Source organism: Streptomyces sp. NBC_01092 (assembly GCF_045039535.1).
In the GTDB taxonomy this organism is placed as follows: domain Bacteria; phylum Actinomycetota; class Actinomycetes; order Streptomycetales; family Streptomycetaceae; genus Streptomyces.
Window position 1 is genome coordinate 9,974,779 of the sequence record NZ_CP108659.1, and the last position, 57,671, is coordinate 10,032,449.

Below are 57,671 nucleotides of genomic sequence, written 5' to 3' on the forward strand. Positions count from 1 at the left end.
GCCCGAGCACACGGCCGATGAGGCTGCCGGTTTCGCCCTGCACCCCGCTCTCCTCGACGCCGTGCTGCACGCGCTCGGCATCGACGACACCGAGGCCGACGGGGAGGCGGGGGAGGGGCGTCGGAAGGCGCTGCTGCCCTTCCTGTGGTCCGGCGTTCACCCGTCGGCCGTCGGAGCCTCAGCCGTCCGGGCCCGGCTGACCGTCCGTGCGCCTGGCGAGGTCGCTCTGCGGATCGCCGACGCCGCGGGTGAACCGGTCGCCGAGATCGGTCAGTTGGTGCTGCGTCCGGTGGCGGCCGGCGAGGTCGGTGCCAGTAGTGCCCGGCATTTGTACCGGATGCAGTGGATGCCGGTGCCCGCGTCGTCGGCAGGGACGGCCACGGGCCTCGCCGTGCTCGGCGACGCCGCGTCCCTCCCGGCCGATTCCGGGGTCACCGTCCTCCCCGACCTCGCGGCGCTCTCGGCCGCCGAGACGGCTCCTACGACCGTCCTGCTGACCGTACCCGCGGGGCAGGCCCCGGCCGAGGCGGCGTCCGGTGTGCTCACCGCACTCCAGGGGTGGCTGGCCGAACCCGGCCCGACCGCCGGCCGTCTGGTCGTGGTCACCACCGGAGTCCGCACCGACCCGGCAGCCGCCGCCGTATGGGGTCTCGTCCGCACGGCGATCAGCGAGCACCCCGACCGGTTCGCGCTGGCCGACACCGACGAGGCGCCCGAGTCGTGGCGGACGCTGACCGAACAGCTCGGCGCCCTGGTCGACGGGGGAGCGACCCAACTCGCCTTCCACGACGGCCAGGTGCTCCAGCCCCGCCTCACCCGGGTGACGGACGCGGCGACCGGCGACCCGGGCCGGCCGGGCGACGGCACCGTCCTGATCACCGGTGGCACCGGCGGGCTGGGCGCCCTGGTCGCGCGGCACCTCGTCACCGCCCACGGCGTACGCGATCTGCTGCTGCTCTCGCGCAGCGGCCCGGAAGCTCCCGGCGCCGACGAACTGGTCCGCGAGCTCACCGCCCACGGGGCCAGGGTCGCCGTCGCCGCCTGTGACGTCGCCGACCGTGCGGCGCTCGAATCGGCCCTGTCCGGCGTGCCGCTGAGTGCCGTGGTGCACACGGCGGGCGTGCTCGACGACGGTGTACTCACGGACCTCACCCCCGAACGACTGGCGCGGGTTCTCGCGGCAAAGGCCGAATCCGCCCTGCTTCTGGAGGAGTTGACGGCCGACCGCGAGCTGAGCGCGTTCGTGCTGTTCTCCGCCGTCGCCGGAGTCGTCGGCTCCGCCGGGCAGGGTGCCTACGCCGCCGCCAACGCCGCGCTCGACGCCCTCGCCGCCCGCCGCCACGCGCGCGGCCTGCCGGCCACGTCCCTGGCCTGGGGCATGTGGGAGCACGCCGCAGGCATGGGCGGCCGTCTCACCGACGCCGACGTGGCCCGTATGCGCCGCCTCGGCTACCCGGCGCTGGCCACCGACGACGCGCTCGCCCTCCTCGACGACGCGCTGCGCAGCGGCGAACCGGCCCTCGTGCCCGCCGCCCTCGACACCGCCGCGCTGGCCGCACGAGGCGACGCGCTGCCCGCCGTACTGCAGGGCCTGGTGCCCGCAGCGCGCCGCAGGCGCTCGGCCAGCCGGACCGCGGGCGGCGCGGACGTCCCGCTCGCCGCCCGACTGCGCGGCCTGCCCCGCGCCGAGCAGGACCGCGCCCTGCTCGACCTGGTGCAGACACAGGTCGCCGCCGTGCTCGGCCATGTCGACGCCGCTGCCGTGGACCCCTCCCGGGCCTTCAAGGACATCGGCTTCGACTCCCTCACCGCCGTGGACCTGCGCAACCACCTCGGCACCGCGACCGGGCTGCGCCTCCCGGCGACCCTGGTCTTCGACCACCCCAGCCCGAGCGCCCTCGCCGCGTTCGTGCACCGCGAACTCCTCGGCGAGGACCCGGCGCACGAGCCCGCCGCCGCGACCGCACGGCCGTCCGGCAGCGATGAACCCGTCGCGATCGTCGGCATGGGCTGCCGCTACCCCGGCGGCATCACCTCCCCCGAGGACCTGTGGCGCCTGGTCGCCGACGGCGGCGACGGCATCACCGGCTTCCCGACCGACCGCGGCTGGGACCTCGACGGGCTCTACGACCCGGACCCCGACCGGCCCGGCACCGCGTACGTCCGCGAAGGCGGATTCCTGCACGACGCCGCCGAGTTCGACGCCGAGCTGTTCGGCATCTCCCCGCGCGAGGCCCTCGCGATGGACCCGCAGCAGCGGCTGCTGCTGGAGACGGCGTGGGAGGCGCTGGAGCGGGCGGGCATCGACCCGACCTCCCTGCGCAGCACCGACACCGGCGTCTACGCGGGCCTCATGTACCACGACTACGCGGCCCGTCTGCACACCGTGCCCGACGAGGTCGAGGGCTACCTCGGCAACGGCAACGCGGGCAGCGTCTTCTCCGGCCGCATCGCCTACGTGTTCGGCTTCGAGGGCCCCGCAGTCACCGTCGACACCGCCTGCTCGTCCTCCCTGGTCGCCCTGCACCTGGCCTGCCAGGCCCTGCGCTCCGGCGAGTGCGGTACGGCGCTGGCCGGTGGCGTGACCGTGATGGCCACCCCGCAGACCTTCGTGGAGTTCTCTCGCCAGCGCGGCCTGGCCGCCGACGGGCGCTGCAAGTCGTTCGCCGACGGCGCCGACGGCACGGGCTGGGCCGAGGGCGCCGGCGTCCTGGTGCTCATGCGCCTGTCCGAGGCCCGCCGCCGGGGACACCGGGTGCTCGGCGTGATCCGCGGCACCGCCGTCAACCAGGACGGCGCCTCGAACGGTCTGACCGCTCCCAACGGTCCCTCCCAGCAGCGCGTGATCCACCAGGCCCTGAGCGCCGCCGGGCTCACTCCCGGCGACGTGGACGCGGTGGAGGCCCACGGCACGGGCACCCGTCTGGGCGACCCGATCGAGGCACAGGCCCTGCTCGCGGCCTACGGTCAGGACCGCGACGAGCCCCTGTACCTCGGGTCGATCAAGTCCAACATCGGGCACACGCAGGCCGCGGCCGGTGTCGCCGGTGTCATCAAGATGGTGATGGCGCTGCACGCCGAGCGCCTGCCGCGCACTCTGCACGTGGACGAGCCGTCCTCGCACGTCGACTGGGAGGCGGGCGCGGTACGTCTCCTCACCGACGAGCACGAGTGGCCACGCGGCGAACGCCCGCGCCGGGCCGGCGTGTCCTCGTTCGGCATCAGCGGCACCAACGCCCATGTCGTCGTCGAGGAGCCCCCGGCCGCGGGCCGGGCCCCCGACACCACCCCTGCGGTCCGGCTCCCGCTCATCCCCTGGACCGTCTCCGCCCGCACGGCCGACGCCCTGCGCGCCCAGACCGAGCGCTTGGCCTCCGCGACCGGCGACCCGCTCGACATCGGCCTCTCCCTGGCCACGACCCGGGCGAAGCTCGAACACCGGGCGGTACTCGGTGTGACCGAGACGCCGATCACGGGATCGGTCATCGAGGGCCGTACGGCGTGGATGTTCACGGGGCAGGGGAGTCAACGGCCCGGTATGGGCCGGGAGTTGTATGAGGCGTTCCCGGTGTTCGCGGGGGCGCTGGATGAGGTGTGCGGGCTGTTGGATGCCGAGCTCGGTTTCGAGCGGCCGTTGCGGGAGGTGTTGTTCGCCGAGGAGGCGGAGGACGGGACTGGATATGCGCAGTCGGCGTTGTTCGCGCTGCAGGTGTCGTTGGTTGAGCTGCTGCGGTCGTGGGGCATGCGGCCGGAGCTGGTGTTGGGGCATTCGGTGGGCGAGTTCGCCGCCGCCTACGCGGCAGGGGTGTTCACGCTCTCCGATGCCGCACGGCTGGTGGGCGCTCGTGCCCGGCTGATGCAGGCGCTGCCCGAGGGCGGCGCCATGGCCGCGATCGAGGCATCCGAAGTCGAGGTCGCCGGGTGGCTGGTGGACGGTGCGGTGATCGCGGCCGTCAACTCACCGACGGCTGTGGTGGTGTCTGGTACCGAGGCTGCCGTCCAGGCCGTTGCCGAGCGGGCACGGGACGAGGGACGGCGGGCCAGGCGACTGCAGGTGTCCCACGCCTTCCACTCGCCGTTGATGGAGCCGATGCTGGCCGAGTTCACGGCTGTGGCCGAACAGGTCTGCTTCGACCGGCCGGCAGTGGCGGCTGTCAGCACGCGCACGGGCGCCCCGGTCGCCGACGGTGACTGGACGAGCGCCGCCTACTGGGCCGAGCAGATCGTCAAGCCGGTCCTGTTCCATGAGGCGTTGGACTCGGCGCGAGTTCAGGGCGCCGCCCGCTTCCTGGAGATCGGCCCGGATCCGGTGCTGACCGCGCTCGCCGGTGACGTATCCGCCGTGTCGACCCTGCGCAAGGACCGCCCCGAACCGGAGACGCTGCTCACGGCCGTCGCCGAACTCTTCGTCCGAGGCGCCGACATCGACTGGTCCGCCCTCTTCGAGGGAACTGGCGCCCGCCGCGTCGACCTGCCCACCTACCCCTTCCAACGCCAGCGGTACTGGCTCGACGCCCCGCCCGCCGCCACGGACGCCGACGGGCTGGGCCTGGCCCGGACGGACCACCCGCTGCTGGGTGCCGCCGTGCCGGTGGCCGGTTCGGACACCGTGCTGCTCACGTCGAGCCTGTCGGTGCGGACGCACCCCTGGCTGGCCGATCACGCCGTGTCCGGTTCCGTCGTGGTGCCGGGCACGGTCCTCGTGGAGCTCGCGCTTCAGGCCGGAGAGGGCGTGGGCGCCGGGCAGGTGGCCGAACTGGCTCTGCGCGCCCCGATCGTGCTGCCAGAGCGCGGCGCCGTACAGCTCCAGATCGCCGTGGGGGCCGAGGGAACCGAGGAGGCCGAGGACGCGCCGGACGGTGGCCGCACGCTCCACGTCTACGCCCGTCCGCAGGAGGCCGGACCCGACGAGCCCTGGACGCTGCACGCCTCGGGCACCCTGGACGCCGAACCGCCCGCCCCCGACTGGGACTTGAGGGTGTGGCCGCCCGCCGACGCCGAGCCCGTGGAGTTCGGCGATCTGTACGACCGGCTCACCGCGGCCGGCCTCGGATACGGCCCCGCCTTCCGTGGCCTGCGTCGGGTCTGGCGGCACGAGGGCCGGCTGTACGTGGAGGCCGAACTGCCCGAGCCCGTGGCCGGGGACGCCCCGTCCTACGGCCTGCACCCGGCGCTGCTGGACACCGTCCTGCACGGCCTCGGCCTGCACGAGGAGACCACCGACGGCTCGCTGCCCTTCCTGTGGTCCGGCGTGCGCCTGACCGCCGTGGGCGCCGGTACCGTCCGGGCCTGCCTCACCCCGCGCGGCGCCGGGGACATCGCCCTGCGCATCGCGGACGCGACGGGTGAACCGGTCGCCGAGATCGACTCGCTCGTCCTGCGCACCCTGTCCCCGGGCCGCCTCGCCGCCACCAGCGGACCTGACGACCTGTACCGGCCGTACTGGACCCCGGCGCAGGAGGTGGGCGGCGAACCGGAGCTCGCGGTGTGGACGGTCGTCGGCCCCACCCCGCCGGCCGGTGTCCCCGCCACCCTGCACCCCGACCTCGACGCGCTGGCCGCGGCCGGCGACGTGCCCGGCACGGTGCTGCTGCCGGTCGGCCGTGCCGACGGAGCGGACGTCGCCGACACGGTGGCGGGCGTCCTGACCCGGCTGCAGGAGTGGCTGGCCGACGAGCGATGCGCCGCGTCCCGCCTCGTCGTGCTGACGACCGGAGCCGTACGGGTCGAGAGCGCCGGGGACGGGGCGCCGGATGTCGCCGCGGCCGGTGTGTGGGGGCTGGTGCGCAGCGCGATCAGCGAGAACCCCGGCCGGTTCGCCCTCGCCGACGCCGATGACGACCCTGCCTCCCTGGACGCGCTCGCCAAGGTCCTGCGCGCCACCGACGAGACGCAGTTCGCGGTACGCGCGGGCCGGGTGTGGTTGCCGCGTCTCGTCCGGATGGCCGCCGACGGGGTACTCGCCCCGCCGTCCGGCGCCGGTGACGCATGGCGCATGGACATCGTCGATCAGGGCCGCCTCGACGGCATCGCCCTCGTCCCCGAGGAGCGGCGCCCGCTCGGCCCCGGTGAGGTCCGCGTCGCGATGCGCGCGGCCGGTGTCAACTTCCGCGATGTGCTGAACGTCCTGGGCATGTACCCCGGGGACGCCGGGCGGATGGGCCTGGAAGGCGCGGGCGTCGTCGTCGAGACCGGGCCCGGCGTGGACCGCCTGGCCGTCGGGGACCGGGTGATGGGCATGCTCGACGCCGCCTTCGGCCCCACCGCCGTGGCCGACGCCCGGCAGCTCGCGCCGATCCCGCAGGGCTGGACGTACGAACAGGCCGCGTCCGTGCCGATCGTGTTCCTCACCGCCTACTACGCCCTGGTCGACCTCGCCGGGCTCAAGTCGGGCGAGTCCGTGCTGATCCACGCCGCCGCGGGTGGCGTCGGCATGGCCGCCGTGCAGCTCGCCCGGCATCTCGGGGCCGAGGTGTACGCGACGGCGAGCGAGGCCAAGTGGCCCGCCGTGCGGGAGCTCGGCGTCCCCGCCGACCGCGTCGCCTCCTCCCGTACGACCGAGTTCGAGGACCGCTTCCGGGCGGACGGCGTCGACGTCGTCCTCGACTCGCTCGCCGGGGAGTTCGTGGACGCCTCGCTGCGGCTGCTGCGGCCCGGCGGACGGTTCGTCGAGATGGGCAAGACCGACATCCGCGACGCGGGAGTGGTCGCCGCCGAGCACGGGGTGTCGTATCAGGCCTTCGACCTGGTGGAGGCCGGACCCGACCGCGTCGGCGAGATTCTCGCCGCTCTGCTGGACCTGTTCGAGCAGGGCGCGCTGCGACCGATCCCGGTGACCGCCTTCGACATCGCCCGCGCCCCCGAGGCACTGCGGCTGCTCCAGCAGGCCAAGCACGTCGGCAAGGTCGTCCTGACCGTGCCCGCGCCCTGGTCCAGGCCGGGCACCGTGCTGATCACCGGCGGCACCGGCGGCCTCGGCGCGCTACTCGCCCGGCACCTCGTCGAACGGCACGGCGTCCGCGACCTGCTGCTGCTGTCCCGGCGCGGACCCGAGGCACCCGGCGCCGCCGAACTGCGCGCCGCGCTCGCCGAGTCGGGAGCACGGGCCGACGTCGTCGCCTGCGACGTGAGCGACCGCGAGCAGCTCGCCGCCGTCCTCGACGGCGTCCCGCTGAGCGCGGTCGTGCACACGGCCGGCGTCCTCGACGACGGCATCCTCACCGGCCTCACCGGCGAGCGGCTCACCCGCGTCCTGGCCGCCAAGACCGACGCGGCCCGGCATCTGCACGAGCTGACCGCCGGTCACCACCTGGACGCTTTCGTGCTGTACTCGTCCGTCGCCGGAGTCATCGGCTCCGCCGGACAGGCCGCGTACGCCGCCGCCAACGCCGCCCTCGACGCGCTGGCCACCGCCCGCCGCGCCCAAGGGCTGCCCGCGGTGTCCCTCGCCTGGGGCATGTGGGAGACCGAGGCGGGCATGGGCGGCACCCTGTCGCGGGCCGAACTCGCCCGCATGCGCCGCCAGGGCTTCCCCGCCCTGCCCGGCGACCAGGCCCTCGCCCTGCTCGACGCCGCCCTGCGCGTCAACGAACCCGTCGCGGTCCCCGTCGCATTGCGCCCGGCCGCGCTCGCCGAACACGCCGACCACCTGGCCGGCGTCCTGCGTGACCTCGTCCCCGCCGCCCGCAGGCGCAAGGCCGCCGCACGCGACGCGTCCGGCACCGCCGAGAACCTCACCGCGCGGCTCGCCGCCCTGACCGTTCCCGAACAGGACCAGCTGCTGCTGGACCTGGTCCGCGCCCAGGTGGCCGCCGTACTCGGCCACTCCTCGCCCGCCTCCGTCGAACCCACCCGCGCCTTCAAGGACATCGGCTTCGACTCCCTCACCGCCGTCGACCTGCGCAACCGGATCGGCGCCGCCACCGCGCTCGCCCTCCCGGCCACGCTGGTCTTCGACCACCCCACCCCGGAGGACCTGGTACGGCTGCTGCGCGACCGGCTCCTCGCCGACACGGCCGCGCCCGCGCCGGACGCCTCGGCCGACGACGGCATCGACCCGCAGGTACGTGACCTGCTGACCACGATCCCGATGGCCCGGCTCCGCGAGTCCGGCGTGCTCGACATGCTGCGCCGGCTCGCCGACCGGCCCGCCGGCACGGGCCCCGACGACGTGCGGCCCGCCGCCCCCGCCGAACAGCCCCGACAGCCCGAATCCCTGGACGCGATGGGCGCCGACAGCCTCGTCCAGCTGGCCCTGAAGCGAGTGCAGCGACCGGCGTGAACGCCGGTGCCGGCCGGCACCGGCGCTCACGCCCAGCTTGCTCACCGCGACCGTGGAGAAGGACATGACTGCATCCTCCGAAGAGCTCGTCGAAGCCCTGCGCGAGTCCCTCAAGGAGAACGACCGGCTCTGGCAGCGCTACCAGGACCTCGTCACGGCGTCCCGGGAGCCCGTCGCGATCGTCGGCATGGGCTGCCGCTTCCCCGGCGGCGCCACCACGCCCGAGGCCCTGTGGGAGCTCGTCGCCGCCGAGGGGGACGGCATCACGCCCGTCCCCGAGGACCGCGGCTGGGACCTGAGCGCCCTCGGCGACACCACCGTGGGCGGCGGATTCCTCCACGACGCGCCGCTGTTCGACCCGGACCTCTTCGGCATCAGCCCGCGCGAAGCCCTCGCCATGGACCCGCAGCAGCGGCTGCTGCTGGAGACGGCGTGGGAGGCCCTGGAGCGGGCGGGCCTCGCCCCCACCTCGCTGCGCGGCTCCCGCACCGGCGTGTTCACCGGAGTCTCCGGCAACGGCTACGGCGGCCACCTCCACGAAGCCACCCCCGAGACCGAGGGCTACCTCCTCACCGGCAGCATCCCCAGCGTCGCCTCCGGCCGCATCGCCTACACGCTCGGCCTCGAAGGCCCCGCGGTCACCGTCGACACCGCCTGCTCCTCCGCCCTGGTCGCCCTGCACCTCGCCTGCCAGGCGCTGCGCTCCGGCGAGTGCGACACGGCCCTCGCCGGCGGCGCCACCGTCATGGCCAACCCGGGCATGTTCCTGGAGTTCGCCCGCCAGGGCGGCCTCGCCGGGGACGGGCGCTGCAAGTCCTTCGCCGACGAGGCCGACGGCACCGGCTGGTCCGAGGGCGCCGGCGTCCTCGTCCTCGAACGCCTCTCCGACGCCCAGCGACTCGGCCACCCGGTCCTCGCCGTGATCCGCGGCAGCGCCGTCAACCAGGACGGCGCCTCCAACGGGCTCACCGCCCCCAACGGCCCCTCCCAGCAACGCGTCATCCGCGCCGCCCTCGACGCCGCCGCCCTCACTCCTGCCGACGTCGACACAGTCGAGGCACACGGCACGGGCACCCGGCTCGGCGACCCCATCGAGGCCCAGGCCCTCATGGCCACCTACGGCCAGGACCGCACCGAACCCCTGTGGCTCGGCTCCGTGAAGTCCAACATCGGCCACACCCAGTCCGCCGCGGGCGTCGCCGGCCTCATCAAGACCATCTTGTCGCTGCGCGCCGAACTGCTGCCCCGCTCCCTGCACTCCGAGACCCGCTCCACCCGGGTGGACTGGACCGAGGGCGACGTCCGCCTGCTCACCGAGTCCCGCCCCTGGCCGCGCGCAGAGCGCCCCCGCCGGGCCGGCGTCTCCGCCTTCGGCATCAGCGGTACGAACGCCCACGTCATCGTCGAGGAAGCCCCGGCTGCCGAAGAGCCGGAGGAGCGCGCCGTCACCGCGCCGCCGGTCGTGCCCTGGGTACTGTCGGCCCGCAGCCACGACGCGCTGACCGCCCAGGCCGCGCGCCTCGCAGCACACGACGCCGACCACACCGAGACCGGCCTGTCGCTCGTCACCAGCCGCGCCCGCCTCGACCACCGCGCCGTCGTCCTCGGCACCGGCCCCGACGTCCTGCGCGAGCGCACCGCGGCCCTCGCCGACGGCACCCCGGGCACCATCACGGGTACGGTCATCGACGGCCGCACGGCATGGATGTTCACCGGACAGGGAAGCCAACGGCCGGGAATGGGCCGGGAGTTGTACGACACCCACCCCGTGTTCGCGGCCGTCCTCGACGTCGTCTGCGCATCGCTCGACGCCGCCCTCGCGGGCGCACCCGGATTCGAACTCCCCGTCCGCGACGTGATGTTCGCCGCAGAGGGAAGCCCCGAAGCGGCACTCCTCGACCGCACCGGCTACGCCCAGAGCGCCCTGTTCGCCCTGCAGAGCGCCACCGCCGAGCTGCTCCGCTCCTGGGACACCCGGCCCGACGTCGTCCTCGGCCACTCCATCGGCGAGTACGCCGCCGCCTACGTCGCCGGCGTGTTCGACCTCGCCGACGCGGCACGCCTGGTCGCCGCCCGCGCCCGCGTGATGCAGGCCCTGCCCGAGGGCGGCGCCATGGCTGCCGTGGAGGCCGACGAGACCGAGGTCGCCGAGCTGCTCGACGCCGCCGCGCGGGACGGGCTCGACGCCGCCCAGGTCTGGATCGCCGCCGTCAACGGGCCCCAGGCGGTCGTTGTGTCCGGCGCCGAGGACGCCGTCGAGCGGGTCATGGCCGCCGCACGCGAGCAGGGACGGCGCGTCACCCGGCTGCGCGTCTCGCACGCCTTCCACTCGCCCCACATGGCGCCCGCCGTCGCCGAGTTCACCCGCGTCGCCGAGACCGTGACCTTCCGCCCGCCGACGCTCGCCGCCGTCAGCACCGTCACCGGGGCCCCGGTCACCGCTGCCGACTGGTCCACCCCCGGCTACTGGGCCGACCAGATCGTCCGCCCCGTCCGCTTCCACGACGCCCTCACCACCGCCACCGGCCGCCAGTCCGCGAGCCGCCTGCTGGAGATCGGCCCCGATCCGGTCCTCACCGGCCTCGCCCGCACGGCCGGCGACACACCCGCCGCGTCCGTGCTGCGCAAGGGCATACAGGAGCCCGAGTCGCTGCTCACCGCGCTGGCCGAGATCTACGTCCACGGTGCGGCCGTCGGCTGGGCCGCCCTGTTCGACGGCACCGGCGCCCGCCGCGTCGATCTGCCGACGTACGCCTTCCACCACCGGCGTTTCTGGCTACGGCCCACCCGCACCGTCACCGACGCCGGCGGCCTCGGCCTCGGCAGCGTCGGTCACCCCCTGCTCGGCGCGACCCTGCGCCCCGCCGGCACCGACACCGTCCTGCTCACCGCCGCCCTGTCGGCGGACGCCCACCCCTGGCTCGCCGACCACACGGTCGCCGGACGCGTCGTCGTCCCCGGCACCGCCCTCGTCGAACTCGCCGTGCAGGCAAGCGACCAGGCGGGCTGCGGCACCCTCACCGAACTCGCCCTGCACAGCCCGCTCGTGCTGCCCGAACACGGCACCGCACACCTCCAGATCGCCGTCGAACCCGCCGACGCCGACGGCACCCGCGCCGTGCGCGTCCACGCACGCCAGGGCGGCGCGCCCGCCGACGCCCCCTGGACGCTGCACGCCGCCGGCACCCTCGCCCCCGCAGGTCCGGCCCCTTCCTGGGATCTGCGGGCCTGGCCGCCCGCCGGAGCCGAACCGCTCCCGCTGGAGGGCCTGCACGACCGGCTGGCCGCGGCCGGGCTCGACTACGGCCCCGCGTTCCGCGGCCTCACCGCCGCATGGCGCGACGGCGACGACCTCCTCGTGGAGGCCGCCCTCCCGGACGGCGCCGGCGACGCCACGGCCTTCGGCCTGCACCCGGCCGTGCTCGACGCGGCCCTCCACGCCCTCGCACTGCCGCAGGACACCTCCGACGGGGCCCGGCTGCCGTTCCTGTGGAGCGGCGTCCGCCTGCACGCCGTGGGCGCCGCCACCCTGCGCGTCCGGATCACCCGGCACACCGACGACACCGTCGCCCTGTATGTCGCCGACGAGACCGGCGCACCCGTCGCCGACGTCGAGGGCCTCGTCCTGCGGCCCCTGTCCGCCCTGAGCGACGACACCCCGCGCGCGGGCAGCCTCTTCCGGCTGGAGTGGACACCGGTCGCCCTCCCGTCGTCCGGCAGCGGGGAGGACACCGAACCCGCCCCGGCCGTACTGACCGACGACCCGTCCCCGTGGACCGCCGCCGACCCGGCGATCGTCCACGGCACGACCCTCGACGTCCTCGCCGCGACCGACCCGGCGACGGTCCTCCTCCCGGTCGGCTCCGGAACGACCACCGATGGCCTGGCCGCCGACGTCCTGGCCGTCGTGCACGCCTGGCTCGCCGACGACCGCTTCGCGCACGCCCGCCTCGTGCCGGTCACCACCCGAGCGGCCGGTGACGACGCCACCGACCCCGCGGCCGCCGCCGTATGGGGCCTGCTGCGCACCGCCGCGAGCGAACACCCCGGCCGCTTCGCCGTCGCCGACACCGACGGCACCCCCGAGGCCCTGCGCACCCTCCGCGCCGCGCTGACCGCCCTCGACACCGACCAACTCGTCGTCCGCGGCGAGCAGGTACTGCTCCCGCGCGTCACCCGCACCACCGAACCGGCGGCCACCGCGCCCACCCCCTGGCCGGAGACCGGGACCGTCCTCGTCACCGGCGGCACCGGCGGCCTGGGCGCGCTCCTCGCCCGGCACCTGGTCGCCGAGCACGGCGTGCGCGACCTGCTGCTCATGTCCCGCCGCGGCCCCGCGGCACCGGGAGCCGAGGCCCTCGTCGCCGAACTCACCGCGGCCGGCGCCCGCGCCCGTGCCGTCGCCTGCGACGCCGCCGACCGGACCGCGCTGGCCGCCGCCCTGGACGGCGTACCGCTCAGCGCAGTGATCCACGCGGCCGGCGTGCTCGACGACGGCCTGCTCACCGACCTCACCCCCGACCGGCTCACCCGCGTCCTCGACGCCAAGGCCACCGCAGCCCTCAACCTGCACGAACTGACGGCTGATCAGAACCTGCACGCCTTCGTGCTGTTCTCCTCCGTCGCCGGCGTCTTCGGCAACCCCGGCCAGGCCGCCTACGCCGCCGCCAACACCGTGCTCGACACCCTCGCCACCGCCCGCCACACCCAGGAACTGCCCGCACTGTCCCTCGCGTGGGGCATGTGGGAGACGGCCGACGGCATGGGCGGCCGCACCGCCGAGGCCGACGTCGCACGCCTGCGCCGCCACGGCTTCCCGCCGCTGCCCACCGACCAGGCCCTCGCCCTCTTCGACGCCGCACTGCGCACCGAACACCCCCTCGCGCTGCCCTTCGCGCTCGACACCACGGCCCTCGCCGCACACCGCGAGAGCGCCCCCGCCGTCCTGCACGGTCTGCTGCCCACGGCCCGCCGCCAGGCCGCCGTCGGCACCGACACCGGCAACGCCCTGGTCCGCCGCCTGCTCACGCTGCCCGGCGACGAACAGCACCGGCTGCTGCTCGACCTCGTCCAGAGCGCGGTCGCCGCAGTCCTCGGCCACACCGGCACGGCGGCCGTAGAACCCGCCCGCGCCTTCAAGGACATCGGCTTCGACTCCCTGACCGCCGTAGACCTGCGCAACCGCCTCAAGACCGTCACCGGCCTCCAACTCCCCGCCACCCTCGTCTTCGACCACCCCAGCCCGCTCGCCCTCACCGCCCACCTCCGCACGGAACTCCTCGGCGCGGCCGACCTCCCGGCCACGGCCGCCCGCACCACCATCGGCACCGACGAGCCGATCGCGATCGTGGGGATGGGATGCCGATTCCCCGGCGGGGTGGACTCACCGGAGACGCTCTGGGACCTCGTGGCGTCCGGCGCCGACGGAGTGTCGGACTTCCCGGCCGACCGCGGCTGGGACCTGACGGCCCTGCACGGCGAGGGCCCCGGCAGTTCCGCCACCCGAGAGGGCGGCTTCCTGCACGACGCGGCCGAGTTCGACGCGGAGCTGTTCGGGATCTCCCCGCGTGAAGCGCTCGCGATGGACCCGCAGCAAAGGCTGCTGCTGGAGACCTCGTGGGAGGCACTGGAGCGGGCGGGAGTCGACCCGCTGTCGCTGCGCGGTTCACGCACGGGCGTGTTCGCGGGCCTGATGTACCACGACTACCACGCCCGCCTGCACACCGTGCCCAGTGAGGTGGAGGGCCTGCTCGCCAACGGCAACGCGGGCAGCGTCTTCTCCGGTCGCGTGTCCTACGTCTTCGGCTTCGAGGGCCCCGCGGTGACCGTGGACACGGCCTGCTCGTCGTCCCTGGTGGCACTGCACCTGGCGTGCCAGTCGCTCAGATCCGGGGAGTGCGACACGGCCCTCGCCGGCGGCGTCACCGTCATGGCGTCGCCGACCACGTTCGTGGAGTTCTCCCGGCAGGGCGGACTTGCCGCCGACGGCCGCTGCAAGGCCTTCGCCGACACGGCGGACGGCACGGGCTGGGCCGAGGGCGCGGGTGTGCTCGTGCTGATGCGGCTGAGCGAGGCACGCCGTCTCGGCCGCCCGGTGCTGGCCGTCGTACGGGGCAGCGCCGTCAATCAGGACGGCGCGTCCAACGGGCTCACCGCGCCCAACGGGCCGTCCCAGCAGCGGGTGATCCGCCAGGCCCTCACGAACGCCGGCGTGGCGGCGGCCGACGTGGACGCGGTCGAGGCGCACGGCACCGGCACCCGGCTCGGCGACCCCATCGAGGCGCAGGCCCTCCTCGCTACCTACGGACAGGACCGCGACGAGCCGCTCTGGCTGGGCGCCGTGAAGTCCAACATCGGACACACGCAGGCCGCCGCAGGTGCCGCCGGGGTCATCAAGATGGTGATGGCGCTGCGTGCCGAACGCCTGCCGCGCACCCTGCACGCCGACCGGCCGTCCTCCCACGTGGAGTGGGAGTCGGGCGCGGTGCGGCTGCTGCACGAGGAGCGCGCCTGGCCGCAGGGCGGACGTCCCCGTCGGGCCGGTGTGTCGTCCTTCGGCATCAGCGGCACGAACGCCCACGTCGTCATCGAGGAGGCCCCCACCTCGCGCCTCGCCCCCTCCGCCGAGCCGGAGCACCGGCTGCCGACGGTGCCGTGGGTCGTCTCGGCACGCTCGGCCGAGGCACTGCGCGCCCAGCTCGCGCGGCTGGCGGACGTGGACGCGGACCCGCTGGACACCGGCCTGTCCCTCGCCACGACACGGGCGGAACTGGAACACCGTGCCGTCCTGCTGGGCCCCGACCTGGACGCCCTGCGCGCGCAGCTCGCCGAGCCCGGCATCACCGGGTCCGTCACCGACGGCCGCACAGCCTGGATGTTCACCGGCCAGGGAAGCCAACGAGCGGGCATGGGACGGGAGTTGTACGACACCCACTCGGCCTTTGCTGCCGCGCTGGACGAGGTGTGCGGGCTGCTCGACGCGCATCTCGGCTTCGACCGGCCCCTCAAGGACGCGATGTTCGCGGACGACACCGGCCTGCTGGACAGCACCGGATACGCGCAGCCGGCGCTGTTCGCGGTGCAAGTGGCGCTGGTCGCCCTCCTGCGGTCGTGGGGGATGGCCCCGCAGGGCGTACTGGGTCACTCGGTGGGCGAGTTCGCCGCCGCGCACACCGCCGGAGTCCTCGAACTGCCGGACGCCGCACGGCTGGTGGCCGCGCGTGCCCGCCTGATGCAGGCACTGCCCGAAGGCGGCGCGATGGCGGCCGTGGAGGCGACCGAGGCGGACATCTCCGGACGGCTCCCGGACGGCGCGGTGCTCGCCGCCGTCAACGGGCCCACGTCGGTGGTCGTTTCGGGCACCGAGACCGCCGTCGACGCGGTGGTCGAGCGGGCCCGCGACGAAGGCCGCCGCGCGACCCGTCTGCGCGTGTCGCACGCCTTCCACTCGCCGCTGATGGAGCCCGTCCTCGCCGAGTTCACCGAAGTCGCCGCCCGGATCACCTACCGCACACCGCAGGTCGCCGCCGTCAGCAGCGTGACCGGCGCCCCGCTCGACGACGGCTGGACCACCCCCGGCTACTGGGCCGACCAGATCGTCCGCCCCGTCCGCTTCCACGACGCCTTCACCGCCGCCCGCACCCAGGGCGCCGGCCGCTTCCTGGAGATCGGCCCCGACCCCGTCCTGACCGCACTCGCCGGTGACGCACCCGCCGCCGCCACGCTGCGCAGGGACCGTCCCGAAGCCGAGACCCTGCTGCAGGCCGTCGCCGAACTCTTCGTACGCGGCACCCCGGTCGACTGGGCGGCCGTCTTCGCGGGCACCGGCGCACGCGAAGTGCCCCTGCCGACGTACGCCTTCCAGCGCAGCCGCTACTGGCTCGACGCACCGCGCTCCACCGTGGCCGCCGGTGACCTCGGCCTCGGCGCCACCGGGCACCCGCTGCTCGGCGCCGCCGTGCCCGTCGCCGGATCGGACGCCGTCCTGCTCACGGCCCGGCTCTCCGTGGCCGACCAGCCATGGCTCGCCGACCACGCCGTGGCGGGCTCGGTGATCCTGCCGGGCACGGCCCTACTCGAACTGGCGCTGGCCGCCGGAGACCGCGTCGGCCTCGACCGCGTCGACGAACTCACCCTCCACGCCCCCCTCGTCCTCCCCGACACGGGCGCGATACAGCTCCAGCTCGGCGTCGAGGCGCCCGGCACCGACGGCCGCCGACAGCTGTACGTCTACGGCCGCCCCGAGACCGCCACCGACGACCCCTGGACGGTGCACGCCTCCGGTGTCCTGGCGGCGGGCGAGCCCTCGGACGAGGAGTGGGACCTGCGGGCCTGGCCCCCACCGGGCGCCGAACCCGTGGAACTCGACGGCCTGTACGAGACGCTGGGAACGGCCGGACTGGCGTACGGCCCGGCCTTTCGTGGCCTGGAACAGGTCTGGCGCGCCGGCGACGACTGGTTCGTCCAGGCTGCGCTGCCGGAGTCCGTGGCGGGCGGCGCCGACGGGTACGGGGTCCACCCCGCCCTGCTGGACGCCGTCCTGCACACGCTGGGGCTGTGGGAGCGCGAGGACGCGAGCGCCCTGCTGCCTTTCCTGTGGTCCGGTGTCGAACTGACGGCCGTGGGCGCCGGCGCGCTCCGCGTCCGGATCTCGCGCCGCGGCGACGACACCGTCGCACTGCACGTGGCCGACTCGACCGGCGAACCGGTCGCGAGCGCCGACGCCCTGACCCTGCGCCCCCTGACGCTCGGCGCGCTAACCACCACCGACAACGCCTTCCGCGACAGCCTGTTCCGTCTCGACTGGCAGCCCCTGCCCGACACCGCTCCCGCCACGACCGCGACCTGGACCGTGCTCGGCAACCCTGATCCGCTGCCCGACACCCCCGCCCGCGTCCACGCCGACCTCGCCGCCCTCACCTCGGCACTCGACGCCGGGGACGCGCCGCCGCGAACCGTCCACGCACCCGTCGCCACGAACGACCGCTCCCTCACCGAGGTGGCCTCCGCCACCCTGGAGCTCGTGCAGGGCTGGCTCGCCGAACCCCGCCTCGCGGGCTCCCGCCTGGTGTTCGTCACCTCCCGAGCCGTAGGCGACGACGTCACGGACCTCGCCGGCGCGACCGTCTGGGGCCTGGTGCGCTCGGCGGCCGGCGAGCACCCGGGCCGCTTCCGGCTGGCCGACCTCGACGGCTCGGCGGAGTCCTACCGGGCCCTCGCCGGCTGCCCCGACCAAGCCGAACTGCTCGTCCGTCAGGGCGCCGTGCGCGTCCCGCGCCTCGTCCGTGCGGTCACCGAGGACGTGCTGCTGCCGCCCGCCGGATCGAGCGACGGATGGCGGATGGACGTCGTCGCCCAAGGCCGCCTCAACGGCGTCGCGCTCGTCCCGGAAGCACAACGGCCCCTGGAATCCGGCGAGGTGCGGGTCGCGGTGCGGGCCGCCGGGGTCAACTTCCGTGACGTACTGAACGTCCTCGGGATGTATCCGGGAGACGCCGGCCGGCTCGGGCACGAGGGTGCGGGTGTGGTGGTCGAGGTCGCGCCGGACATGACCGGTCTCGCCGTCGGTGACCGGGTGATGGGTCTGCTGGACGGGGCGTTCGGCCCACTGGCCGTCACCGATGCGCGGTTGCTGACGCGGGTGCCGGAGGGGTGGTCGTTGGAGCAGGCGGCGTCCGTGCCGATCGTGTTCCTGACGGCTTACTACGCCTTGGTGGACCTTGCCGGTCTGGAGGCGGGGGAGTCGGTGCTGATCCACTCCGCTGCCGGTGGCGTGGGGATGGCGGCCGTGCAGTTGGCCCAGCACTTGGGCGGCGAGGTATACGGGACGGCGAGCGAGCCGAAGTGGCCGGTCGTGCGCGACCTCGGGATCCCGGATGAGCGGATCGCTTCGTCGCGGACGACGGAGTTCGAGGAGCGGTTCCGGTCGGGTGTGGATGTGGTGCTGGACTCGCTTGCGGGTGAGTTCGTGGATGCGTCGCTGCGGTTGGTGCGGCCGGGTGGCCGGTTCGTGGAGATGGGTAAGACCGATATCCGTGACGCGGAGCAGGTGCGGGCCGAATACGGGGTGTCGTACCGCTCCTTCGACTTGATGGACGCCGGCCCCGACCGCATCGCCGAGATGTTCGCGGCACTGCTGGAGCTGTTCGAGCAGGGCTGCGTGCGGCCCGCGCCGGTCACCGCCTACGGGATCTCCCGGGCGCCGGAGGCCCTGCGCCTGCTGGGTCAGGCCAAGCACGTCGGCAAGGTCGTGCTGCGGGTGCCGTCGCCGTGGAGTGGCGAGGGGGCGGTGCTGATCACGGGCGGGACCGGCGGTCTGGGTGCGGAGGTCGCCCGGCATCTGGTCACCGAGCACGGGGTACGGGATCTGCTGCTCGTCTCCCGGCGTGGGCCCGACGCTCCCGGTGCGGCCGAACTCCAGGCGGAACTCGCTGAGTTGGGTGCGCGCGCCGATGTGCGGGCGTGTGATGTGTCCGACCGTGAGGCGCTGGCCGCCGTGCTCGACGGTGTCGAGCTGAGCGGTGTGGTGCACACGGCCGGTGTGCTCGATGACGCGCTGGTCACCGACCTGACTCCGGAACGGCTGGCCCGCGTTCTGGCCGCCAAGGCCGACTCGGCCCGGCATCTGCACGAGTTGACGCGCGATCAGCGGCTCTCCGCGTTCGTGCTGTTCTCGTCGTTCGCCGGCGTGGTCGGCAACCCGGGCCAGGCGGCCTACGCCGCCGCGAACAACGCCCTGGACGCCCTTGCGGCCGCCCGCCGCGCCGAGGGACTGCTCGCGGTGTCGCTGGCCTGGGGCATGTGGGCGACCGCCAGCGGCATGGGCGGCACACTGGACGCGGCCGAACTGGACCGTATGGCCCGGCAGGGTTACCCCGCGCTGGAAACGGGCCACGGCCTCGCCCTGCTCGATGCCGCGCTGCTGCTCGACGCGCCGACCGCCGTCCCCGTAGCCCTGCGCGTCGCCGCGCTCGCCGAGGCCGGTCACGACACCCTGCCCGGGGTCCTGCACGACCTCGTCCCCGCCGCCCGGCGCCGACGCGGTGCCCGTCGGCAGCTAGGCACCGGAGGCGGCGAACTCGCCGACCGGGTGCGCGGGTTGCGCCCCGACGAGCAGGAGAGGCTGCTGCTCGACACGGTGCGCGCCCAGGTCGCGGCGGTCCTCGGCCACGCCTCCCCGGCCGTCGTCGAGCCGGACCGCGCTTTCAAGGACCTCGGCTTCGACTCGCTCACCGCCGTCGACCTGCGCAACCGGCTGCGCACCGCCACCGGCATCGCCCTGTCTGCCACCCTCGTCTTCGACCACCCCACGCCCAGCGCCCTCGTGGCCCACCTCCTCACCCACCTGCTGGGCGACGACGACACGACCGACGCGGCCGGCACGCCCCGCGCCACCACGCACGCCAACGCCGACGACCCGATCGCGATTGTGGGACTCGGCTGCCGCTTTCCGGGCGGTGCGGACTCGCCCGAAGCCCTGTGGGACCTGGTCGTCAAGGGCAAGGACGCGATCACTCCGATCCCGTCGGACCGGGGCTGGGACACCCGCGCGCTCGACCGCGTCGCGGCCGTCGGCGGATTCGTCGCGGACGCCGGTGACTTCGACGCCGAGCTGTTCGGCATCTCCCCGCGCGAGGCGCTCGCGATGGACCCGCAGCAGCGGCTGCTGCTGGAGACGGCGTGGGAGGCCCTGGAGCGAGCGGGCATCGACCCGACGTCGCTGCGCGGCACGGCGACCGGCGTGTACGCGGGCGTCTCCGCCAACGGCTACGGCGGACACCTCCACGAGACGACCGCCGAGACCGAGGGCTACCTGCTCACCGGCAGCACCCCCAGCGTCGCCTCCGGCCGCCTGTCGTATCTGCTCGGCCTGGAGGGTCCGGCCGTCTCCGTGGACACCGCCTGCTCCTCGGCGCTCGTCGCCCTGCACCTGGCCTGCCAGGCGCTGCGGTCCGGCGAGTGCGACATGGCCCTCGCGGGCGGCGCCACCGTCATGGCCAACCCGGGCATGTTCCTGGAGTTCGCGCGACAGGGCGGGCTGGCCGGGGACGGGCGCTGCAAGTCCTTCGCCGACGACGCCGACGGCACCGGCTGGTCCGAGGGCGCGGGCATCATCGTCGTGGAACGCCTCTCCGACGCCCAGCGACTCGGCCACCCTGTCCTCGCCGTGGTACGCGGCAGCGCGATCAATCAGGACGGCGCGTCCAACGGGCTCACCGCGCCGAACGGCCCGTCCCAGCAGCGGGTGATCCGGCAGGCCCTGGCCGCAGCGGGCCTCGGCCCTGCCGATGTCGACGCCGTCGAGGCGCACGGTACGGGCACCCGGCTCGGCGACCCGATCGAGGCGCAGGCGCTGCTCGCGACGTACGGTCAGGCGCGCACCGACGAGGATCCGCTGTGGCTCGGCTCGATCAAGTCCAACATCAGCCACCCGCAAGCCGCGGCCGGCGTGGCGAGCGTGGTGAAGATGGTGATGGCGCTGGGCGCGGAGACCCTGCCGCGCACCCTGCACGCCGAGGAGCCCTCGACACATGTCGACTGGGGCTCCGGGGCTGTACGGCTGCTGACCGAGGAGCGGGACTGGCCGCGCGGTCAACGGCAACGTCGGGCGGGTGTGTCGTCCTTCGGCATCAGCGGCACGAACGCCCACGTCATCCTCGAAGAGGCCCCCGACGTCCAACAGCCGGAGCGGCGCGGCACGGTGACGCCTGCGCCGGTCGTCGCATGGCCCGTGTCCGCCCGTGGCACGCAGGCTCTGCACGCCCAGCTCGCACGCCTCTCGCAGGCCCTCGACGCACGCGACCTCGACCCGGTGGACGTCGGGTTGTCCCTCGCGACGACGCGTGCGGCCTTGGAGCACCGGGCGGTGGTCCTGGGGCGTGACGCTGACGCGCTGCGGTCGGGGCTCGCCGGGCCTGCCGTGACGGGTGTCGTGGCGGAGGGTCGTACGGCGTGGATGTTCACGGGGCAGGGCAGTCAGCGGCTCGGTATGGGGCGTGAACTGCACGCCGTCTACCCGCAGTTCGCCCGTGCCTTCGACGAGGCTGCTGGGTTGCTGGAGGCCGAGCTGGTCGGCGCGGAGGGCTTCCCGCTTCCGTTGCGCGATGTGCTGTTCGCGGAGGACGGCTCCGAGGCGGCCGCCCTCCTCGACCGCACCGGCTACGCACAGGCGGCCCTCTTCGCGGTCCAGGTCGCGTCGGTGGAACTGCTGCGGTCATGGGACGTCGCGCCGGACGTCGTGCTGGGTCACTCCATCGGCGAATACGCCGCCGCCTACACGGCTGGTGTCTTCGAACTCCCCGACGCGGTACGGCTGGTGGGAGCCCGTGCCCGCCTGATGCAGGCCCTGCCGGAGGGCGGTGCGATGGCCGCCGTCCAGGCGGACGAGGCTGAGCTCGCCGAGCTGCTGACCACCGGCGACGTGTCGATCGCCGTCGTCAACGGTCCGGCCGCCGTGGTGATCTCGGGGAGTGAGGAGGGCGTCGAGCGGGTCATGGCGGCCGTGCGGGACCGCGGTCGCCGGGTCACCCGCCTCCGCGTGTCCCACGCCTTCCACTCCCCGCTCATGGAGCCGATGCTCGACGACTTCGCCGCCATTGCCGAACGGATCGACTACGGCACCCCTCGGTGCACGGCCCTCAGCACAGTCAGCGGCGCCCAGCTCGGCGACGGCGACTGGACCTGCGCCGACTACTGGGTGCGCCAGATCCGGCAGCCGGTCCGCTTCCACGAGGCCGTCACCGAGGCGGTCACCGCACAAGGCGCCGTCCGGCTGCTGGAGATCGGCCCCGACACGGTGCTGAGCAGCCTCGTCGACGACGGCGCCGAGCGCACCGCGGTGTCCGTGCTGCGCAAGGGCAGGCCCGAGGCCGAGACGTTCCTCGGTGCGGTGGCCGAACTGTTCGTCCGGGGCGCCGACGTCGACTGGGCCGCCGTCCTCACCGGGTCCGGAGCCCGCAACGTCCCGCTGCCGACGTACGCCTTCCAGCGGCAGCGGTACTGGCTGCGGCCCAGTCGCTCCAACGCCGCCGCCGACAGCCTCGGCCTCGGCAACCCCGGGCATCCGCTGCTCGGCGCGGCGCTGCCCGTCGCCGGGTCGGACACCCTGCTGCTCACCTCACGACTGTCCGCCGACAGCCACCCCTGGCTGGCCGAGCACGTGGTCGCCGGACGCGTCGTCGTCCCCGGCACGGCGCTGCTCGAACTCGCCGTCCAAGCCGGAGACCGGGTCGGCCGCGACCACGTCGCCGACCTCACCCTGCACGCGCCGCTCGTTCTCGCCGACGGCGGCGCCGCACAGGTGCAGATCTCCGTGGAATCGCCCGACGCCGAGACCCACGCCCTGCGCGTCCACGCCCGTCCCGAGGACGCACCCGCCGACGCGCCCTGGACCCTGCACGCCACCGCCACCCTCGCCACCCGCTCGGCCGAACCCGACTGGGACCTGCGCGCGTGGCCGCCGGCCGACGCCGAACCCCTCCCGCTGGACGGCCTCCACGAGCGACTGGCCGCGGCCGGACTCGACTACGGCCCCACCTTCCGCGGACTGAGCCGCGCCTGGCGGCACGGCGACGACCTCTACGTGGAGGCCGCCCTGCCCGAGCCCGGCGCCGCCGAGGCCGTCGCCTACGCGGTGCACCCGGCGCTGCTGGACAGCGTTCTGCACGCGCTCGCCCTGCCCGGCCAGGACGACGGTGAGGCCCTGCTGCCGTTCCTCTGGTCGGGGGTGTCCGTCACGGCCGCCGGGGCCACGACCCTGCGCGCCCACCTCCACTCGGTCGGCGACGGTGAAGTCTCCCTGCGCGTGGCCGACGCCGTCGGCGCCCCCGTGGCCGCCGTACAGTCGCTGGTGCTGCGCCCGGTGTCCGCCGCCGACCTGCGGACACCGGCGGGCGTCGACCACCTGTACCGCCTGGCGTGGACGCCCGCCGCCCACACACCGGACGGCGACGAACTCGCCCATGGCCAACGCCGGGTACTGCTCTCGTCGGACGCACGCGCCGAGGAACCGTGGGCCGCCGCCGGCGTCCCGATCAGCCGTCACCGTGACCTGGACGCCCTGATCACCGCCCTCGACACGGGCACCGAGGCGCCCGACGTACTGATCCTGCCGATACCGGGCATCCGGCCCGACGGCACCGCCTCCCGGCCGAAGCTCGCCGCCAACTCTGGTGAAGTCCTAAGTCCGATCGCTGATCTCCTGGGGACCATGCGGACCTGCCTGGCGGACGAGCGCCTGACCGGAACGCGTCTGGTCGTCACGACCCACGACGCGGTCCCGGCCGGAGCTGCTCCCAGCCCGGACGGCACAGACCTGACCGGCGCCGGTGCCTGGGGCCTGGTCCGGTCGGCGATCAGCGAGCACCCCGACCGGTTCCTCCTCGCCGACCTGGACGGCGACCCCGCCTCCCACCGGACCCTGGCCCACCACATCGCTCACGGCGAGGAACCCCAACTCGCCGTCCGCGAAGGGCGGATCTGGCTCCCCCGCCTGACGCCGATGGCCGCCGACGGACTGCTGGTACCACCGGCCCTGGACCCGGAGACGCCGTGGCGCGTCGAGGTCGGGCGGCGTGGCCGCCTGGACGGCGTGGCGGTGATCACCGAGAAGGCGCGAACGCTGCGGCCCGGTGAGGTGCGAGTCGCGGTGCGGGCCGCGGGTGTGAACTTCCGGGATGTGCTGAACGTGCTGGGTACCTACCCCGGTGACGCGGGCCGGCTCGGGCACGAGGGTGCGGGCGTGGTGGTGGAAGTGGGCTCTGAGGTCTTCGATCTGGTGGTTGGTGACCGGGTGATGGGTCTGCTGGACGGGGCGTTCGGTCCGATGTCTGTCAGCGACGCCCGGTTGGTGGCGCGGGTGCCGGAGGGGTGGTCGTTCGAGCAGGCGGCGTCTGTGCCGATCGTGTTCCTGACGGCGTATTACGCGTTGGTGGAGCTTGCAGCGCTCAAGGAGAGCGAGTCGGTGCTGGTTCATGCGGCTGCCGGTGGTGTCGGTATGGCGGCCGTGCAGCTGGCCCAGCATCTGGGCGCTGAGGTGTATGCCACGGCGAGTGAGCCCAAGTGGCCGGTCCTGCGGGACCTCGGGATTCCGGACGAGCGGATCGCTTCCTCGCGCACGACCGAGTTCGCGGAGCGGTTCCGGCCGGGTGTGGATGTGGTGCTGGACGCGCTTGCGGGTGAGTTCGTGGATGCCTCGCTGCGGTTGGTGCGGCCGGGTGGCCGGTTCGTCGAGATGGGCAAGGCGGACATCCGTGACGCGGATCGGGTGCGGGCCGAGTACGGCATCGACTACGCCGCCTTCGACGTCATGGACGCGGGGCGGGACCGGATCGCTGAGATGTGGGCGGCGCTGCTGGAGCTGTTCGAGCGGGGCGCGCTGCGGCCGGTGACGGTGACGTCGTACGACGTCGCCAGGCTGCCGGAGGCGTTGCGTCTGCTGGGGCAGGCCAAGCATGTGGGCAAGGTGGTGCTGCGGGTGCCGTCGCCGTGGAGTGGCGAGGGCGCGGTGCTGATCACGGGCGGGACCGGTGGGCTGGGTGCGGAGGTTGCCCGGCATCTGGTCGTCCGACATGGGGTACGGGACTTGCTTCTCGTGTCCCGGCGCGGTCCCGAGGCTCCGGGCGCCCCCGAACTCGTAGCTGAGCTGGAGGAGTTGGGTGCCCGTGTGCTGGTGCGGGCGTGTGATGTGTCCGACCGTGAGGCGCTCGCCGCCGCGATCGACGGCGTTGACCTGTCCGGTGTCGTGCATGCGGCCGGTGTCCTGGACGACGGCCTGGTCGCCGGTCTTACGCCGGAGCGGTTGGCGGGTGTGATGGCCGCGAAGGTCGAATCGGCGCTGCATCTGCATGAGCTGACGGCTGACCGGGACCTGTCCGCCTTCGTTCTGTTCTCCTCGTTCGCGGGAGTCGTGGGCAACGCCGGTCAGGCCGCCTACTCCGCCGCGAACAACATCCTCGACGCCCTCGCCGTCACTCGCCGCACTCACGGACTCCCGGCCGTGTCGCTGGCCTGGGGCATGTGGGCGAACGCCGAGGGCATGGGCGGCACGCTGGCCGAGGCCGATGTGGAGCGGCTCGCACGGCAGGGCTTCCCGGCGCTGGAGACGAGCGAGGGCCTGGCGTTGCTGGATGCTGCGCTGGTCGTGAACGAGCCGAACGCCGTCCCCGTTGCCCTGCGCACCTCGGCCCTCTCGGGCACTCAAGCGCCGTTCATTTTGCGGGACTTGGTGTCGACGAAGGGGCGGGGTTGGGGGACGGCCGCTTCGGGCGCCGCCGGCGACGGTGGGCTCGTGCTGCGGCTGCGCGGGCTCGGCTCGGTGGAGCGGGACCGTATGGTCCTGGAAGCCGTGCTGGCCGAGGTGGCCGGCGTGCTGGGGCATGCCTCGGCCGGATCCGTCGACGCGTCACGGGCGTTCAAGGAGCTGGGCTTCGACTCGCTGACGGCCGTGGATCTCCGTAACCGGCTGAACAGCGTGACCGGGTTGCAGCTGCCCGCCACCCTCATCTTCGACCACCCGACCGTGGCGGACCTCGCCGCCCATCTGCGCACCGAGTTCGATCGCGCCGAGGGCGGCGCCGCGCCGAGCCTGTCCGATCTGGACCGACTGGAGGCGGCCGTCCTCGCGATGGCCGAACAGGACGGGACCGTGCGCAAGGAACTGCGCGACCGACTGCGGGCCATGACGGCGCGCCTCGACGACGAACCGAACACAGCAGCAACCGAGCAGGACAACGACGACATCGACTCCGCCTCGCTGGACTCGATGTTCGCGATCATCGATCGGGAACTCGAGGGCTGACGCCGGGCCTTGGCGTGCCCCTCAGTGACAAAGGGACAGGATTCGCGTGCCCACTGACGAGAAGACTCTGACGTATCTCAAGCGGCTCACCACCGACCTTCGCCAGACCCGTCAGCGGCTGCGCGAGGTCGAGGCCAGGGACCACGAGCCGATCGCGATCGTGGGGATGGGGTGCCGCTTTCCCGGCGGGGTGGACTCGCCGGACGCGCTCTGGGACCTCGTGGCGTCCGGCGGCGAGGGTGTGTCGGGCTTCCCGGTGGATCGCGGCTGGGACCTGACGGGCCTGTTCGGGGACGGACCGGGCCAGTCGTCGTCGCGGCAGGGCGGATTCCTGCACGACGGCGCCGAGTTCGACGCGGAGCTGTTCGGGATCTCCCCGCGTGAGGCGCTGGCGATGGACCCGCAGCAGAGGCTGCTGCTGGAGACCTCGTGGGAGGCGCTGGAGCGCGCCGGGGTCGACCCGCTGTCGCTGCGCGGCTCGCGCACGGGCGTGTTCGCGGGGCTGATGTACCACGACTACGCCTCGCGTCTGCCGGCCACGCCGGACGAGGTCGAGGGCCTGCTCGCCAACGGGAACGCGGGCAGCGTCTTCTCGGGGCGCGTGGCGTATGTGTTCGGGTTCGAGGGCCCGGCGGTGACGGTGGACACGGCGTGTTCGTCGTCCCTGGTGGCGCTGCATCTGGCGTGCCAGTCGCTCAGGTCGGGGGAGTGCGACACGGCCCTCGCCGCCGGCGTCACCGTCATGGCGACCCCGGCGACCTTTGTCGAGTTCTCCCGGCAGGGTGGGCTGGCGTCCGACGGCCGCTGCAAGGCTTTCGCGGAGTCGGCGGACGGCACGGGCTGGTCCGAGGGCGCCGGTGTGCTGGTGCTGATGCGGCTGAGCGAGGCGCGTCGGCAGGGGCGGCCGGTGCTGGCTGTCGTGCGGGGTACGGCCGTCAACCAGGACGGCGCCTCGAACGGGCTCACCGCGCCCAACGGGCCGTCCCAGCAGCGGGTGATCCGCCAGGCCCTCGCGAACGCCGGTCTGTCTCCGGCCGAGGTGGACGTCGTCGAGGCGCACGGCACCGGCACCCGGCTCGGCGACCCCATCGAGGCCCAGGCCCTCCTCGCCACCTACGGGCAGGCACGCGACGGCGACGGCGAGCCGGTGTGGCTGGGATCCGTCAAGTCCAACCTCGGGCACACGCAGGCCGCCGCGGGTGTGGCCGGCGTGATGAAGATGGTGATGGCGCTCGGCGCGGAACGCCTCCCGCGCACCCTGCACGCCGACCGGCCGTCCTCCCACGTGGAGTGGGAGTCGGGCGCGGTACGGCTGCTGACCGAGGAACGGGCCTGGCCGCAGGGCGAGCGTCCCCGTCGGGCCGGTGTGTCGTCCTTCGGCATCAGCGGCACGAACGCCCACGTCGTCATCGAGGAGGCCCCCGCCTCCGTCTCCGCCCCCGTCTCCGCCCCGGCCCTCGTACTCGCCGAGCCTCCCACCGACGACGTACCGGCCCCCGCCGAGCCCTCCGTCGAGGAGGTCGACGAACCGGCCACCCCGACCCCGACGGTCGATCTGCCCGTGATCCCCTGGGTCGTGTCCGCGCGCGGTGCCGACGCCCTGCGCGCCCAGATCGAACGGCTCGCCCCGGTCGACGCCGACCCCCTGGACACCGGGTTCTCCCTCGCTGCCACCCGGGCGGCGCTCGACCACCGCGCCGTCGTCCTCGGCCGCGACCTGGCCGACCTCCGCGCCCAGCTCACCGCACCCATGATCAAGGGTGCCGTGACCGAGGGCCGTACCGCGTGGATGTTCACCGGCCAGGGCAGCCAGCGACCCGGCATGGGACGAGAACTCGCCGCCACCTTCCCCGAGTTCGCCACCGCACTCGACGAGGTCTGCGAACTCCTCGACGCCGAACTCCGCTTCGCCCAGCCCCTGCGCACCGTCTTCTTCGGCGACGACGAACAGACCCTCCAGGACACCGGATACGCCCAGTCCGCGCTCTTCGCCCTGCAAGTCGCCCTCATCCGGCTGCTGCGCTCCTGGGGCACGCGACCCGAGGTCGTGCTGGGCCACTCGGTGGGCGAGTTCGCCGCCGCCCACGCGGCCGGCGTCCTCGAACTCCCCGACACCGTAAGGCTGGTGGCCGCCCGAGCACGCCTCATGCGGGCCCTGCCCGAGGGCGGCGCCATGGCCGCCGTCGAGGGAACCGAGACGGAGGTCGGCGCACTCCTCGCGGACGGCGCGGTCATCGCCGCCGTGAACAGCGCCACGTCCGTCGTCGTCTCCGGCCACGAGGACGCCGTACGACACCTGCTCGACACGGCACGCCAACAGGGCCGCCGGGCCACGCGCCTGCACGTCTCGCACGCTTTCCACTCCCCGCTCATGGAACCGATGCTGACGGAGTTCGCCGGCATCGCCGCCCAGGTGACCTACCACCGCCCGACGCTGCACGCCGTCAGCACCCTCACCGGCGCCGTGCTCGACAGCGACGACTGGACGACCCCGGAGTACTGGGTACGGCAGGTGCGGGAGGCCGTACGCTTCCACGACGCCGCCCGCACGGCCGTGGACGAACTCGGCGTCGCCCGCTTCCTCGAACTCGGCCCCGACCCGGTCCTGTCCGCACTCGTCGACACCGCCCCCGCCGCGTGCGTGCTGCGCCGTGACCGGGACGAACGCGAGACGGCCCTCGCAGCCGTCGCCGAACTCTTCGTGCGCGGCACCCCGGTCGACTGGGCGGCCGTCTTCGCGGGCACGGGCGCACGTGAGGTGCCCCTGCCGACGTACACCTTCCAGCGCCGCCGCTACTGGCTCGAAGCGCCGCGTACCACCGTCGACGCCGCCGGCCTGGGCCTGCGCCCCGTCCGCCACCCGCTGCTCGGTGCCGCCGTGTCCGTCGCCGACACCGACACCGTGCTGCTGACGGCCCGGCTGTCCGTCGCCGACCAGCCCTGGCTCGCGGACCACGTCGTGGCGGGCACGGTGATCGTCCCCGGCACCGCACTGCTGGAACTGGCCCTGGCCGCCGGGGAGCGGGCCGGCTGTGACCGCATCGACGAACTCACCCTCCACGCCCCACTCGCCCTCCCGGCGGACCAGGCCGTCGAACTCCAGGTGGGCGTGGAATCGCCGGACGCCGCCGGACACCGAGACCTACGCATCCACGCCCGCCCGCACGACACGACGGACGAACTGACCTGGACGCTGCACGCGTCAGGCACCATCGCCGCGACCGCGTCGGCGGGAGAGACCTGGGACCTGCGCGTATGGCCGCCGCAGGGAGCGGAGCAGGTCGAATTCGACGGCCTCTACGAGAGGTTGGGGACTGCGGGCCTGTCGTACGGCCCGGCCTTCCGTGGCCTGGAAGCCGTATGGCGCTCCGGAGAGGACTGGTTCGTCCAGGCCGCCCTGCCCGACGCGGCCACAGGCGGCGGCGAGGGATTCGGCGTGCACCCGGCGCTGCTGGACACGGTGCTCCACGTCCTCGGCCTCTGGGAGCGGGACGGCGCCCGTTTGCCGTTCCTGTGGTCGGGCGTGGAACTGTCCGCCGTGGGCGCGTCCACGGTCCGCGTGCGCGTGACGCCGCGCGGCGAGGACACGGTCGAACTCCGGGTCGCCGACGCGTCCGGCGAACCCGTCGCCACGATCGACAGCCTCGTACTGCGCCCAGTCACCCTCACGGATCTGGACACCAGCGGGTCCTTCGTCCGGGACGCGCTGTTCCGGGTCGACTGGCGCCCCCTCACCGACACGGGAGACGCCCGGACTGCCGACCTGGCCGTCCTGGGCGAACTCCCGGACGGACATACAGCCCGGTTCGGCACTTCGTACCCGGACCTCGACGCACTGCGCACGGCACTCGACGCAGGCACGCAACCGCCGAGCACCGTGGCCCTGCCGGTCGCCGCCGCAGGCGCCCTCCGGGAGACCGTCACCGAGATCCTCGGCACGATCCAGGAGTGGCTGCGGGAGCCGCGCCTCACCGACTCCCGCCTGCTGATCCTGCTTTCGGGCCCGGCCGACGACGAGGAGCCCCGCACCGAGCCGGCCGCGGCCGCCGTCCGTGGCCTGGTCCGCACGGCCGCGACCGAACACCCGGGCCGCCTCGCCCTCGCCGACCTCGACCTCGACTCCGCCTCCTGGGAGAGGCTCGCGAGCGTCCCGGAGACGGTGAGCGAAGTCCTGATCCGCCGAGGAAGGGCCCGCGTACCGCGCCTTGCCCGCATGACCGGCGGGGATGTGCTCCTGCCGCCGGTGGGTGTGGGCGTCGATTGGCGTATGGATGTGGTGGCTCAGGGCCGGCTGGATGGTGTGGCGTTGGTTCCTGAGGAGCCGTATGCGTTGCGGGCCGGTGAGGTGCGGGTCGCGGTGCGGGCCGCCGGGGTCAACTTCCGTGACGTACTGAACGTCCTCGGCATGTATCCCGGGGATGCGGGACGGCTGGGGCATGAGGGCGCCGGTGTGGTCGTGGAGGTGGGCCCTGGGGTGACCGGCATGGTGGTCGGTGACCGGGTGATGGGACTGCTGGACGGGGCGTTCGCTCCGACTGCCGTGACCGATGCGCGGTTGCTGGCGCGGGTGCCGGAGGGGTGGTCGTTCGAGCAGGCGGCGTCTGTGCCGATTGTGTTCCTGACTGCCTATTACGCCCTGGTCGACCTTGCCGGTCTGGAGGCGGGGGAGTCGGTGCTGATCCACTCCGCTGCTGGTGGTGTGGGGATGGCGGCCGTGCAGTTGGCCCAGCACTTGGGCGGCGAGGTGTACGGGACGGCGAGTGAGTCGAAGTGGCCGGTCGTGCGCGACCTCGGGATCCCGGATGAGCGGATCGCCTCCTCCCGCACGACCGAGTTCGAGGAGCGGTTCCGGTCGGGTGTGGATGTGGTGTTGGACTCGCTTGCGGGTGAGTTCGTGGATGCCTCGTTGCGGTTGGTGCGGCCGGGTGGCCGGTTCGTGGAGATGGGTAAGACCGACATCCGTGACGCGGAGCAGGTGCGGGCCGAGCACGGCATCGACTACACCGCCTTCGACTTGATCGACGCGGGTCCCGATCGCATCGCCGAGATGTGGACCGCACTGCTGGAACTGTTCGAGCAGAGTGTGCTGCGGCCGAACCCCGTGACGGCTTTCGACATGGGGCGGGCGCCGGCGGCGCTACGGCTGCTGGGTCAGGCCAAGCATGTCGGCAAGGTCGTGCTGCGGGTGCCGTCGCCGTGGAGTGGCGAGGGCACGGTGCTGATCACGGGTGGCACTGGGGGGTTGGGTGCGGAGGTCGCCCGGCACCTCGTGGGTGTGCACGGGGTGCGGGATCTGTTGCTGGTGTCCCGGCGCGGTTCGGCTGCTCCCGGTGCGGGTCAACTCGTGGCTGAGCTGGAGCAGTTGGGTGCCCGCGTTCAGGTGCGGGCGTGTGATGTGACGGACCGTGCGGCGCTTTCCGGCGTGCTGGACGGGGTCCGGCTCGGTGCTGTGGTGCATGCGGCGGGGGTTCTTGACGATGGTCTGATCGCTGACCTGTCGGTTGAGCGGGTGGGCAGGGTGGTGGCGGCCAAGGCTGAATCGGCGCTGCTCTTGCATGAGTTGACGGCGGGTCGTGAGCTGTCGGCGTTTGTGTTGTTCTCGTCGTTCGCTGGTGTCGTGGGTAATGCCGGTCAGGCGGCGTATTCGGCGGCGAACAATGTGCTGGATGCGCTGGCGGTGATGCGGCGGGCTCAGGGTCTGCCTGGTGTGTCGTTGGCGTGGGGTATGTGGGCGAACGCCGATGGTATGGGCGGGACGCTGGGTGAGGCGGAGCTGGAGCGGATGGCTCGGCAGGGTTTCCCGGCGTTGGAGACGGGCGAGGGTCTGGCCCTGCTCGATGCCGCTCTGCTGGTGAACGAGCCGATCACCGTCCCCGTCGCCCTGCGCACCTCGGCACTCGGCGAGGCGGGCCAAGGCGCCCTGTCCCCAGTCCTGCACGACCTCGTACCGCTTCGGGCCCGTCGGCGCACTGCCGGCGCTGCCACGGCAGCCGACGGCGAGCTGGTTCGCCGCCTCGCGGGGCTGGCACCTGTCGAACAGCGCAGGGCCCTGCTGGAGTTGGTTCAGGCGCAGGTCGCCGTCGCCCTCGGCCATGCGTCGGCTGCGTCCGTGGACGAGACCCGCAGCTTCAAGGACCTGGGGTTCGACTCGCTGACCGCCGTCGACCTGCGCAACCGCCTCGGCTCCGCGACCGGCATCGCACTCCCGGCCACCCTTGTCTTCGACCACCCGAACCCGAACTCACTCACCGACTTCCTCCTCGAACAGGTCCTCGGCGAGATCACTGCGCAGGCGCCCTCGCGACCGCGTGCCCAGGTGGCGACGGCCTTCGACGAGCCGGTTGCGATCGTGGGGATGGGGTGTCGTTTCCCGGGTGGTGCGGATTCGGCTCAGGGGTTGTGGGAGCTGGTCGCGGAGGGCCGGGACGGGTTGTCCGGGTTGCCGACGGATCGTGGTTGGGACCCTGGGTTGTTGGAGGGGCTGGCCACCGTCGGTGGCTTCGTGGATGGTGCGGCGCTGTTTGATGCGGAGTTGTTCGGGATTTCGCCGCGGGAGGCGTTGGCGATGGATCCGCAGCAGCGGTTGCTGTTGGAGACGGCGTGGGAGGCGTTGGAGGACGCGGGGATCGATCCGGCATCGCTGCGCGGCACGCCGACGGGTGTCTACGCCGGCGTCTCCGCCAACGGTTACGGCAGCGGCACGGTCGACGATCCGCAGGGCAACACCGAGGGGTACCTGCTGACGGGCAGCACACCCAGCGTCGCGTCCGGTCGCCTCGCCTACTCCCTGGGGTTGGAGGGTCCGGCGATGTCGGTGGACACGGCGTGCTCGTCGGCCCTGGTCGCTCTGCATCTGTCCTGTCAGGCGTTGCGTTCGGGTGAGTGCGACCTCGCCCTGGCGGGCGGTGCGACCGTCATGGCGACGCCGACGATCTTCCTTGAGTTTGCACGGCAAGGTGGGCTGGCGGGTGACGGGCGGTGCAAGTCGTTCGCCGAGGGTGCGGATGGGACGGGTTGGGCCGAGGGCGGGGGCATCCTCGTTCTGGAGCGGCTGGCCGATGCCCGGCGCAACAACCACCCGGTGCTGGCGGTCGTGCGGGGCAGTGCGGTCAATCAGGACGGTGCGTCCAATGGGCTGACCGCGCCGAACGGTCCGTCGCAGCAGCGGGTGATCCGGCAGGCGTTGGCCGCCGCTCAGCTGGATGCCTCCGAGGTGGATGCGGTCGAGGCGCATGGCACGGGCACCCGGCTGGGTGACCCGATCGAGGCGCAGGCGCTGCTGGCGACGTACGGCCAGGCGCATGCCGATGACGAGCCGCTGTGGCTCGGCTCGATCAAGTCGAACATCGGGCACGCGCAGGCGGCGGCCGGTGTGGCGAGCGTCGTCAAGATGGTCATGGCGCTGCGGGAGCAGACCTTGCCGCGGACGCTGCACGTCGATGAGCCGTCCTCGCACGTGGACTGGTCGGCGGGTGCGGTGGAGCTGCTGCGGGAGGAGCGGGCCTGGCCGCAGGGTGAGCGTCCGCGCCGTGCGGGTGTGTCGTCCTTCGGCATCAGCGGTACCAACGTCCATGTCATCCTCGAAGAAGCCCCGACGACCCCGTCTCCCCGCAAGCCCGAATCCGCAGCCGACCTTCCGGTGACTCCGTGGGTCGTATCGGCCCGCACCGCTGATGCCCTGCGCGCCGCAACAGGACGGCTGGCGGCGCACGTTGAGGCCGATGACCTCGACCCGGCGGCGGTCGGGCTTTCCCTGGCGACGACGCGTGCGGCCCTGGAGCACCGGGCGGTGGTCCTCGGGCGTGACGCTGACGCGCTGCGGTCGGGGCTCGCCGGGCCTGCCGTGACGGGTGTCGTGGCGGAGGGTCGTACGGCGTGGATGTTCACGGGGCAGGGCAGTCAGCGGCTCGGTATGGGGCGTGAACTGCACGCCGTCTATCCGCAGTTCGCCCGTGCCTTCGACGAGGCTGCTGGGTTGCTGGAGGCCGAGCTGGTCGGTGCGGCTGGCTTCCCGCTTCCGTTGCGCGATGTGCTGTTCGCGGAGGAAGGCTCCGAAGCCGCCGCCCTCCTCGACCGCACCGGCTACGCACAGGCGGCCCTCTTCGCGGTCCAGGTCGCGTCGGTGGAACTGCTGCGGTCATGGGACGTCGCGCCGGACGTCGTGCTGGGTCACTCCATCGGCGAATACGCCGCCGCCTACACGGCTGGTGTCTTCGAACTCCCCGACGCGGTACGGCTGGTGGCAGCCCGTGCCCGCCTGATGCAGGCCCTGCCGGAGGGCGGTGCGATGGCCGCCGTCGAGGCGGACGAGGCAGAGCTCGCCGACCTGCTCACCACCGACGACGTGACGATCGCCGCCGTCAACGGACCGACCGCCGTGGTCGTTTCCGGCACCGAGGAAGGCGTCGAGCGGGTCATGGCGGCCGTGCGTGAACGCGGGCGCCGGGTCGCCCGCCTGCGCGTGTCCCACGCCTTCCACTCCCCGCTCATGGAGCCGATGCTCGACGAGTTCACCGCGGTCGCCGAGCAGATCACCTACCGTCCCCCCGTTGTCGCGGCGGCTTCGTCGGTCACCGGTGAGACCGTGGGCGAGTCCGACTGGACCACCCCCTCCTACTGGGTCCAGCAGGTGCGCCGTCCCGTCCTCTTCCGCGACGCCCTGGCCACCGCCACCGGATCGCTGTCCGCCGGACGGTTGCTGGAGATCGGTCCCGACCCGGTGCTGAGCGGGCTCGTCGACCCGGCGGCCGCGCCGTCCTTCTCCGTGCTGCGCAAGGGGCGCCCCGAGGCCGAGACGCTGCTCACGGCAGTGGCCGAGCTGTTCGTCCGGGGTACTCGTGTCGACTGGGCTGCCCTGTTCCAGGGCAGCGTTGCACGGCGGGTGCCGCTGCCGACGTACGCCTTCCAGCGGCAGCGGTACTGGCTGGAGCCGGCCCGCTCCGCCGCTGATGCGCGCGGGCTCGGTCTCGTCGCCGCGGAACATCCGCTGCTCGGCGCGGCCGTCACCGTGGCCGGTTCCGAGACGCTGCTGCTCACGTCCCGCCTGTCGATCCGTACGCATCCGTGGCTTGCCGATCACGTCGTGGCCGGCACTGTCGTCGTACCGGGCACGGCGTTCGTCGAACTCGCCCTCCAGGCCGGCGACCGCGCCGACCGCGGACGGCTGGCCGAACTCACCCTTCAGGCGCCGCTCGTCCTGCCGCCCGACGGAGCCGTCACTGTCCAGATCACCGTCGAGCCCCCGGCGGTGGACGGCGGGGAAGCCAGGGCCCTGCACGTGTATGCCCGGCCCGACGACGCGGGTCCCGACCAGCCGTGGACCCTGCACGCCACCGGCGTCGTCGACGACGCGGCCGTCACCCCTTCGGCGGCACCCGAACTGCGCACCTGGCCGCCCGCCAGAGCCCGGGAACTCGCCCTCGACGGCCTCTACGAGCGGCTCCACGAGGCCGGCCTCTCCTACGGCTCCACCTTCCGCGGCCTGGCCCGTGCCTGGGCCTCAGGCGACGACCTGCTCGTCGAAGCGGCCCTGCCCGAGCCGGCCACCGACGAGGCGACGGCCTTCGGGCTCCACCCGGCGCTCCTCGACACCGTGCTGCACGCCCTCGCCCTGCGCGCAGGCGAGGAGCAGGGGGCACTGCTGCCGTTCCTGTGGTCGGGCGCGTCCTTCTACACCGTCGGCGCGAGCGTCGTACGGGCCCGGCTCACCCAGCGCGCGCCCGACACGTACACGCTGCATGTCGCCGACGCGGCGGGTGCCCCCGTCGCCGTGGTCGACTCGCTGGTACTGCGTCCCGTCTCCGCGGCCGACCTGGCCCGGGCGGCCACCGGCCCGGACGACCTGTTCCGGCTCAACTGGGTACCGGCGCCCGCTGACCGCACCGAGGCCGCCCGCACCGGGCACTGGGCCGTCGTCGGCGACCGCGACACGGCCGTATGGCGCGAGTCCGGGGTGCCCACGAGGCACTACGCGGACCTGGACGCCCTCATCGCCGCCATGGAAGCGGGCGAGCCGGCACCGTCGGCCGTCGGACTGGCCGTCGCGGCCAACTCTGGTGATGTCCTAAGTCCGGTTGCTGATCTCCTGGGTGCCATGCGGACCTGGCTCGCACAAGAGCGATGGGCGAACACGCCCCTGGTGGCACTGACCACCGGTGCGGTCGCCGCGCACCCTGCTTCCGGCACCGACACCCCGGACCTGTCCGGCGCCGGCGCCTGGGGCCTGGTCCGGTCCGCGATCAGCGAGCACCCGGGCCGCCTCGCCATCGCCGACGTGGACGGCACCGCGGCCTCGTACCGCGCCCTCGCCGCACGGCTCTCCCCCCTCGACGAGCCCCAACTCGCCCTCCGCCAGGGCGATGCATGGGTACCGCGCCTGGCGCGGATGGCCTCCGGAGACGTCCTCGTACCGCCGGCCGTGGCGCCGGGCACGACGTGGCGCGTGGAGGTCGACCGGCAGGGCCGCCTGGACGGCGTGGCGGTGATCACCGAGGACGCGCGGACGTTGCGGCCTGGTGAGGTGCGGGTTGCTGTGCGGGCTGCGGGTGTGAACTTCCGGGATGTGCTGAATGTGTTGGGCACGTATCCCGGGGATGCGGGTCGGCTGGGGCATGAGGGTGCGGGTGTGGTGGTGGAGGTGGGCCCGGAGGTTGCCGGCTTGGTGGTCGGTGATCGGGTGATGGGTCTGTTGGACGGGTCGTTCGGTCCGGTGGCTGTCACTGATGCCCGGTTGGTTGCCCGGATTCCGGAGGGGTGGTCGTTCGAGCAGGCGGCGTCGGTGCCGATCGTGTTCCTGACCGCCTATTACGCGTTGGTGGAGCTGGCCGGGCTCAAGGCGAGCGAGTCCGTGCTGATCCATGCCGCGGCCGGTGGTGTCGGTATGGCCGCGGTGCAGTTGGCCCAGCATCTGGGCGCTGATGTGTATGCCACGGCGAGTGAGCCCAAGTGGCCGGTCGTGCGCGACCTCGGGATCCCCGACGAGCGGATCGCCTCCTCCCGCACGACCGAGTTCGAGGAGCGGTTCCAGTCGGGTGTGGATGTCGTACTGGACGCGCTCGCGGGCGAGTTCGTGGATGCGTCGCTGCGGCTGGTGCGGTCCGGTGGCCGGTTCGTGGAGATGGGCAAGGCCGACATCCGCGATCCGGAGAAGGTGGTGGCTGCTCACCCGGGGGTCAATTATCGGGCGTTCGATACGTTCGACGCGGGGCCGGACCTGACCGCGGAGATGTGGACCGCGCTGCTGGAGCTGTTCGAGCGGGGCGCGCTGCGGCCGGTGACGGTGACCTCGTACGACCTCGCCAGGGCGCCGGAGGCGCTACGCCTGCTGGGGCAGGCCAAGCACGTGGGCAAGGTCGTGCTGCGGGTGCCGTCGCCGTGGAGTGGCGAGGGGACCGTGCTGATCACCGGTGGGACCGGCGGCCTGGGGGCGGAAGTTGCCCGGCATCTTGTCATCGAGCACGGGGTACGGGATCTGCTCCTCGTGTCCCGGCGCGGTCCCGAGGCTCCGGGCGCTCTCGAACTCGTAGCTGAGCTGGAGAAGTTGGGTGCCCGCGTTCAGGTGCGGGCGTGCGATGTGGCTGACCGTGCGGCGCTGGGCGCCGTGCTCGACGGCGTCGACCTGTCCGGTGTGGTGCACGCAGCGGGCGTCCTCGACGACGGCCTGGTCGCCGATCTGAGCCCGGAGCGGTTGTCGGGTGTCATGGCTTCGAAGGTCGAATCGGCACTGCATCTACATGAGTTGACGGCTGACCGTGACCTGTCCGCCTTCGTGCTCTTCTCCTCGTTCGCGGGTGTCGTGGGCAACGCCGGACAGGCCGCCTACTCCGCCGCGAACAACGTCCTCGACGCCCTTGCCGTCACCCGCCGTACCCAGGGACTTCCGGCCGTGTCGCTGGCCTGGGGTATGTGGGAGGCCGGTATGGGTGGGCGGTTGCCGCAGGCGGACGTGGCGCGGTTGCGGCGTGGGGGACTGCCGCCGTTGGCCGCGGGTGAGGCGTTGGCGTTGCTGGATGCCGCGCTGGTCGTGAACGAGCCGAACGCCGTCCCCGTTGCCCTGCGCACCTCGGCGCTCTCGGGCGCTCAAGTGCCGTTCGTGCTGCGGGACTTGGTGCCGACGGCGGGGCGGCGGCGCTGGGAGACGGCCGCGTCGGGCGGAGCCGTCGGCGGTGGTGGCCTCGTGGAGCGGCTGCGCGGGCTCGGCTCGGTGGAGCGGGACCGTGTGCTGCTGGACGCGGTGCTGGCCGAGGTGGCCGGCGTGCTGGGGCATGCCTCGGCCGGATCCGTCGACGCGTCGCGGGCGTTCAAGGAGCTGGGCTTCGACTCGCTGACGGCCGTGGATCTCCGTAACCGGCTGAACAGCGTGACCGGGTTGCAGCTCCCCGCCACCCTCGTCTTCGACCACCCCACCATCCTGTCCCTGCGCGACCACCTCGGCGCGGAGCTCGCCCCCGCGGACGACGGTGACACCGCCTTCCTCATGGGCGAGCTGGACAAGCTCCGCACGGTCCTCGTCGAGACCGCGCCGGCCGCGGACGACGATGTGCGCGCGGCGATCGGCGACCGGCTCCAGCAACTGCTCGCCACATGGTCGGCGGGTGCTGTCGGAGGCGGCGGACAGGAGGCGGACCAGGGCAACCGCGTCGCCATCGACGACGCCACCGACGACGAGCTCTTCGCACTGCTCGACGACAAGCCCTGGGTCGCCGAATGACGGCCCCGTCCAGGCGACCAGGTGGCACGCCGAGCCCCCTGACCTGGCGCCATGCCCAGTCCACGCTCCCTGACGTGGCACCACTCCAAGCCCCTGCCCCACCGCCGCTCCAAGCCCCCTGATTCGGCTCTCCGCGCTCTTTCGAAGGACAAGGAACAGATGGCGAACGAGGAAAAGCTCCGCGAATACCTCAAGCGTGCGATCGCCGACGCCCAGGACGCCCACCTTCGCCTGCGTGAGGCCGAGGCGAAGGACCACGAGCCGATCGCCATCGTCGGGATGGGCTGCCGCTACCCCGGCGCAGTCGCCTCGCCGGAGGACCTGTGGGGCCTGGTGAGCGGCGGCGGGGACGGCATCTCGCAGTTCCCCACCGACCGCGGCTGGGACCTGGACGCCCTCTTCGCCGCCGACGCGGAGCGCGCGGCCGGTACCTCCGCCACCCGGGAGGGCGGCTTCCTGCACGAGGCCGCGGAGTTCGACGCGGAGGCGTTCGGCATCAGCCCCCGCGAGGCGCTGGCGATGGACCCGCAGCAGCGGCTGCTGCTGGAGACGTCGTGGGAGGCCCTGGAGCGCGCCGGCATCGACCCGCTGTCCCTGCGCGGCTCGGCGACCGGCGTCTTCGCCGGGCTGATGTACCACGACTACGCCTCCCGCCTTCAGGAGGTGCCGAAGGACGTCGCCGGGTTCCTCGCCAACGGCAACGCCGGCAGCGTCTTCTCCGGGCGCATCGCCTACGTCTTCGGCTTCGAGGGCCCCGCCGTCACCATCGACACCGCCTGCTCCTCGTCCCTCGTCGCGCTGCACCTCGCCTGCCAGTCGCTGCGCTCCGGAGAGTGCGCGACCGCACTCGCGGGCGGTGTGACGGTGATGGCCGCGCCGACGACGTTCGTCGAGTTCTCCCGGCAGGGCGGCCTCGCCGGCGACGGCAGGTGCAAGGCGTTCGCCGACGACGCCGACGGCACCGGCTGGGCGGAGGGCGCCGGCGTCCTCGTCCTGGAGCGCCTCTCCGAGGCCCGGCGCCTCGGCCACCCGGTCCTCGCCGTGATCCGGGGCAGCGCCGTCAACCAGGACGGTGCGTCCAACGGCCTCAGCGCGCCCAACGGCCCCGCACAGCAGCGCGTCATCCGCCGAGCCCTGGAAGCCGCCCGGCTCACCACCGCCGAGGTGGACGTGGTCGAGGCACACGGCACCGGCACCCGGCTCGGCGACCCCATCGAGGCGCAGGCCCTGCTCGCCACCTACGGCAAGGGACGGGACGAGAAGAACCCCGTCTGGCTCGGCTCCGTGAAGTCCAACATCGGGCACACCCAGGCGGCGGCCGGCGTCGCCGGGATCATCAAGATGGTCATGGCCATGCGCGCCCGCCATCTGCCGCCGACCCTGCACGCGGACCGGCCCAGCTCCCACGTCGACTGGTCGGCCGGCGCCGTACGCCTCCTCTCCGAGTCCCGCCCCTGGCCCGACACCGAGCGCCCCCGCAGGGCCGCCGTGTCCTCCTTCGGCATCAGCGGCACCAACGCCCATGTCGTCCTCGAAGAAGCCGCCGAAGCCCTCGAAGTCGCCGAAGCCCTCGAAGGCCCCGAAGGCCCCGAAGTTCCCGAAAGCCCCTCCGAAGCCCGCACCGGCGACGCCGTCCAGGCGCCCCACGGCCTGCCCCACATCCCCTGGGTCCTGACCGCGCGCAGCGCCACCGCCCTGGACGCCCAGGCCGAACGCCTCGTCGCCCACGTCACCGGAACCCACGCCTCCGCGCTCGACATCGGCCACAGTCTGGCCACCGGCCGCGCCGTCCTCGACCACCGGGCCGTCGTCCTCGGCCCCGACCGCGACGCCCTGCGCGCCGCCCTCGACGACGTCACCGCCATCGCCGGCACCGCGACCGCCGTCAAGGGCACGGTCACCGAAGGCCGTACCGCCTGGCTGTTCACCGGCCAGGGCAGCCAGCGCCCGGGCATGGGCCGCGAACTGCACGCCGCGCATCCCGTGTACGCCCGCGCCTTCGACGAGATCTGCGCCCTGCTCGACGCCGAACTCGCCGACGCCCCCGGCTTCGACGCGCCCGTGCGGGATGTGTGCCTCGCCGAGCCCGGCACACCCCAGGCCGCCCTCCTGGACCGCACCGGATACGCCCAGACAGCCATCTTCGCCGTCGAAGCCGCCCTCGTCGCCCTACTGCGAAGCTGGGGCGCCGAACCCGACGTCGTCATCGGCCACTCCATCGGCGAGATCGTCGCCGCCCAGGCCGCGGGCGCCCTCGAACTCCCCGACGCCGTACGGCTGGTGGCGGCCCGCGCGCGGCTGATGCAGGCGCTCCCGGACGGCGGCGCGATGGCCGCGATCGAGGCCGACGAGACCGAGGCCACCGCACTCCTCGCACCGGGCGCCGTCATCGCCGCCGTCAACGGACCGCGCGCCGTCGTCGTCTCCGGCACCGAACAAGCCGTCGTACGGGTCATGGAAGCCGCCCGCGAACGCGAACTGCGCGTCACCCGCCTGCGCGTCAGCCACGCCTTCCACTCCCCGCTCATGGCGCCCATGACCGACGAGTTCGCCGAGACCGTCGCGGACATCGGCCACCGCCGCCCGATCGTCCCCGCCGTCAGCACCCTCACCGGACGGGCCGCCGACGGCGACGACTGGGCGAGCCCCGGCTACTGGGTGCGACAGGTCCGCGACGCCGTACGCTTCCACGCCGCCGTCCGCACCGCCACCACCGAACTCGGCGTCACCCGCTTCCTGGAGATCGGCGCGGACCCCGTCCTCACCGGCCTGGTCCAGAGCGCCGACCCCGACACCACCGCCGTGGCCACCCTGCGCGAGGGCCGCGACGAGAGCGCCTCGGTGCTGACCGCCCTCGCCGAGATGTTCGTACGGGGCGCCGCCGCAGACTGGGCCGCGGTGTTCACCGGCACCGGCGCCCGCCGCACCGACCTGCCCACCTACGCCTTCCAGCACCACCGCTACTGGCTCGACGTCACCCGGCCCGCCACCGACGCCCGCGGCCTCGGCCTCGGTGTCGCCGGGCACCCGCTGCTGGGTGCCGCCGTCGCCGTGGCCGGCTCGGACAACGTCCTGCTCACCGCCCGCCTGTCCCTCACCACGACGCCTTGGCTGGCCGACCACCTCGTCGGCGGACTCGCCGTCGTCCCCGGCACCGCCCTCGTCGAACTCGCCGTCCAGGCAGGCCTGCGCGTCGACTGCGACCGCCTCGACGAACTCACCCTCCAGGCCCCGCTCGTCCTCCCCGAGCAGGGCGCCGCCCAGGTCCAGATCGTCATCGACGCCGCAACCGACGACGACCGCCGCACCGTGCGCCTCTACTCCCGCGCCGAGGACGCCGAGGTCGAACAGGCCTGGACCCTGCACGCCACCGGCACGGTCAGCGACAGCGCCCGCGCCACGACCGACGGCCCCTGGAACCTGCGCGCCTGGCCGCCCGCCGACGCCGAACCCGCCGACCTCGCCGCCCTCTACGACCGCCTCACCGACGTCGGCCTCCAGTACGGCCCCGCCTTCCGCGGCATCACCCGAGTCTGGCGGGCCGCCGACGACTGGTTCGTCGAGGCCAACCTCCCCGAACCCGTCGCCGACGACGCCGCCTCCTTCGGCCTCCACCCCGCCCTCCTCGACACCGTCCTGCACGCCCTCGCCCTGCGCGGCGACGACGACGACCGGACCGCACTCCTGCCGTTCCTGTGGTCCGGCGTCACGCTCACAGCGGTCGGCGCTTCGTCGGTCCGGGCCCGGCTGCGCATGCGCGGCGAGGGCGAGATCGGCCTGCGGATCGCCGACGCGACCGGCGAGCCCGTCGCCACGGTCGACTCCCTCCTGCTGCGCCCCGTCTCGACCACGGAACTCGCCGCCCAGCGGACGCCGCAGGGCCCCGAGCACCTGTACCGCGTGGAGTGGTCCGCCGGCGACACGATCACCACTGACGGCCGGACGACCGACATCGCCGACATCGCTGTCATCGGCGACTCGCGGCACGGTCTCGACGCCGCTGCGATCCACCCCGACCTGGACGCCCTGCTCACCGCCCTCGACGCCGGGGCCGACACCCCGCGCCGAGTCCTGCTGCCCATCGCCGACGGACCCGTCGCGGACGTTCTCGCCGGGACGCTGACCGCGGTGCAACAGTGGCTCGCCGAGCCGAAGTTCGCCGACTCCCGCCTGGTGATCGTGACCGCGGGCGGCGTCGCCGTGACACCCCAGGAGACCCCCGCCCCGACCGCCGCCGGCGTCTGGGGCCTGCTCCGCTCGGCCATGAACGAGCACCCGGGCCGCTTCGCCCTCGTCGACATCGACGACGACAAGCTGACCCTCGCCGCCCAGCTCACCGACGACACGGACCAAGTCGCCCTCCGGGACGGCCGGGTGTGGGTTCCGCGGATGGTGCGGATGGCGTCGGGCGGGGTGCTGGTGCCGCCGGTGGGTGTGGGCGTCGATTGGCGTATGGATGTGGTGGCTCAGGGCCGGCTGGATGGTGTGGCGTTGGTTCCTGAGGAGCCGCGTGCGTTGCGGGCCGGTGAGGTGCGGGTCGCGGTGCGGGCCGCCGGGGTCAACTTCCGTGACGTACTGAACGTCCTCGGGATGTATCCGGGAGACGCCGGCCGGCTCGGGCACGAGGGTGCGGGTGTGGTCGTCGAGGTCGCGCCGGACGTGACGGGACTTGCCGTCGGCGACCGGGTGATGGGCTTGCTGGACGGGGCGTTCGGCCCGATGGCTACCACCGACGCGCGACTGCTGACGCGGGTGCCGGAGGGGTGGTCGTTCGAGCAGGCGGCGTCCGTGCCGATCGTGTTCCTGACTGCCTATTACGCCTTGGTGGACCTCGCCGGTCTGGAGGCGGGGGAGTCGGTGCTGATCCACTCCGCTGCCGGTGGCGTGGGGATGGCGGCCGTGCAGTTGGCCCAGCACTTGGGCGGCGAGGTGTACGGGACGGCGAGTGAGCCGAAGTGGCCGGTCGTGCGTGAGCTGGGTGTGGCGGATGAGCGGATCGCTTCGTCGCGGACGACGGAGTTCGAGGAGCGGTTCCGGTCGGGTGTGGATGTGGTCCTGGACTCGCTTGCGGGTGAGTTCGTGGATGCGTCGCTGCGGCTCGTGCGGCCGAGTGGCCGGTTCGTGGAGATGGGTAAGACCGACATCCGCGATGCCGACGAGGTGCGGGCCGAACATGGGGTGTCGTACCGCTCGTTCGACCTGATGGACGCCGGCCCCGACCGCATCGCCGAGATGTGGACCGCCCTGCTGGAGCTGTTCGAGCGGGGCGCTCTGCGGCCGGTGAAGGTGACCTCGTACGACATCTCCAGGGCGCCGGAGGCGCTACGGCTGCTGGGTCAGGCCAAGCACGTCGGCAAGGTCGTGCTGCGGGTGCCGTCGCCGTGGGGTTCCGACGGGACGGTGTTGATCACGGGCGGGACCGGTGGGCTGGGTGCGGAGGTGGCTCGGCATCTGGTGATCGAGCATGGGGTACGGGACTTGCTTCTCGTCTCCCGGCGCGGTCCCGATGCTCCGGGCGCCCTCGAACTCGCGGCTGAGGTAGAGGAGTTGGGCGCTCGCGTCCAGGTGCGGGCGTGTGATGTGACGGACCGTGCGGCGCTTTCCGGCGTGCTGGACGGGGTTCAGCTCGGTGCCGTGGTGCATGCGGCCGGTGTTCTCGATGACGGTCTGATCGCCGATCTGTCGGTTGAGCGTGTCTCCCGGGTGGTGGCCGCCAAGGCCGAATCAGCCTTGCATCTGCATGAGTTGACGGCTGATCGTGACCTGTCCGGCTTCGTTCTGTTCTCGTCGTTCGCAGGTGTCGTGGGCAACACGGGGCAGGCCGCCTACTCCGCGGCGAACAACATCCTCGACGCCCTCGCCACCGCCCGCCGAGCCCAGGGACTCCCCGCCGTGTCGTTGGCGTGGGGGATGTGGGCGAACGCCGATGGTATGGGCGGGACGCTGGGTGAGGCGGAGCTGGAGCGGATGGCTCGGCAGGGTTTCCCGGCGTTGGAGACGGGCGAGGGGCTGGCCCTCCTCGATGCCGCTCTGCTGGTGAACGAGCCGATCACCGTCCCCGTCGCCCTGCGCGCCTCCGCCCTGGCGGCCGTACGCGACAGCCTGCCCGGCATCCTGCAAGGTCTCGTGCCCGCCGCCGACCGCCGGCGCCGTGCCGCCGGGCAAGTGGGGGCAGCGGCTGCCACGGGCCTCGCTCGCAAGCTGGCCGAGCTCCAGCCAGCGGAGCAGGATCGCCAGTTGCTGGACCTGGTGCAGAGTCAGGTCGCCGCGGTGCTCGGGCATGCGTCCGCGGGGTCGATCGATGCCTCCCGCGCCTTCAAGGACCTCGGGTTCGACTCGCTGACCGCCGTCGACCTGCGCAACCGCCTCGGCTCCGCGACCGGCAGCACACTCCCCGCCACCCTCGTCTTCGACCACCCGACACCCACCGCCCTCGCCGGCTTCCTCAAGACCCAACTGCTGGGCGTGGCGGACACCACGTCCGCCGCCGACGCCGTCGGCGGCCGCACACGCACGGCTGTTGACGAGCCGGTTGCGATCGTGGGGATGGGGTGCCGTTTCCCGGGTGGTGCGGATTCCGCTCAGGGGTTGTGGGAGCTGGTCGCGGAGGGCCGGGACGGGTTGTCCGGGTTGCCGACGGATCGTGGTTGGGACCCTGGGTTGTTGGAGGGGCTGGCCACCGTCGGTGGCTTCGTGGACGGTGCGGCGCTGTTCGATGCGGAGTTGTTCGGGATTTCGCCGCGTGAGGCGTTGGCGATGGATCCGCAGCAGCGGTTGCTGTTGGAGACGGCGTGGGAGGCGTTGGAGGACGCGGGGATCGATCCGGCATCGTTGCGCGGTACCGCGACAGGCGTCTACGCCGGTGTCTCCGGGAGCGGCTACGGCGGGAACATGCAGAGCCCGCAGGGCGAGACCGGTGGCTATCTGCTGACCGGCAGTACGCCCAGTGTGGCGTCGGGGCGTCTGTCGTACGTGTTCGGGCTGGAGGGGCCCGCGGTGTCGGTGGACACGGCTTGCTCGTCGGCCCTGGTCGCCCTGCATCTGGCCTGCCAGGCGTTGCGCTCGGGTGAGTGCGACATGGCCCTGGCCGGCGGCGCCACCGTCATGGCGACGCCGGGCATCTTCCTGGAGTTCGCACGGCAGGGCGGGCTGGCGGATGATGGGCGGTGCAAGTCGTTCGCCGAGGGTGCGGATGGGACGGGCTGGGCCGAGGGCGGGGGCATCCTCGTTCTGGAGCGGCTGTCCGATGCCCGGCGCAACAAGCACTCGGTTCTGGCGGTCGTGCGGGGCAGTGCGGTCAATCAGGACGGTGCGTCCAATGGGCTGACCGCGCCGAACGGTCCGTCGCAACAGCGCGTCATCCGGCAGGCGTTGACCGCCGCGGGAGTCGACGCCTCCGAGGTCGACGCGGTCGAAGCGCATGGCACGGGCACCCGGCTGGGTGACCCGATCGAGGCGCAGGCGCTGCTGGCGACGTACGGCCAGGCGCATGCCGATGACGAGCCGCTGTGGCTCGGCTCGATCAAGTCGAACATCGGGCACGCGCAGGCGGCGGCCGGTGTGGCAAGCGTCGTCAAGATGGTCATGGCGCTGCGCCGTGAACGTCTGCCGCGGACGCTGCACGTCGATGAGCCGTCCTCGCACGTGGACTGGTCGGCGGGTGCGGTGGAGCTGCTGCGTGAGGAGCGGGCCTGGCCGCAGGGTGAGCGTCCGCGCCGGGCGGGTGTGTCGTCCTTCGGCATCAGCGGCACGAACGCCCACGTCATCCTCGAAGAAGCCCCGACGGTGCCCTCCCCGCGTCGGCCTGAGTCCCCGACCCAGCTGCCGGTCGTTCCCTGGGTGCTGTCGGGCCGCAGTCAGCAAGCCTTGGACGCACAGGCCGAAAGGCTGACCGCCTTCCTGGCCGAGCGGCCCGAACTGTCCCCGCTCGACGTGGGGTTGTCCCTGGCCACGTCCCGTGCGGCGCTTGAGCACCGGGCCGTTGTCCTGGGCCCCGACCTCGACGCGCTGCGGTCGGGGCTCGCCGGGCCGACTGTGACCGGCGTGGTCACCGAGGGCCGTACCGCGTGGATGTTCACGGGCCAGGGCAGCCAGCGGCTCGGCATGGGACGCGAACTGCACGCCGTCTACCCGCAGTTCGCCCGCACCTTCGACGAGACCGCAGCCCTGCTGGAAGCGGAACTCGCCGACGCCGACGGCTTCCCCGTCCCCCTGCGATCCGTTCTCTTCGCCGCCGACGGCTCCGAGGCGGCCGCCCTCCTCGACCGCACCGGCTACGCACAGGCGGCCCTCTTCGCCGTCGAGACCGCGCTCGTGGCACTGCTGGACTCCTGGGGGCTGCGCCCCGACGTGGTGCTGGGTCACTCCATCGGCGAATACGCGGCTGCCTTCACGGCTGGTGTCTTCGAACTCGCTGACGCGGTCCGGTTGGTGGCGGCCCGGGCGCGGTTGATGCAGGCCCTGCCGGAGGGCGGTGCGATGGCCGCCGTCGAGGCGGACGAGGCAGAGCTCGCCGACCTGCTCACCACCGACGACGTGACGATCGCCGCCGTCAACGGACCGGCCGCCGTGGTCGTTTCCGGCACCGAGGAAGGCGTCGAGCGGGTCATGGCGGCCGTGCGTGAACGCGGTCGCCGGGTCACCCGCCTGCGCGTGTCCCACGCCTTCCACTCCCCGCTCATGGAGCCGATGCTCGACGAGTTCACCGCGGTCGCCGAGCAGATCACCTACCGTCGACCGACGCTGCCCGCCGTCAGCACCCTGACCGGCGCGGCGCTCGCCGACGGTGACTGGACCACCCCCGGCTACTGGGTGCGCCAGGTGCGCGAGGCCGTCCGCTTCCAGGACGCGGCTCGCACGGCCATCGACGACCTCGGCGCCGTACGCCTGCTCGAAGTCGGCCCCGACCCCGTGCTGTCCGCCCTGGTGGAACCGGCGTTCGCGCTGTCCGCGCTGCGCAGGAACCTGCCCGAGGCGGAGACCGTACTGCGTGCCGTCGCCGAGTTGTACGTCCGGGGCACCGCCGTCCACTGGCCGGCCGTGTTCGAGGGCAGCGGTGCCGTACGGACGGCGCTGCCGACGTACGCGTTCCAGCGTGAGCGGTACTGGCTGCGCGACGCGGGCTCGGGCGGAGATGCGCGTGGCCTCGGGCTCAAGGCCGCCGACCACCCGTTGCTCGGCGCGGCCGTCCCCGTGGCCGGGTCGGACGCGGTCCTGCTGACGGCGCGGCTGTCGACGGCCGCCGCACCGTGGCTCGCGGACCACGTCGTGGGCGAGGCCGTCGTCGTACCGGGCACGGCACTGGTCGAACTTGCCCTGGCGGCGGCCGACCGCGTCGACTGTGACCGCGTGGACGAACTGACCCTCCAGGCCCCGCTGGTCCTCCCCGAGCAGGGCGCCGTCCAGATACAGATCGCCCTCGACGCCCCCGACGACATGGGCGCCCGCCCGCTGCGCCTGTACGCCCGTCCGGACCGCACCGAGGACGACTCCACCTGGACCCTGCACGCCGAGGGCACGGTGAGCGGCGGCAAGGCACCCGTCCAGTCCGTGGAGTTGCGGACCTGGCCTCCCACGGATGCCGCACCGGTCGACATGACCGGGCTGTACGACCGGCTGGCCGAGACGGGCCTGCGCTACGGCAGCGCATTCCGCGGCCTGCGGCAGGTATGGGCCCGGGGCGAGGAACTGTACGTCGAGGCCGCGCTGCCCGAAGGGGCGGCGAGTGACGCGACCGCCTTCGGACTGCACCCGGCGCTGCTTGACTCGGTGCTGCACGCCCTCGCTCTGCGCACGGACGAACAGCAGGGTGCCCTGTTGCCGTTCGCCTGGACCGGAGTGTCCTGCCACGCCGTCGGCGCGAGCCTCGTACGCGTCCGGATCGTCCCGCGCGGCTCCGGCACCTACGCCCTCCACGTCGCCGACGCCACGGGCGCACCCGTCGCCGCCGTCGAGTCACTGCTGCTGCGCCCGGCGTCGCCGGCCCAGTTCGCAGCCGGCGCTGCCGCCACCGGCGCGGAGCATCTCTACCGCGTGGAGTGGACGCCGGCCCCGGCCGTGCCCACCACCGTCGAGGCTCCCGCCGGCATCGCCGGCCCGGTGACCGTCCTGCGAGTGCCGGACGACACCGAGGCCTGGCACGAGGCCGGACTCGCCCTCGCCCCCTGCGGCGGCGACGTCCCCGGGACCGTCCTGCTCCCGGTCTGCCGAGGGGCGGGGCCCGCCGGGGTGACCGAGGTCCTGGCGGCCGTCCGGGAGTGGACCGCCGAGGAGCGATTCGCCGGCGCACGCCTGGTGGTCGTGACCAACGGAGCCGTGGCCGTACGGGACGGCGAGACCCCCGATGTGGGCGGCGCCGGCGTCTGGGGACTGGTGCGCTCCGCCATGAACGAGCACCCCGGCCGCTTCGCCCTCGTCGACGTCGACGACGCCCCCGCGTCCTACCGCCTGGCCGCCACCGGCATCGACGACCACCAGGTCGCCCTGCGGAACGGCCAGGTGTGGGTGCCGCGGATGGTGCGGATGACGTCGGGCGGGGTGCTGGTACCGCCGATGGGTGTGGGCGCCCAGTGGCGCATGGACGTGGTGGCTCAGGGACGGCTGGACGGCGTCGGGCTGGTTCCCGAAGGGGCGCGAGCCCTCGGCCCCGGCGAGGTCCGTGTCGGTGTCCGGGCCGCCGGCGTCAACTTCCGTGACGTACTGAACGTCCTCGGGATGTATCCGGGCGACGCCGGTCGACTCGGCCACGAAGGTGCCGGTGTCGTCGTCGAGGTCGGCGAGGAGGTCACCGATCTGGTGGTCGGTGACCGGGTGATGGGCTTGCTGGACGGGGCGTTCGCGCCGACGGCTGTCACCGACGCCCGGTTGCTGACGAGGGTGCCGGAGGGATGGTCGTTCGAGCAGGCGGCGTCTGTGCCGATTGTGTTCCTGACGGCCTACTACGCCCTGGTGGATCTCGCCGGTCTGGAGGCGGGGGAGTCGGTGCTGATCCACTCCGCCGCCGGTGGCGTCGGGACGGCGGCCGTACAACTCGCCCGGCACCTGGGTGCCGAGGTGTACGGAACGGCGAGTGAGCCGAAGTGGCCGGTCGTGCGCGACCTCGGGATCCCGGATGAGCGGATCGCCTCCTCCCGCACGACCGAGTTCGAAGAGCGGTTCCAGCCGGGCGTGGATGTGGTCCTGGACTCGCTGGCCGGTGAGTTCGTGGATGCGTCGTTGCGGCTCGTGCGGCCGGGTGGCCGGTTCGTGGAGATGGGCAAGACCGACATCCGCGATGCCGAGGAGGTGCGGGCCGAGCACGGCATCGACTACACCGCCTTCGACCTCATCGACGCCGGCCCCGACCGCATCGCCGAGATGTTCGCGGCGCTGCTGAACCTGTTCGAGGACGGCGCCCTGCGGCCCGTCCCGGTCACCGCGTACGGGATCTCACGTGCCCCGGAGGCGTTCCGCCTGCTGGGGCAGGCCAAGCACGTCGGCAAGGTGGTGCTGCGGGTGCCGTCGCCGTGGGGCTCCGAGGGCACGGTGCTGATCACGGGCGGGACCGGTGGGCTGGGTGCGGAGGTCGCTCGGCATCTGGTCATCGAGCACGGGGTACGGGACCTGCTTCTCGTCTCCCGGCGCGGCCCCGATGCTCCGGGCGCCCCCGAACTCGCAGCAGAACTCCAGGAGTTGGGTGCCCGCATCCAGGTGCGGGCGTGTGATGTGGCTGACCGTGCGGCGCTGGGCGCCGTGCTCGACGGCGTCGACCTGTCCGGTGTGGTGCACGCAGCGGGCGTCCTCGACGACGGCCTGGTCGCCGATCTGAGCCCGGAGCGGTTGGCGGGTGTGATGGCCGCGAAGGCCGAATCGGCGCTGCATCTGCATGAGTTGACGGCGGATCGTGATCTGTCGGCCTTCGTTCTCTTTTCTTCGTTCGCGGGTGTCGTGGGCAACGCCGGACAGGCCGCCTACTCCGCCGCGAACAACATCCTCGACGCCCTCGCCACCACCCGCCGAGCCCAGGGACTCCCCGCCGTATCGCTGGCCTGGGGTATGTGGGCGACCGCCGACGGTATGGGCGGCACGCTGGGCGGACCGGAGCTTGAGCGGCTCGCGCGGCAGGGCTTCCCGCCGCTGGAGACGGCGGAGGGTTTGGCGTTGCTGGATACCGCGCTGGTCGTGAACGAGCCGAACGCCGTCCCCGTAGCCCTGCGTACCGCCGCCCTGGCAGCCGTGCGTGACAGCCTTCCCGGCATCCTCCAAGGTGTCGTGCCGGCCGCCGAGCGTCGACGCCGTGCCGCCGGGCTGACCGCGACCGGCGGTGCCCTGGCCGGACGGCTGCGGGAACTGTCCGTAGAGGAGCAGGAGCGTGAGCTGCTGGACCTGGTGCAGACTCAGGTGGCCGCGGTGCTCGGGCATGCGTCCGCGGGGTCGATCGATGCCTCCCGCGCCTTCAAGGACCTCGGGTTCGACTCGCTGACCGCGGTCGACCTGCGCAACCGCCTCGGCTCCGCCACCGGCATCACGCTTCCGGTGACCGTCATCTTCGACCACCCGACGCCGGCCGGGCTGGCCGCGTCCCTGCGGGAGCAGCTCGTCGGTACGTCGGACGACGGGAGCGTCGACCGGACGGCGGACCGTGGCGGCGTACCTGCCGACGAGCCCATCGCCGTGATCGGCATGGGCTGCCGCTACCCCGGCGGCGTGGAGTCCCCCGAAGCGCTCTGGGAGTTGGTGGCGGCGGGCGGCGACGGCATCACGCCGTTCCCGCTCGACCGCGGCTGGAACATGAGGACGCTGGAGGGTGTGGCGGCGGTCGGCGGATTCGTCGACGGTGCGACGGAGTTCGACGCCGAACTGTTCGGGATCTCACCGCGTGAGGCCCTCGCCATGGACCCCCAGCAGCGGCTGCTCCTGGAGACCGCCTGGGAGGCCCTGGAGCGCGCCGGCATCGACCCGCTGTCCCTGCAGGGTTCGGCGACCGGTGTGTACGCGGGCGTGTCCGCGAACGGGTACGCCAGCGGTCAGGAGGACGACGACGCGGACCCGGAGACCGACGGCTATCTGCTGACCGGCAGCACGCCGAGTGTGGCGTCGGGCCGTCTGTCGTATGTGTTCGGGCTGGAGGGGCCCGCCGTGTCGGTGGACACGGCCTGCTCGTCGGCCCTGGTCGCCCTGCATCTGGCCGCCCAGGCCCTGCGGGCCGGCGAGTGCGACATGGCCCTGGCCGGTGGAGCGACGGTGATGGCGACGCCGGGCATGTTCCTGGAGTTCGCGCGGCAGGGCGGGCTGGCCGGGGACGGGCGCTGCAAGTCCTTCGCCGACAGCGCCGACGGGACCGGCTGGAGCGAGGGCGGCGGCATGCTCGTCCTGGAGCGGCTGTCCGACGCCCGCCGCAACAACCATCCGGTGCTGGCGGTGGTGCGGGGCAGTGCCGTCAATCAGGACGGGGCCTCCAACGGGCTCACCGCGCCCAACGGACCGTCGCAGCAGCGGGTGATCCGCCAGGCGCTGAAGGCGGCCCGTGTCGCGCCCTCCGAGGTCGACGTGGTCGAGGCGCACGGCACCGGCACCCGGCTCGGCGACCCCATCGAGGCGCAGGCCCTGCTGGCGACGTACGGTCAGGCGCGGACCGACGACGAGCCGCTGTGGCTCGGGTCGGTCAAGTCGAACATCGGGCATGCCCAGGCGGGGGCGGCCGCGGCGAGCGTCATCAAGATGGTCATGGCGCTCCAGCGGCGCCACCTGCCGCGGACCCTGCACGTCGACCGGCCCTCCGAGCACATCGACTGGGAGTCCGGAGCGGTACGGCTGCTCACCGAGCCCCGGGACTGGGAGGCCGGCGGACATCCGCGCCGGGCCGGTGTGTCCTCCTTCGGCATCAGCGGGACGAACGCGCACGTCATCCTCGAAGAGGCCCCCGAGGGCGAGAGCGTGAGCGGACGGGTGCCGGGCGGCACGCGGGGCGCCGGGGCCGGGGGAGACGCTCCCGGTTCCGTGCTCGTGCCCTGGGTGGTGTCCGGCCGTACCGACCGGGCGACCCGGGCCCAGGCGGCCCGGCTGTCGGGCGTCCTCGCCTCCTCGGACGAGCCGGCCCCCGGCGACGTGGCGCACGCGCTCGCGACGACCCGTGCCGTACTGGACCACCGTGCCGTCGTACTCGGCGCCGACCTCGACCGACTGCGGTCCGGCCTGGACGCGTTGGCTGCCGACCGCGTCCCCGCGGGCGGCCGTGCCACGGTCGTGACCGGCTCCGTCGGTGAGGGTCGTACGGCGTGGATGTTCACCGGGCAGGGCAGCCAGCGCGCCGGCATGGGGCGGGAACTCCATGCCGCCTACCCGGTGTTCGCGCAGGCCCTGGATGCCGTGTGCGAGCTGCTCGAAGCCGAACTCGGGCCGGAAGCCGGGTTCACGCATCCGCTGCGGGAGATGCTGCTCGCCGAACCCGACGAGCGGCAGGACGACACGAACCCGCTCGACGCCACCGGATACGCGCAGTCGGCACTCTTCGCCCTGCAAGTGGCCCTCGTCGAACTGCTCAGGTCCTGGGGCGTCCGTCCGGATCTCGTGCTCGGGCATTCGGTGGGCGAGCTGGCGGCCGCGTACGCCGCCGGGGTCTTCGAACTCCCGGACGCGGTACGGCTGGTCGCCGCCCGGGCGCGCCTGATGCAGGCCCTGCCGGAAGGCGGGGCGATGGCCGCCGTGGAGGGCGGCGAGGCCGAGGTGACGGAGCTGCTGAAGGAGCTGACCGGCAGCGGCCAGATCGCCGTCGCCGTCGTCAACGGGCCCTCGTCCGTGGTGGTGTCCGGTGACGCGGAACTCGTCGTCGAGGCGATGGACGTGGCGCGCGGACAGGGGCGCAGGGTGTCCCGGCTGCGGGTCAGCCACGCCTTCCACTCACCGCTGATGGACCCGATGCTCGCCGAATTCGCCACCGTCGCCGAGACGATCGCCTACCGTCGGCCGACGACCCCCGTCGTGAGCACCGCCACGGGCGAGTCCGTCACGACGCAGTGGGCGTCCGCCGCGTACTGGGTGGACCAGGTGCGCCGCCCGGTGCGCTTCCACGACGCCCTCGCCCTCGCCACGGGTGAGTTCGGCGCGACCCGGCTCCTGGAGCTCGGCCCCGACCCGGTCCTCACCGCGCTCGCGCGATCCGCCTCCGACGGGCGCGTCACCGCGGCGGCCGCCCTGCGGTCCGGCCGTCCCGAGGCCGAGACCCTGCTCACGGCCGTGGCCGACCTCTTCGTCCGCGGCATGCGGACCGACTGGGCCGCCGTCACGGCAGCCGCCGACCCCACCGACGACGGGGCCGCCGCACGCGTCGAGCTGCCCACCTACGCCTTCCAGCGCCGCCGCTACTGGCTGCGCGACCGCCGGGCACAGCGACCGGCCGCCGTCCGGCAGCACGGCACCGACGCCGGATTCTGGAGCCTCGTCGACGGCGGCGACCCCGCCGCGCTCGCCGACCGGCTCGGCGTCAGCGCGGACACATCCCTCGGCTCCCTGCTGCCGGTGCTGTCCGACTGGCGCCGACGGCAGAGCGAGGCGTCCGAACTCGCCGCCTGGCGCTACACGGTCACCTGGAAGCCGGTCGGCGTACCGGCCGCCACGCTCACCGGCAACTGGCTGGTCGTCGCCCCCGAGCAGACGACGGCCGACCAGGACGGCTTCGTCGAGCAATGCGCGCAGGCCCTGCGGGACGCCGGCGCCCGGATCACCGTCCTGACCCTCGGCAGCCACGACAGCCGCACGGCGCTCGCCGCCCGGATCCGCGAACTGGCCCCGGACGGCGCGCTCTCCCTCCTCGCCTGGGCGGAGAACCAGCCCTCGGCGGACGGCCACCAGGCGCGGCGGTCCGGGGGCGACGGGCAGCCGCCCGCCGCGACCGGGCTGACCCTGCTGCTCGCCCAGGCGTGGGCCGACGCCGCCGGGACCGGTGCGCCGCTGTGGTGCGCGACCCGGTCCGCGGTGTCCGTCGGCACCGGAGACGCCCTCCAGCACCCCGCCCAGGCACAGGTGTGGGGGCTCGGCCGCAGCCTCGCCCTCGAACACCCCGACATCTGGGGCGGGTTGGCCGACCTGCCGGTCCGGCCGGGGCACCGGGACCTGACCCGGCTCGCCCAGCTCCTCGCCCACGGCCGCTCCACCACCTGGTCCGAGGACCAGCTCGCCGTCCGCGCGGGCGGCGTCTTCGCCGCACGCTTCGTACGGGACGAGAACCCCGGCACCGTCCACCCCGACGAGCCCCCGGTGAACGGCCTGAACGGCACCGTACTGATCACCGGCGGCACCGGAGCCCTCGGCCGGCAGGTCGCCCGACGGCTCGCCGAACGGGGCGCCCGGCATCTGCTGCTCGCCTCCCGGCGCGGCGCCGACGCCCCCGGCGCCACCGAACTGCGCGACGAACTCGCCGCGCTCGGCGCCCGCGTCACCCTGGCCGCCTGCGACCTCACCGACCCCGACGGGATCCGTGCGTTGATCGACGAGGTCCCCGAGGACACCCCGCTGACCGGCATCGTGCACGCGGCAGGCATCCCCGCAGGCGGCGTCCTCGCCGACCTCACCCCACGCCACCTCGCCGACGCCCTCGCCGCCAAGGCCCGCGCGGCCGACCTGCTCCACGAACTGACCGCCGACCAGGACCTCGGGCTCTTCGTCCTGTTCGCCTCCGTGACCGGCGTCCTCGGCAACGCCGGCCAGGCCGCCTACGCCGCCGCCAACGCCCACCTCGACGCGCTCGCGCAACACCGCCGGGCCCTCGGCCTGCCGGGCACGTCCGTGGCATGGGGCCCCTGGGCGGGCGACGGCATGGCGGCCGACCGGGCCGCCGAGGAACGCATCCGCCGCTCCGGGCTGCGTCCCCTGCCGCCCGAGCGCGCACTCACTGCCCTCGACCAGATCCTCGCCGACGACCGCCCCTGCACCGCCGTACTGGACGTCGCCTGGGACCGCTTCGCGACCGCGTTCGCCCTGGCCCGGCCCAGCGCCCTGCTCGCCGACCTCCCCGACGCGACGACCGCCACGCGCAACGGCACCGGTACGACGGCCTCCGAGGCCGGCGAACTTGTCGCACGGCTGCGCGCCCTGCCGCCCGGCGAACGCGAGCGCGCCCTGGGCGACTTCGTCCAGTCCCGGGTCGCCGCGGTGCTCGGCCACGAGACGCCCGCCGCCATCGACGCCGACCGTGCCTTCAAGGACTTCGGCTTCGACTCGCTCACGGCCGTCGACCTGCGCAACCAGCTGATGGCCGCGACCGGGCTCCGCCTCGCGACGACCCTCGTCTTCGACCACCCCACCCCGGCCGCCCTCGCCCGCCACTTCCACACCGAACTGTTCCCGGACGACACCGCGGACACCTCCCCGCAGGACCTGACCGACCTCGACGAGGCACGCCTGCGCCGCCTGCTCGCGGCAGCCCCGCTCAGCCGGCTGCGGGACGCCGGTCTCCTGCCCGGCCTGCGCACCCTGCTCACGGAGGCCGAGGAAGCGGAACGGCGAGCCGAGGACGAGGGCGCCATCTGGTCCGGCGACACCCCCGACGAGGACACCGTCATCGCCGACCTCGCCGTCGACGACCTCGTGAACCTGGCACTCGGCGACACGACCGACGCCACCGACGCAGCCGACCCCGCGGCCGACGACGACTTCGGCTTCGACTCCGACCCACGAGACTGACAGAGGCATCGATGAGCGCACCGTACGAAAAGGTCGTCCAGGCCCTGAGGAAGTCCCTGGAGGAGACCGAGACGCTGAAGAAGCGCAACCGCCAACTCGTCGCGGCCTCCCGCGAACCCATCGCGATCGTGGGGATGGCCTGCCGTTTCCCCGGTGCTGTGTCGTCTCCGGAGGAGCTGTGGGAGATGCTCGCGGCCGGCCGTGACGGTGTGTCCCCCTTCCCCGACGACCGTGGCTGGGACATCGACGACCTTTACGACCCCGTTCCCGGAAAGCCGGGCCGTACTTACGCGAACGCGGGTGGGTTTGTGTCGGGTGTGGCGGATTTTGATGCGGGGTTGTTTGGTATTTCGCCGCGTGAGGCGTTGGCGATGGATCCGCAGCAGCGGTTGTTGTTGGAGGTGTCGTGGGAGGCGTTGGAGCGGGCTGGTGTGGATCCGGTGTCGGTGCGGGGGTCGGTGTCGGGTGTGTTTGTGGGGACGAATGGTCAGGATTATTTGTTGGCGTCGGGGGGTGGTTTTGGTGGGGTTGAGGGGTTTGTGGGGACGGGGTCTGCGGCGAGTGTGATGTCGGGGCGGGTGGCGTATGCGTTGGGGTTGGAGGGTCCGGCGGTGACGGTGGACACGGCGTGTTCGTCGGCGTTGGTGGCGCTTCATCTGGCGGTGGGTGCGTTGCGTTCGGGTGAGTGTGGGGTGGCGTTGGCGGGTGGGGTGACGGTGATGTCGTCGCCTGCTGCGTTTGTTGAGTTTTCGCGTCAGCGTGGTCTTGCGGTGGATGGTCGGTGCAAGGCGTTCGGTGAGGGTGCGGATGGGACGGTGTGGGGTGAGGGCGCCGGGATTCTGGTTCTGGAGCGGCTTTCCGATGCGCGCCGCAATGGGCATTCGGTGTTGGCGGTGGTGCGGGGGAGTGCGGTCAATCAGGATGGTGCGTCGAATGGGCTGACCGCGCCGAATGGCCCTTCCCAGCAGCGCGTCATCCGCCAGGCCCTCCGAAATGCCGGAGTTTCGGCCGCGGATGTGGATGTGGTCGAGGCGCATGGCACGGGCACGGCGCTGGGGGATCCGATCGAGGCGCAGGCGCTGCTAGCCACCTATGGTCGGGAACGCGCCGACGGGCCGTTGTGGCTGGGGTCGGTGAAGTCGAATCTCGGGCACACGCAGGCTGCGGCCGGTGTTGCCGGGGTGATGAAGATGGTGCTGGCGATGCAGCGGGAGTCGTTGCCGGCG

5 protein-coding genes (2 of these 5 only partly in view) are annotated in these 57,671 nt (G+C 73.4%); all 5 read left to right on the forward strand.

Annotated elements, in window-relative coordinates; translation table 11 throughout:
• Nucleotides 1-8,281: the end of a type I polyketide synthase gene (locus tag OG254_RS44545; protein WP_405593445.1), read on the forward strand. The gene continues 13,772 nt to the left of window position 1, outside the view; the window shows 8,281 of its 22,053 coding nt (coding positions 13,773-22,053); the start codon falls outside the window, past its left edge; the stop codon is at nucleotides 8,279-8,281.
• A gap of 64 nt (nucleotides 8,282-8,345) precedes the next feature.
• Complete coding sequence (locus tag OG254_RS44550; RefSeq protein WP_405593447.1) at nucleotides 8,346-26,078, forward strand: SDR family NAD(P)-dependent oxidoreductase; 17,733 nt, start codon at nucleotides 8,346-8,348, stop codon at nucleotides 26,076-26,078.
• A 46-nt stretch (nucleotides 26,079-26,124) separates the two neighbouring features.
• Entirely contained in the window at nucleotides 26,125-38,787 is a 12,663-nt protein-coding gene (locus tag OG254_RS44555; RefSeq protein ID WP_405593449.1) for an SDR family NAD(P)-dependent oxidoreductase, read from the forward strand.
• Between the two features lie 159 nt (nucleotides 38,788-38,946).
• Nucleotides 38,947-56,445 carry a type I polyketide synthase gene (locus OG254_RS44560; RefSeq protein ID WP_405593451.1) on the forward strand — a complete coding sequence of 5,833 codons (17,499 nt, stop codon included), beginning with the start codon at nucleotides 38,947-38,949 and terminating at the stop codon, nucleotides 56,443-56,445.
• Nucleotides 56,442-57,671, forward strand: the beginning of a protein-coding gene (locus tag OG254_RS44565) for a type I polyketide synthase (RefSeq protein ID WP_405595568.1). 7,386 nt of this gene lie beyond the right edge of the window; the window shows 1,230 of its 8,616 coding nt (coding positions 1-1,230); the start codon lies at nucleotides 56,442-56,444; the stop codon falls past the right edge of the window. The genes OG254_RS44560 and OG254_RS44565 overlap by 4 nt, the downstream gene beginning before the upstream one ends.

What these genes read in the sequence shown, in the direction of transcription:
- OG254_RS44560 (WP_405593451.1), top strand. Translation starts at nt 38,947, where the DNA reads ATGGCGAACGAGGAAAAGCTCCGCGAATACCTCAAGCGTGCGATCGCC.
- OG254_RS44550 (WP_405593447.1), top strand. Translation starts at nt 8,346, where the DNA reads ATGACTGCATCCTCCGAAGAGCTCGTCGAAGCCCTGCGCGAGTCCCTC.